Here is a 48,574-nt window from a genome sequence, read left to right as displayed (position 1 = left end):
GGGCGATCAGGCCGAAACCACAGTTGTTCTTGAATTCTTCGGGATTGTACAGACCTGTTTTCATAGACACATTCTCACCAGGTTCACCCCTCAACGGAGGCAAATCTCTTTTTTTAACAACCACTTACCATCCACGCCGATCAAACGCCAGCTTTTTTGCGGTGGCCATGGAAAACCATTGTTGCACAGCGACAGCGACACTCACAAATTTTCATGTCTCACCATTGAAAATTTATGTCGCATTTTTGAATGTATTGATGCCGCCAACCAGGTGGCGACTTCACTGGACTCTGAAGCGATTCAGCCAGAGCTGCGTGGGTGGCTTGTGGCCGACAGCCCGGGACAGAAAAGCCTGCCGCGCTTGGGCGCAGCAGGCTAGACGAAAACCAGAATTCGCTTGGCTACAGGGCAGCGGGGTGATGCTGCCCGGAAGGTATCAGCGGGCCGAAGCCAGCTCTTGTTGGACGCTGGCGACAGTACGTGGCCAAGGTTTACCAGCCTGGACCTTCGCTGGCAAGTTCTTGATGGCGGCCACCGCTGCATCGCGGTTGGCGAAGTTGCCGTAGGTGACCACGTACAGCGGCTTGCCCTGCAGGGACTTGCGGAAGTAGCGATAGTCGCCACCTTGGGCTTTCACAAAGGCCTGGGCCGACGCTTCGGAGCTGGTCCCCAGAATCTGCACCACGTAGTTGCCCGGCTTCTGGCCGGTGTACCAGGCGCTGTTGCCGCTGCCACCTGACGCTGATTTTTCAGCAGGTTTCTCGGCAGCCTTGGGCGCGGGCTTGGCCACCGCCACCTGGGTAGGTGCAGGCTCAGGCTTGGCCGGCGTGGTTTGCTTGGGCTGTTGCGTGACCGCCGGCTTGGGCGTGGAGGTAACCGGTTGGGCAGGCGCCGGCGCTGGGCCTGCAGACACGCCCTGTGGCGGTGCGATGGTGGTGACCGTGGGTGGCGGATTGCCCGGTTGCAGCGCTGTATCACCCGCCGGGCTGCCCTCTTCGCCCTCGCCCATGCCTGCTGCCTGGGCCAACGGTTCACGCATCACCGGTTGCGACTGCCCACCCAACGGCAGGGGCTTGGGCTGGGACGAGCCGGAGAACTCGATTGCCGCGCTGGAATTGCCGTCGCCAAGGGGCAACTGGGCTTGGGCTGCGGGTGCATCTTCAGGGGCCTTGTCGCCCTTGCGGGGCATCAACACCGCCGCGGCCACGGCGACGACGACCACGGCGGATAGCGCGAGTACGTGTTTTTTAGGCATCTTGAACCCCATGGCTGGTCGCTTTGCCGTCGTGCGGCTGGCGATCATGGCTTCGATCAGAGTGTCGCGGGCAACCTGGTTGATAGTGCCAGGCCACCCATCGGCATTTTCATGGATATCGGCGATCTGCTCCCGGCTGAACACCTCGATACCCCGGCCGGCACCCACCAGGCGCTGTTCGAGGTACTCGCGGGTTTCATCCTCGCTGTACGGCGCAAGTTCGATGATGTGGAAGCGTTCTTCCTCGATATTCAACTCATCGAGCCCTGCAATCAGCGATGGCTCACCGAACAGGAAGACATGCGGACGCCCTTCGGGAACGCCTGCCGCCAATTCCAGCAACGCTTGGAGTGCCGACTCGTCCAGTTGTTCCGCATCGTCCACCAGCAGATACACTTCCTGGCCAGTCAGGGCCAGTTGCACCATCTTGGACAAGATGCTCTGCACCTGCGGCTCGGCCACATCCAGGTATTGCGCGATCTGGCCGAGAATACTGGCAGCATCGCCGGCACTGCGGGCCGACACCACGACGCTCTGCACCGACTGCTTGTTGGTGCTGGCCGCCAGCGCCTGGCGCAGCAGGGTCTTGCCGCTGCCCAGAGGCCCGGTGACCACCAGCATCAGGTGGCTGTAGCGGGCCAGGTGGTGCAGCTGTGCCAGGACCGGCTTGCGCTGGGCGGGGAAGAACTTGAAGCCCGGTACGCGTGGTGCGAACGGGTCGTGGCTCAGTTGGTAATGGTCGAGAAAGGCCTCATCGGCGTGCAAACTGGTCATTGCGCTGTCACAACCTCAAAGCTGGGCCACGATCGCGCGGTAATCCGCCGACAGCGTGGCCTGAAGAATCTCATTGGGATAGTCGTCGGTGACCACGGCCTCGCCTAGCTGGCGCAGCAGCACCAAGCGCAGACGGCCGTCCAGCACCTTCTTGTCGACCGCCATGTGTTCCATGAAATGCGCCGGGGTCATTTCCTGTGGGGGCACCACCGGCAAGCCTGCTTCCAGCAGCAAGCCAATGCTGCGGTCGCGTTCGGCCTGGGTGATCCAGCCTAGCCGCATGGACATCTCCAGCGCCATGGCCGTACCTGCTGCCACGGCTTCGCCATGCAGCCAGACGCCATAGCCCATATGGGTTTCGATGGCGTGGCCGAAGGTATGGCCAAGATTGAGCGTGGCCCGAACACCCGACTCGCGCTCGTCAGCCCCTACGACGGCTGCCTTGGCCGCGCACGAGCGACGGATGGCTTCGGTCAACGCTACTGGGTCAAGACTGCGCAGCGCCGGCATATTTTCTTCGAGCCAGGCCATGAAAGGCTTGTCACAGATCAAACCGTACTTGATGACTTCGGCCAGCCCGGCAGACAGCTCACGGGCTGGCAGGGTCCCGAGTGTCATGGTGTCGATCACCACGGCATTGGGCTGGTAGAACGCGCCGACCATGTTCTTGCCCAGTGGGTGATTGATGCCGGTCTTGCCGCCAACCGACGAATCCACCTGCGACAGCAGGGTGGTGGGCACCTGGATGAAATCCACACCGCGCTGATAGCACGCCGCGGCAAAACCGGCCATGTCGCCGATTACGCCGCCACCGAGGGCCACGACGGTAGTGCGCCGATCGTGGCGGGCCGTCAGCAGGCCATCGAAGATCAGCTGCAACGTTTCCCAGTTCTTGTGGGCCTCACCGTCAGGCAGTACCACCGGCAGTACGCTATAAGCCCCCAAGGTCCTGCTCAGGCGCTCCAGATAGAGCGGCGCCACAGTTTCATTGGAAACGATGGCAACCTGACGGCCCGCGATATGCGGCGTCAGCCACTCAGGCTGGTCAAGCAGGCCTTCGCCAATGTAGATCGGGTAGCTGCGCTCGCCCAGGTCGACCTTCAGTGTCTGCATGTATCCCCACAATGAGCTGGTGCACGGCGCCTTTGGCAGGCAAGCCACGCGGTATCGTTGAACCTCGCCTTGGCGCAGGAGGCCGAGAATAGTCCCGGGTTAGCGGGGCGGCAACTGCTGCAGGCGCTCGAGAATGTCGATCACTACCATCCGCGGTGGCCGCTCGTCGGTTTGCACCACCAGATCGGCAATTTCACGGTAAAGCGGGTCTCGGGTTTCGAGCAAGGCGCGCAGGGTCGCCTCCGGGTTGGCGGTACGCAGCAATGGCCGGTTGCGATCCCGAGCGGTGCGGCCGACCTGCTGCTCGACCGAGGCATGCAGGTAGATCACCCGGCCGCCCTGGTGCAGCGCGCGGCGATTGGCCTCGCGCATGACAGCCCCGCCGCCGGTAGCAACGACCACGCCATCGAGGCTGCACAACTCGGCGATCATGGCCTGCTCGCGGTCACGGAAACCCGGCTCGCCTTCCTTGTCGAAGATCCACGGGATGTTGGCGCCGCACCTCAGTTCGATTTCCTTGTCGGAATCCCTGAATGGCAGGCGCAGCTCTTTGGCCAATAGGCGCCCGATGGTGCTTTTACCAGCACCCATGGGCCCCACAAGTATCAAATTTCGCACAGAATCAACGACTCACAGCAATCGTCTGGTCACTCATGATACGCGGAGTCAGGAAGACCAGCAGCTCGGATTTTTTCTCTTGTAGTACATCGCGTCGAAACAGCCGTCCAACATACGGCAGATCGCCAAGAAATGGCACCTTGTCCACCACATTGTTTTGCGTGGTCGAGTAGACGCCTCCGATCACGATCGTCTGCCCGTTCTCGACCCTGACCTTGGCATTGACCTCGTTCTTGCGAATGGGCGGGACGTCATTCAGGGCATTGACGTAGTCAGGTTCGTCCTTGGTCACTCTCACGGTCATGACGACACTGTCATCGGGCGTGATCTGCGGCGTTACTTCCAGTGAAAGCGAAGCCTCGCGAAACGTTACGGTTGTCGCGCCGTTCTTGTTGGACTGCTGGTAAGGCACCTCGGTACCTTTGAGTATCCGCGCCGTCTCCTTGTCAGCGGTCACTACCTTGGGCTGCGAGATGATCTCGCCCTCACCGCTCTTTTCCATGGCGCTGAGCTCAAGATCAAGGAGCACGTCGCCGCGCAACAGACCGACGCCAAGGCTGCTGCTGCCTCGCTCGACGCCCAGGTCTACGAACAGGTCCTTGCCCGGTCTCGGCACGGCGCTGTAAAGGTCGCCGCCCCATCGCACCCCCAGTCCTTTCTGGTAGTCGACGTTGGCCTCCACGATACGGGCTTCGATCGCGACCTGACGCACGGGCACATCCAACTGGGCAATCAGTTGTCGAATCTCGGCAAGTCGATTCGCCGGCTGGTGGACCACCAGCGTGTTGGTACGCTCATCCACACCCAGACTGCCCCTGCCGGCAAGGATGCCGTCCTCAGACAGGCTCGCCAACAACAGCTCGGACAAATCTGCGGCCTTGGCATAGTGGATACGCATCAGTTCTCGACGCATGGGCTGTTGTTGTACGTCGAGTGAATTTGCGGTGTCCTCGAACGACTGCGCGCTCAGGGTCGAAAGCGGTGCGATCAGCAGTACATTGCCTTCCTGGCGTCGACCCAGGCCCTTGCTGCGCAATACCAGGTCGATCGCTTGATCCCAGGGGACATCTTCCAGCCGCAAGGTGACGCTCCCTTGGACGTCGTCGCTGGCGACCAGGTTGATACCGGCATGGTCGGCAAGCACCTGCAGCACGGCGCGTACCTCGACATCCTGAAAATTCAGTGACAGCCGTTCACCCTGGTAGGGGGCGGCCATTGCCGTCAACGGCAACAGCAGGGTTGCGAGTAGCCATTTCCATGTCTTGCTCATCCAGGATCAGGGCCTCCTTGCCCGCAGGTGTTGCCATAGAGATAAACGCAACGCGCTCGTGCCATGCACCGTCCATGAACCAGTGTTCGCGAATTTCCACCTGACCCGGATCGATATGCGCAACGACCCCTTGATCGCGCCCGACCCGGTCACCCAGGCTTACCCGATGAACCCTACCGGCTGCCATCAACAGCGCTTCGTGAGCCTGTGCCCGCGACAGGCTGCCAACCATGCGCACCTGCGACAGCGGCACGCTTGCCAGCCCGCGATCAGGCAGTTGGTCCTGCTGCGGCCTGAATGGGTCGACGTGCGGTGCTGCCACGGGCATGCGTGCCGGCAGCTGGGCCAATGCCTGTGCCGGCAGCGTTGGGACGGTTGCCTGGAAGGCATCGACCTGCAGCCGCAGTTGCACCATGCCAGGCTGCCCGGTGACAGGTTCCAGGCTCATGTCGCCAGTGCGCAGCAGCCGAGCCTGGCCAAGCCACTCGAACAACCATTGCCGCATGCCGGCATACTCGCCTTTGACCCGCAGCTCCAGCGGCACCTGTTGGTAATCACCGTGGGTTTGCGCCTCTTGCACCCGCAGCAGCTCGATGAGCAAGCCGTGGGCGCGGCCCAACGCCGCGATGTGATCCACCAGGTCGCTCATGTCCTGGCCGGCGGCCATGTTCCACAGGGCCACCTGCAGGCGTTGCTCGGCCTCAGCCACAGCGGCACGTAGGCTGTCGAGCCCCGCGCGCTCTGCATTCAAGGCCGATTGCCGCTCATCCAGCGCCTGGGCCCTGGCCTGCTCCCGGTCCATTTGCTGCAGCGCTGCTGGCAGGCGTATCGCGCAGCCCAAGGCGAACAGACAACAGGCCAGCAGCACCGGCGCCATGCGCTTGGCCCGCACGGACTGCCCGAACGCCGACGCGCGCTCAAAGGCCGCCTGCAGTTTCATGACCAGGACGCCGCGACGCGTGCTGTCAGCAGGAACTGATCGGCACGGGGCAGGCTTTTGATCTGCTTGAGTTGCAGGTCGATCAACACGCCCGAGCGACCCAGGTCCCGCATGAACTGGGCGATCACAGCGCCAGAGGGAGCCAGGCCCGTTATCTGCAAGTGGCTGGCTTCAAATTGCAGGCCCAACAACTGCACAGTAGTTGGCAGGGCGCGCTCAAGGTCCGTGAACAACCCCTCCAGGATGCGCTGCTCAGCGCGCAGCGTCTCAAACCGGGAAAGCTGGCCCGACGACGCGGCGTGCTGATCCTGCAGCTGTGCCCTGGACGCTGCGGGCTCAATCAGGACCGCCAATTCAGCCGCTCGCTGCTTGTTATCGGCCGCCTGCAAGTGGGCCCGTTGACGCGCCAGCTGATCGATCGTTGTCACGGCGCACAGGGCCGCCAATGCGCTTGCCAACAGCTGGTTGCGAAAGCGCCGAATGGCTGCTTGCCGCTGCCGCTCGCGCCAAGGCAGCAGGTTGAACCGGATCATGCCCGCAACCCTCCTGCCGCCAGCGTGCTGGCAAGCAGCATGGGGCCGCCGAGACATTCGAGCCCGCCGGGTGCAGGCAACGGCCGGCAACGTACGTTGAGCCTTTCGCTCATCGCTTGCAGGTGCCGATGGGTCATGCACGCACCGCTTGACACCCACAGGTCTGCCGGCAGGCTCTGCGACACGAGCGCCGCGGCAGCCCGCTCTGGCAACTCGCCCGGCAGCAGGGGTTCAGTCGCCGTCCACTCCCATCGCTGGCAGACGCCCTGGGGTTGCCAGCGATGCAGCACAATGTTTTGCCGATCGATCCGCAACAAGGCGGCCTGATCCGAAAATGCAAGCGGTAACAGGCGGGCAAGGGCGATTGTGTCGACCTCGACGGCTTCCAATTGCAGCCCCGCTTGCGTCACCATCGATTGCACCAGTGCCAGCGTGCTTTGCCGGCAAGCCGCCACCATCACGTCGATACTGTTCGGCTCATCAAGGCTGGGACCCAGCACATGGAAATCCATGGCCAAGTCATCCAGTGCAAAAGGCAGTAGCCGCTCGGCCTCGGCGAGCAACTGCGCTTCGATCTGTTCCTCACAAGCCTGGTGCGGCAGGCGGCACGGCTTGCAGATCACCTGGTCGGCTGGCAGCGCCATGGCCACTCGATGCTGGCGTAAACCGTGACGTTCGAAGGCGCGCCGCAGCGCCGCTGCAGCATGTGCTGGCTGGGCCATCCAGGTGGTGGCCGCTGGCTGTCGGTAGGATTCCTGTGCCTGGCACAGCACCTCAAAGCGCCGCTTGCGCTTGCGCAATTGAACCACCCGCACCGCATTCTCGACGATTTCAATCCCTGTAAATGAACCGGCATCCCTGCTAAAGCGTCCAAGCATCGCAGCCTCCCTGCGCTCGATACCCCCCGGGGCGTTCCCTGAATCCGGCCGCCGCCAAACGACGAGCAGCCCGGGCGGTAACCCCGGCGTGGCGAAAAATGCTTATAATGCCCGGCGTTTTCCGGCCCGCCGGACCTGCGTGCAATCCATTCACAACCTGGACACCGAAAAGCCTTGATACGTCTGCTTAAGTTCTTCTGGTGGTCTTCCGTCGCAGCCATCTGCGCGCTCGTACTCGGTGTGAGCGGTGCGTTTCTGTATCTTAGCCCCAACCTGCCTTCGGTCGATTCGCTCAGAAGCATCCAGTTGCAGATCCCCCTCAAGGTGTTCAGCAGCGACGGTAAGCTGATCGCCGAATTTGGCGAAATGCGCCGTTCCCCGATCCGCTTCTCGGAGATTCCGCCACAGTTCATTCAGGCACTTCTGTCCGCCGAGGACGACAATTTCCTCAACCACTATGGCGTCGACCCCAGCAGCCTGATGCGCGCGGCCACACAGCTGGTCAAGACCGGCCATATCCAGACCGGTGGCAGCACTATCACCATGCAGGTGGCGAAGAACTTCTTCCTGACCAGCGAACGCAGTTTCTCGCGCAAGACCAACGAGATTCTGCTGGCGCTGCAGATCGAGCGCGAGCTGACCAAGGACGAAATTCTCGAGCTGTACGTGAACAAGATCTACCTGGGCAACCGTGCGTACGGCATCGATGCCGCCGCCCAGGTTTACTACGGCAAGTCGATCCGTGACGTGAGCCTGGCGCAGATGGCGATGATCGCGGGCCTGCCCAAGGCGCCGTCACGCTTCAACCCGCTGGCCAACCCGGTCCGCGCCAAGGAGCGCCGTGACTGGATCCTGGGCCGCATGTACAAGCTCGGCAAGATCGACGAGGCCAGCTACCAGGCCGCCCTGGCCGAACCGCTGAACGCCCGCTATCACGTGCCCACGCCGGAGGTGAATGCGCCCTTCGTCGCCGAAATGGCCCGCGCCGAAATGGTCGGCCGCTACGGCAGCGACGCCTACACCGAAGGCTTGCGCGTGACCACCACTGTACCCAGCGACACCCAGGAAATCGCCAACAAGGCGGTGCTCAAGGGTTTGACCGACTACGACCAGCGCCATGGCTACCGCGGCCCCGAGGCACGTTTCCCTGGGCGCACCGTGGCGGCCTGGACCCACGAACTGGCCAAGCAGCGCACACTGGGTGGACTGGAACCGGCCATCGTTACCCGCGTCGAGAAGACCGGCCTTCAGGTGCTGACCCGCAACGGCAAGGAACAGACCGTGGCCTGGGACACCATGAAGTGGGCACGTCCGTTCATCAACACCAATGCCCAGGGCCGTGCGCCTCAGTCGCCGGCAGACGTTGCCCAGGTCGGCGACCTGGTGCGCCTACAACGCCTGGATGACGGGTCATTGAAATTCAGCCAGGTGCCTAGTGCCCAGAGCGCACTCGTCACCCTGGACCCGACCAGCGGCGCCATCCGTGCACTGGTCGGCGGCTTCTCGTTCGAGCAGAGCAACTATAACCGTGCCATGCAGGCCAAGCGCCAGCCTGGTTCGAGTTTCAAGCCCTTCATCTACAGCGCAGCGCTCGACAGCGGCTACACCGCTTCCAGCCTGGTCAACGACGCGCCGATCGTGTTCGTCGACGAGTCGGTGGACAAGGTCTGGCGCCCCAAGAACGACACCAATACGTTCCTCGGCCCGATTCGCATGCGCGAAGCCCTGTACAAGTCACGTAACCTAGTTTCGATCCGGTTGCTGCAGGCCATGGGCATCGACCGCACCATCGACTACATCGCCAAATTCGGTTTCAACAAGCAGGACCTGCCCCGTAACCTGTCGCTGGCACTGGGTACCGCCACCCTGACGCCGATGGAAATCGCCACCGGCTGGAGTACGTTCGCCAATGGCGGCTACAAAATCTCGCCCTACCTGATCGACCGTATCGAGAGCCGCAATGGCGAGACGCTGTTCACGGCCAACCCGCCGCGCGTTCCCCAGGGTTCGGAAGACAACGCCGGGCTGGCCGCTCCCGAGCAGCCCATCAGCACTGGGCAGGTTCCAGGTGAGCCCGCCGGCTCGTTCGATCAGACGCCCGCACCCCAAGCCCCGGCAGTGGCCGAGCGCATCATCGACGGCCGTACCACCTACATCCTCACCAGCATGCTGCAGGACGTCATCAAACGCGGTACGGGCCGCCGAGCCCTGGCACTGGGACGCACCGACCTGGCAGGCAAGACCGGTACCACCAACGAGTCCAAGGATGCCTGGTTCTCTGGCTACAACGCCGACTACGTGACCACGGTATGGGTTGGTTTCGATCAGCCCGAAACCCTGGGTCGTCGGGAATACGGTGGCACTGCCGCACTGCCGATCTGGATGGGCTTCATGGGCCCTGCCCTGCAAGGCCGGCCGGAGCACCCGCCTGCGCAGCCTGAAGGCATCCTGAGCCTGCGGGTCGATCCGGTCAGTGGCCGTGCTGCCTCGGCAAGTACGCCCAATGCCTATTTCGAGCTGTTCAAGGCGGAGGACTCTCCACCCTCGGTGGATGAACTGGGTAACGGGACTGCACCGGGTAGCCCGCTTCCAGCCGATGAAGCAACGCCAATGGATCTCTTCTGATATCCAACCGGAACCCTGACAGGGCTGCAACGCGGCCCTGGCATTACGGCGCGATGCCGGCGATTTCCCGCGAACCCTTCGTTTTACAGCCATTATAAAACCCGGCAGTCATGGCTCGATGCTGTCTTGATATCGTTGGGGCCGCTTCGCGGCCCATCGCGGCACAAGGCCGCTCCTACAAAGTTTCGCGAAACCGTCAACTCAGACTTCACGCGATCAATGTAGAAGCGGCCTTGTGCCGCGATGGGCTGCGAAGCAGCCCCACATATACAGCATCAGGCCATGACAGCCGGGTTGGTTAGTGCAGAACGACGATCAGCCGTTGAACACGTCGTCAACGTTCTTGAGCGGGTAATGCTTCGGATACGGCAGCGTAGCGACGCCCGACTCGATGGCAGCCTTGGCCACGGCGTCGGAGACGACTGTGATCAGGCGTGCATCCAGCGGCTTGGGAATGATGTACTCACGGCCGAATTCCAGGCCATCCACACCGTAGGCTTCGCACACTTCCTTGGGAACCGGCTGCTTGGCCAGGTCTTTCAAGGCGATGGCAGCGGCGATCTTCATTTCTTCGTTGATACGCTTGGCTCGAACGTCCAGCGCGCCGCGGAAGATGAACGGGAAGCCCAGTACGTTGTTGACCTGGTTCGGATAGTCGGAACGACCAGTGGCCATGATCACGTCGTCGCGCGTGGCATGGGCCAACTCAGGGGCGATCTCGGGATCGGGGTTCGAGCAGGCGAACACGATCGGGTTGGCGGCCATCGACTTCAGGCCTTCAGCGCTCAACAGGTTCGGACCGGACAGGCCCACGAACACGTCAGCCCCTTCAAGGGCATCGGCCAGGGTACGTTTGTCGGTCGCGTGCGCGAACTGCGCCTTGTACTGGTTCAGGTCGTCACGGCCAGCGTGGATAACGCCGCTGCGGTCGATCATGAAGATGTTCTCGACCTTGGCACCCATGCTGACCAGCAGCTTCATGCAGGAAATGGCCGCTGCACCAGCGCCCAGGCAGACGATCTTGGCGTCTTCGAGGGTCTTGCCGGCGATTTCCAAGGCGTTGATCATGCCGGCGGCCGTAACGATGGCGGTGCCGTGCTGGTCATCGTGGAAGACCGGAATGTCGCACTGCTCGATCAGGGTGCGTTCGATCTCGAAGCACTCTGGCGCCTTGATGTCTTCAAGGTTGATGCCACCGAAGGTGATCGAAATGCGGCGTACGGTATCGATGAAGGCTTGCGGGCTCTCGGACTCGACTTCGATGTCGAACACGTCGATACCGGCGAAACGCTTGAACAGAACACCCTTGCCTTCCATGACAGGCTTGGACGCCAGCGGACCCAGATCGCCAAGACCGAGAATGGCAGTACCATCGGAAATCACGGCAACCAGGTTGCCTTTGCCGGTGTACTTGTAGGCCAGCTCCGGATCACGACCGATCTCGCGCACAGGCTCTGCCACACCTGGGCTGTAAGCCAAGGCGAGGTCACGGGCGGTGGCGGTGGGCTTGGAGAGCTCGACGCTCAGTTTCCCTGGACGAGGGTGAGCGTGATATTCGAGAGCGGCGGTTTTCAGGTCTGACATGTTGGGCATTCCGCTATTGGCTGTTCTGACGGACCGCCGAGGATACGCAAAGAGTCCAGCCGTCACAAGACTGGCCGGTCACTCGTGTCAAGGCCTCTAGCCTAAGACTTTATGCTACAACCCACGGGGCATGCAGGCTTCAGTGTGTACAATCTGCTGTAGAAATGTCTACATCTTTTATCTCTGCACACGGTCGAGCATGCTGACGTCTGTAAGGGTCAACTGCCAGCGTCGCTGACCCGATGTGTAGGAAGCCTTACGTGATGCACTGCGAATCCAACCCCTGGCCTCGACCTTTTGCCCCTTGAGGTTATCGAAGAAACCCGTCGGGAATGCACGGCGCAGACGAGCGGGTATATGAAGCGTCACGGCGCTGTCGAGGGTCACTCGAATGCACGCGCGGCTCCGTTCGATGGCGGTGACGCGGCCTGACACCAGCGCAAAACCTGGCTTGCGCACTGCATGGGCGGGCACCACCGGTGAGCGCTTCCACACACCGACAGCCGCCTGACGCGCAACTGACTCGGCACTTTGCTGGCAGCGGCTGAGCTCAGTATTGGGTGCGAAGGCAATGCGGTATGCAAGGCCTTCGCTGAGCAGCTGCGCCTCAAAGTTACGCCCTTCACGGCTGTACAGGTGGGCCAGCGTGCGACCGTACCGGTCTTTGGCTTCCTTACCGCGTACCAAGCCAACGCGCCCGTCACTGGCCTTGATCAATGCTTGCAAGCGTTTTCGGGCAGCCTGGGCAAAGGGTTCATCCGCTTGCCCTTTGCGGCCGATTTCGGGGGCATTGATCCCGATCAGACGCACACTGCGGCCATCGACCAAGCGCACGGTGTCGCCATCGACCACATGCCGTACGGCGACCCATTGCGCACGTGCCGGGGGCGGGCAGAAAGCCAGCGCCTGGGATGCCCAGCAAACGAGCATAAAAAAAGCGCCCACAAGGGGCGCTTTTCTCTGCAACGCTGCGAAACCCGAAGGATTCGCCACGCGCATCAGTCTTTCTTGGTACCGAACATGCCGAAGCGATCGGCGAACTTCTGTACGCGGCCGCCGGTGTCCAGGACTTTCTGCTTACCGGTGTAGAAAGGGTGGCACAGGTTGCAAACGTCGATCGACAGGGTATCGCCCAGGGTCGAACGGGTTTCGAATTTGTTGCCGCAGCTGCAGGTGACAGCAACTGCTTCGTAATTCGGATGGATATCAGCTTTCATGGTCACTTCCTCGAGCTGCGTGCCGCCACCCAACACCAATTGTTGAATACCGCACGTAATTAGGCGGCAAATAATACCAGAGCATGGCGCCAGCGCAAGTTGTCGCTTGTACCGACCGTCGTCTGCTAGGCTCGCCAGTTCTGAAACGCCCCCCGAGACCATTCGCGTGCCCGACGTCATCCTGCGCCTTGCCCTGCCCTCCCCGCTGCGCCGCCTGTTCGACTACAAGGCGCCGGTCGGCATGGCGAACCAGACATGGATGCCTGGCATGCGTCTGCGCGTGCCGTTCGGGCGGCGCGAGATGATTGGTGTCCTGGTAGAAGTATGTGCCGAAAGCGAGGTGCCGGCTGACAAGCTCAAGCCCGCCAGCGCCCTGCTCGACCCGGTATCGCCCATTCCAGCCTCGCTGTTCAAGCTGTGCCTGTGGACCGCCCAGTACTACCAGCACAGCCTGGGTGACACCTTGAGCTGGGCGCTTCCTACGCTGCTGCGTCAGGGTGAACCTGCCGAGATGCGCCAGGAACGTTTCTGGCACGCAGCGCCAGGCGCTCGCCTTGAAGACCCGCGCATCGCGCGTGCACCTCGCCAACGCGATGCGCTCAAGACCCTGGCTCAGCATCCGCATGGGGTGGCCCACAGCGTGCTGTCGAAGCTCAACCTCAACAAGGACAGCCTCGACCTGCTGTTGGCCAAAGAGCTGGTGTGCGTGGAAATACGCCGCCAACGCCCGGCCGAACGGCGTGAGCATTGGCTGGCCCAATCGGAATTGCCCCTGAACGAAGAACAGCGTGATGCCTTCGATGCCGTGCTCGGCGGTTTCGGGCAGTTCGGCGCTTTTCTGCTGGCGGGCGTCACAGGAAGCGGCAAGACAGAGGTTTACCTGCAACTGATTCGCGAGACGCTCGAAGCAGGCAAGCAAGCCCTGGTATTGATCCCGGAGATCAACCTGGGGCCGCAGACACTGGCGCGTTTCGAGCAGCGCTTCAACGCCCGTATTGCCCTCGTGCACTCGAACGTCAGCGACCGTGAGCGCCTCGATGCCTGGCTGGCGGCGCGTGACGGCGAGGCAGACATCATCATCGGCACACGCTCGGCCTTGTTCACGCCCATGAAGAACCCGGGCCTGATCATCATCGACGAGGAACACGACGGCTCTTATAAGCAGCAGGAGGGCCTGCGCTACCACGCCAGGGATCTGGCGCTGGTGCGCGCGCATCAGGAGAACGTGCCGATCGTGCTTGGCTCGGCCACGCCCTCCCTGGAAACCCTGCACAACGCCGTGAGCGGCCGCTACCGCCTGCTGCACATGACCCAGCGCGCAGGCGCTGCGCGTGCACCACGCATGTTGCGCCTGGACGTGAAAAGCCTGCCGCTGGACAGCGGCATCAGCGGCCCGCTGCAGCAGGCCATTGGCCAGACCCTGGAGGCGGGACAGCAGGTACTGGTGTTCCTCAATCGCCGTGGCTTCGCGCCAACCCTGCTGTGCCACGATTGCGGCTGGCTGTCCGAATGCCCGCGGTGCGATGCGCGCATGACGGTCCACCAGCGCTCCGGCGTGCTGCGCTGCCACCACTGCGGCTACGACGAGCGGCTGCCGCATCACTGCCCACAATGCAAGCACGTGGACCTGCGCCCTGTCGGGGCCGGCACCGAGCGCGCCGAAGAGCGCCTGAAGGTGTTGTTCCCGGATTATCCCGTGCTGCGCGTGGACCGCGACAGCACCTCGCGCAAGGACGCGATGCACCAACTGTTCACAACCATTCAACGCGGCCAGCCAAGCCTGCTGGTCGGTACGCAGATGCTCGCCAAAGGGCATCACTTCCCCCGGGTGACGCTGGTTGCCATTCTCGATGCCGATGGCGGTCTGTTTTCCGGGGACTTCCGCGCCAGTGAACGCATGGCCCAATTGATCGTACAGGTCGCTGGCCGTGCAGGACGGGCGGAAGAGCCCGGCAAGGTCATCATCCAGACGCACTTGGCAGACCACCCTTTGCTGGTTCAACTGACCGAGCAGGGCTATTTTGCCTTCGCCAAACAGGCGCTCGACGAACGCCGCGCCGCCGGTTTGCCGCCCTTTTCGCACTTGGCCTTATTACGCGCCGAAGCGCACAAGCCGGGGCAGGCCGAGGCGTTTCTGGATGAAGCCTGCACAGCGGCCGAGCGCCTGATGGCGCAGCAGCGCCTGCCCGGCATCGAACTGCTTGGCCCGGTACCGGCGCCCATGGAGCGCCGAGCGGGGCGCTTTCGCGCACAACTGTTGTTGCAGGCCAGTACCCGTGCCCCTCTGCACCGCCTCATCAGCGCCTGGCTACTGGTGCTGGAGCAACTGCCAAGCGGGCGCCAGGTACGCTGGTCGGTGGACGTCGACCCGGTGGATCTTTACTGAAGGCGCGTTTGAAGCGCCACGCCGCGCGCGGCGAGGCTGCATCAGGACCCAGCGAAGGCTTTCAAGTTGCCTCGTGGCTGGGCACGTGCCTGCCAAAGGTTGGCAACGCGCGCCCAGCCACGGATAATGCCCAGTTTTTCCACCAGCGCATCCAGGCGCCCGCCGCGCTTGCGGTCGAAAAGAGATTCCTATGAAAGACACCATTCGCCAGCTGATCCAGCAAGCCCTCACCCAACTCGTCAACGACGGTGTGTTGCCTGACGGGCTGTCGCCGGCGATCCAGGTGGAAAACGCCAGGGACAAGACCCACGGCGATTTCGCCAGCAACATTGCCATGATGCTGGCCAAGCCGGCTGGCATGAAGCCGCGTGACCTGGCCGAAAAACTGATCCAGGCCCTGCCGGCCAGCACCGACATCAGCAAGGTCGAGATCGCAGGTCCGGGCTTTCTGAACTTCTTCCAGAACACCGCTGCATTGGCCGCCCGCCTGGACGCAGCGCTTGATGATCCTCGGCTTGGCGCGCGCAAGGCTGGCCCTGCGCAGAAGGTGGTGGTCGACCTGTCAGCCCCGAACCTCGCCAAGGAAATGCACGTTGGTCACCTGCGCTCGACCATCATTGGCGACAGCGTGGCGCGGGTACTCGAGTTCCTGGGTGACCAGGTGATCCGCCAGAACCACGTAGGCGACTGGGGCACCCAGTTCGGCATGCTGCTGGCATACCTCGAAGAAAACCCCATCACCAGCGACGAACTCTCCGACCTGGAAAACTTCTACCGTGCGGCCAAGAAGCGCTTCGACGAATCCGAAGCCTTCGCCACGCGCGCGCGCGGGTTGGTGGTCAAGCTGCAGGCGGGTGACCCTGACTGCCTGGCCCTGTGGACACGGTTCAAGGACATCTCGCTGTCGCACTGCCAGAAGACCTACGAACTGCTCAACGTCAAGCTGACCATGGCCGACGTCATGGGCGAAAGCGCCTACAACGATGACCTGGCCAATGTCGTCGCCGAACTCAAGGCCAAGGGCCTGTTGGTCGAAGACCAGGGTGCCCAGTGCGTGTTCCTGGAGGAGTTCAAGAACAGCGAAGGCGAACCGCTGCCCGTGATCGTGCAGAAGGCCGATGGTGGCTACCTGTATGCGACCACGGACCTTGCCGCGGTGCGCTACCGCAGCAATGTGCTCAAGGCAGACCGCGCCCTCTATTTCGTCGACCAACGCCAGGCGCTGCACTTCAACCAGGTATTCGAAGTCGCTCGCCGCGCCGGCTTCCTCGGGCACCCGATGCAGATGGAGCACATGGGCTTTGGCACCATGAACGGCGCCGACGGCCGCCCGTTCAAGACCCGTGACGGCGGCACGGTCAAGTTGATCGACCTGCTCAACGAAGCCAAGGACCGTGCGTATGCGCTGGTGAAGGAAAAAAATCCAGGCCTGCCCGAAGACGACCTGCGTCGCATCGGTGAGGTGGTGGGTATCGGTGCGGTGAAATATGCCGACCTGTCCAAGCACCGTACCAGCGACTACAGCTTCAACTTCGAGTTGATGCTCAACTTCGAAGGCAATACGGCCCCCTACCTGCTGTACGCCTACACCCGTGTGGCCGGGGTGTTCCGCAAGCTGGGCAAGGGCTTTGACGAAGTCGAAGGCACTATCGTGCTGCAAGCGCCTCACGAGCAGGACCTGGCCGCGCGCCTGGCCCAGTTCGGGGAAATTCTCAACAATGTAGCCGACAAGGGCACGCCACACGTCTTGTGCAGCTACCTGTACGACCTGGCAGGCCTGTTCTCCAGCTTCTATGAAAATTGCCCGATCCTGGCTGCCGAGACGCCCGAGCAGCAACAAAGCCGCCTGCGTCTGGCAGCGCTGACCGGGCGCACCCTCAAGCAAGGTCTGCAACTGCTCGGCCTGGAAACTCTGGAGCGCATGTAAGGTGGCTGCCAAGAAGAAACCTGCCCCCAAACGTGGCGCCAGTCGTCAGACGGCGCCCGCCAAGCAGCCCATGCCCGGCTGGGTATGGCTGGCAGTCGGCCTGACCATCGGTGCGTTCATCGTGTTTCTGATGAAGCTCGAACCCGGTGGCGGCGATATCAAACGCACCAAGCCCGAACAGCAGAAAACCGAAAAGACGGTTGAAGCCGGGAAGTCGTCCCAGGCCACGCCGCAACAGCCGGTAAAGCCCAAGTACGACTTCTACACCTTGCTGCCGGAGTCGGAAGTCATCGTGCCGCCTGAGGCAGTGCCCGAGAAGACGCCACCTGTGCCAGCCCAGCCGGTCACCCCAGTGACCCCGGCAGAGGCCGCCAAGATCGACACCGCACGCGCCCAAGCTGCATTGCTGGGCCAGACGCCACCGCCCGCCCCTCCGGTGATCAAGCCGGCGGCAACCACGCAGTTCTTCCTCCAGGCAGGCTCGTTCCGCAAGCAGGCCGATGCCGACAAGGTGCGCGCGCAGATCATCCTGCTGGGGCAGAGCGTGAAAGTGGAGTCCGGCACGGTGAAGGACGAAACCTGGTACCGGGTGCTGGTCGGGCCGTTCAGCAACCGCGAGCAGTTGACCGTCGCCCAGAAGCAATTGGCCGGCGCGGGCTTCAGTAACCTGCTGCTGCAACAGCGTCAGACCCGCCAATAGCAGTCAGTGCCACAGGCTGGCGCGGCCTGGCCAGGCCGCGCCAGCGTTTCTAACGGTCAGCGCTGGCCGGCATTGCGCTCGGACACCTGCCCGTTCAACGTCCAGAAGTCATACAGAACGCCCACCAGGAACAACCCGCCCGTGCAGAAGTAGATGATGGCGGTGATCCACTTGCCTTGATAAAGGCGGTGCAGGCCGAAGATGCCCAGGAACGTCAGCAGTATCCAGGCGATGTTGTAGTCGATTCGGCCAGAGTGGAAACGCAGGTCGGCTTCGCGATCCATGGCCGGGATCAGGAACAGGTCGATGAGCCAGCCAATGCCCAGCAGCCCGAAGGTGAAGAACCAGATCGTCCCGGTGATGGGCTTGCCGTAATAGAAACGGTGCGAGCCGGTAAAGCCGAAAATCCACAGCAAGTAGCCGATCACCTTGCTGTGGGTGTCGTGGAAGGGCGCGCCCTGTTGATAAGTGTTCATGCATGGCCCTCGTGGGTTGCTGATTAAATTTTCTAAAAAAAGTTGTGACTTTTTCCGCCAAGGCCGACGGATGGTAAGCAAGAATCGACCAGCGGATCAAAATTTGATCAAAAAGCTGTTATAAAGTTGCGCGCCCAACACACAACTATTCATAAGAGCTTCATCTATGCCGCCTTTGATCAAGACATGGCTGACCCTCTGCCTACTATTGCCCCTGGCCGCCCACGCCACCAACCGTGAGCAACGTCTTCCCAACGGCTTTACCGGTTACACCACCAATGCCTCGGTAAAGCGCACGCCCGTCAAGCAGACCACCCTGCACGCCCGCCCTGGCAACGCTGCCAGTAAGTCGCGTGGCAAGACGGTGGCGGCTGCTTCGAGCAAGCAAAGCAGCGCCGTGCTCGATCGTGCCGTGAACATGCTCGGCACCCCTTATGTTTGGGGCGGTACCAGCCCGAAGAAGGGGTTCGATTGCAGCGGCCTGGTTCGCTACGCCTTCAACGACGTGGCTGAGGTCAACCTGCCTCGCACTTCCAGCGCCATGGCCAGCGGTCACGGCACCAAGGTTGCCAAGGGCGATCTCAAGCCGGGCGACCTGATCTTCTTCAACATCAAGAGCCGCCGCGTCAACCATGTTGCCATCTACCTGGGCAATGACCGCTTCATTCATGCGCCGCGTCGCGGCAAGCGGGTGAGCATCGATAACCTAAGCAAGCCCTATTGGCAGAAACACTACGTGGTCGCCAAACGCGTACTGCCCAAGGAAAAGCAACAGCTTAGCCTGGCCAAGCGTTAACCCTGCCTCATAACAACCCCATGGAGGGCCGCTCCGCTGCCAACCCTAGGTGGTGGGTAGCGGCCCTGGTTGCATCACTCAGCGAGCAGCCCGCGCGCTTGAAGTTGCCTCATGGCCCCGTCCAAGGTTTGCATACCCTCTGCCGCGCCGGTCTGCATCACCGAATGGAGCTGGGCCATGCGCCCTTCGCGGATCAGATTGCGAACTGCATCCGTCACCACCAGCACTTCACGCGCCGCGACCCTCCCACCGCCCCGGCGGCCAACCAGCACTTGCGCCACTACCACTCGCAGCGAGTCTGCCAGCATCGCGCGCACCCATGCCTTTTCCTGCGCAGGGAATACCTCTACTACCCGGTCGATGCTGTTCACCGCTGAGCGTGTATGAACGGTTGCCAGTACCAGATGACCCGTTTCGGCGGCACGCAGTGCAAGACGAATGGTTTCCAGGTCCCTCAACTCGCCCAGCACGATCACGTCGGGGTCCTGACGCAACGCACTGCGCAGGCCTTGGGCAAAGCTGCAGCAATCTCGGCCGACCTCACGCTGGTTGACCACGCCCTGATGGCTGGCATGGACGACCTCGATCGGATCCTCGAGGGTGACGATGTGCAGCGCGCGCTCGCGGCTCATCTGATCAAGCAGGGCTGCCAACGTGCTCGTCTTGCCACTGCCCGTCGGCCCACCTATGAGCACCAGACCGTCACGGTATTGGCCAATGGTTTGGGCAATCTCGCCCAGGCCGAGCGCTTCGGCGCAGACGAGCCGCGCGGGGATCAAGCGGAACGTGAGCGCAGGGCCGTTCATCTGCCTGAACAGGTTCACGCGAAACCGCCCAAGCGCGGGCAGCTCCAGTGCCAGGTCCAGGTCGTGACCGGCGACCCACTGTCGATACGGGTCGGCGTCGAGCAACGATTCCATGCTTCGCATCAATCCATCCGGCGTTGCTATCGGCACGGGCAGGCGTTGCAGCACGCCATGCACGCGCACCGTCGGCGCCTGGCCTGCAGCCAGGTGCAGGTCGCTGGCACCTGCCTTCAAGGCAAGCGCCAGCAGGTCTGTCACATCCATGAGACTCCCCATCTGCCTTCAACCAGGTAAAATGCGGCGAAACTTCAGCTGCCGGCCTCGATCTATGTCCACCCTAGCAGACAACCTTTCCTCGATTCGCGACCGCATCAACCGGGGTGCCCAGGCTGCCGGGCGTAATCCCGCCGACGTCCGGTTGCTGGCCGTCAGCAAAACCAAGCCGGCCGCCGCCATACGCGAACTCCACGCCGCAGGCGTGCAGGATTTCGGGGAAAACTACCTACAAGAGGCGCTGACTAAACAACAGCAACTCATCGACCTGCCTCTGACCTGGCACTTCATTGGCCCTATTCAGTCGAACAAGACCAAGGCCATTGCCGAGCATTTCGACTGGGTGCATTCCGTGGATCGCCTGAAAATCGCCCAACGCCTTTCAGAACAGCGCCCAGTTGGCCTGGCGCCGCTCAACATCTGCCTTCAGGTGAACGTCAGCGGTGAGGCCAGCAAGGCCGGTTGCGCACCCGCGCAACTGCCCGCACTGGTGGAGGCCGTGGCTGCCCTACCCAACCTGCGTTTGCGTGGGCTGATGGCAATCCCCGAACCTACCGATGATCGTAACGCCCAGGAAGCAGCGTTCGCCCAGCTGCGCCAGTTACAGGACGCGCTCGGGCTGGGCCTGGACACCCTGTCCATGGGCATGAGCCATGACCTGGAAGCGGCAATTGCTCAAGGCGCGACCTGGGTCCGTATCGGCACCGCCTTGTTTGGTGCCCGCGACTACGGCAACGCTTGATGACATGCTTAACTCACTTTTCCTAACAAGGACCTGACATGAGCAAGACACGTATTGCCTTTATCGGCGCCGGCAACATGGCCGCAAGCCTGATCGGCGGTCTGCGTGCCCAGGGCGTGGAGGCGTCGCACATCCGCGCCAGCGACCCCGGTGCCGAAACCCGTACTCGCCTCCAGGCCGAACAGGGCATCGAAACCTTCGAGCACAATGCACAGGCCATCGAAGGCGCCGATGTGATCGTGCTGGCGGTCAAGCCGCAGGTGATGAAGACCGTGTGCCAGGCCTTGCGTAATGACCTGAAGGAAGGCCAGCTGATCGTGTCCATCGCTGCGGGCATCACCTGCGCCAGCCTGCAGAGCTGGGTGGGCAGCCACCCGGTGGTGCGCTGCATGCCCAACACGCCGTCGCTGCTGCGCCAGGGCGTCAGTGGCCTGTACGCCACAGCCGAAGTCACGGCCGAGCAACGCCAGCAGGCCGAGCAACTGTTGTCGGCGGTAGGGACGGCGCTCTGGCTCGAACAGGAGCAGCAACTGGATGCAGTGACCGCCGTCTCCGGTAGCGGCCCTGCGTATTTCTTCCTGCTGATCGAGGCCATGACTGCGGCGGGCGAGAAGCTCGGCCTGCCTCGGGAGACCGCCACCGAGCTGACCTTGCACACGGCGTTGGGCGCCGCCCGCATGGCGGTTGCCAGCGATGTGGACGCCGCCGAATTGCGCCGCCGCGTGACATCACCTGCCGGCACCACCGAAGCCGCTATCAAATCGTTCCAGGCCAGTGGTTTCGAGGCCATCGTGGAGCAGGCGCTGCACGCTGCAGCCACACGCTCCGCTGAGCTGGCCGAGCAACTGGGCAAATAAGGAGTTTCAAATGAATGCACTGTCCGGCGCCGCGATTTTCGTGGTGCAAACACTGGTCAGCCTGTACCTGGTGATCGTCCTGTTGCGCTTTGTGCTGCAACTGGTCAAGGCCAACTTCTACAACCCGCTCAGCCAGTTCACGGTGCGCGCGACCCAACCGCTGCTCAAGCCGATCCGCCGGATCGTACCCAGCATCGCCGGGCTGGATACCTCATCGCTGCTGCTGGCCGTGCTCATCCAGGCCCTGCTGATGGGGTTCGTGCTGATGGTGACCTACGGCACCTTCGGTGATGTGCTGCACCTGCTGTTGTGGGCCATCATCGGCATCACCTCGCTGTTCCTGAAAATCTTCTGGGTGGCAATGATCGTCATGGTGATCGTTTCCTGGGTAGCGCCCAACAGTCACAACCCGGCGGCCGAGCTTGCGTATCAGATCAGCGAGCCGGTGCTGGCGCCGTTCCGCCGTATCGTGCCAAACCTGGGGGGCATGGATATTTCGCCGATCTTCGCGTTCCTGGCCATTCAGGTCATCCAGTCGTTCGTCATGCCACCACTGGCTGCCTACGCTGGCATGCCGCAGGAGCTGTGGCGGATGATCTGACCCGGCAGCACCCTGGCGACAAGCCTGCGCTTGCCGCTGGGGGTGGTGCTCTTTAGACTTACGCCTCCGTCAAGCGTGAGCAGGGTCGATGTCCACTGTCTTTCCAGAAGATTCCGTCGGTCTGGTCGTACCCCAGACCGCCCGGTTCGACGAGCCGCTGGCTCTGGCCTGCGGCCGTTCGCTGAGCAGCTACGAGCTGGTCTACGAAACCTATGGCACGCTGAACGCCAGCGCGAGCAATGCGGTACTGATCTGCCATGCCCTCTCTGGGCATCACCATGCCGCGGGCTACCACGCCGCCACTGACCGCAAGCCGGGTTGGTGGGACAGCTGCATCGGCCCAGGCAAGCCCATCGACACCAACCGCTTCTTCGTGGTCAGCCTGAACAACCTGGGCGGCTGCAATGGCAGCACCGGGCCAAGCAGCATCAACCCGGCCACTGGCAAGGCGTATGGCGCCGAGTTCCCAATCCTGACCGTCGAAGACTGGGTTCACAGCCAGGTCCGCCTGGCAGAGCGCCTGGGCATCGCGCAGTGGGCCGCCGTGGTGGGTGGCAGCCTGGGCGGCATGCAAGCGCTGCAGTGGACCATCAGCTATCCCGAGCGCGTGCGCCACTGTATCGATATAGCCTCGGCGCCCAAGCTGTCCGCGCAGAACATCGCGTTCAACGAGGTGGCGCGCCAGGCCATTCTCACCGACCCCGAGTTCCATGGCGGCTCATTCCAGGATCAGGGCGTGATTCCCAAGCGGGGCTTGATGCTGGCACGCATGGTCGGGCATATCACCTACCTGTCGGATGACTCGATGGGTGAGAAATTCGGCCGCGAGCTCAAGAGTGACAAGCTCAACTACGACTTCCACAGTGTGGAGTTCCAGGTCGAAAGCTACCTGCGCTACCAGGGCGAAGAATTCTCCGGGCGCTTCGATGCCAACACGTACCTGCTGATGACCAAGGCACTGGACTACTTCGACCCGGCGGCGGCGCACAATGGCGATCTGGCCGCGACCCTGGCCCATGTCAAAGCCAACTACTGCATCATGTCGTTCACTACCGACTGGCGCTTCTCGCCGGCCCGCTCGCGGGAAATCGTCGATGCCCTGATGGCGGCGCGCAAGAACGTCTGCTACCTGGAAATCGACTCGCCCTACGGCCACGATGCCTTCCTGATTCCCACGCCTCGCTACATGCAGGGTTTCTCGAACTACATGAACCGCATTACCCTCTGAGGACAGCATGAGAGCCGATCTGGAAATCATCCACGACTGGATTCCCGCCGGCAGCCGGGTACTGGACCTGGGCTGTGGTACCGGCGAGCTGCTGGCTTCGCTGCGCGACCGCAAGCAGGTCACCGGCTACGGCCTCGAAATCGACGGGGACAATATCGCCGCCTGCGTGGCCAAGGGCGTGAACGTCATCGAGCAGGACCTGGACAAAGGCCTGGGCAACTTCGCCAGCGACAGTTTCGATGTGGTGATCATGACCCAGGCCTTGCAGGCGGTGGAGTACCCCGACCGCATCCTGGACGAAATGCTGCGCGTCGGCCGCCAGTGCATCATCACCTTCCCCAACTTCGGTCACTGGCGCTGCCGGTGGTACCTGGCGACCAAAGGCCGCATGCCCGTCTCGGACTTCATGCCGTATACCTGGTACAACACCCCTAACATCCACTTCTGCACCTTCGCCGACTTCGAAGAGCTGGTCCACGAGCGCAAGGCCAAGGTGCTGGACCGGCTGGCGGTGGATCATATGCACCGCAACGGTCTGGGCGGCCGGCTGTGGCCTAACCTTCTGGGCGAAATCGGTATCTACCGCGTCAGCAGCCCCGGCCTGCAGGCACATCAACTCGCGGTCTGACCCAGGAGAATCTGCACCATGCGTCGCCTTGCCCTGCTTTTGATCAGCCTGTGTCTGGCAATGCCAGCACTGGCAGCCGATACTGCACGCGCTGCTCGCAAAGAGGTATTTGGCGATATCACGGTGCACTACGGCGCGTTTACCTCAAGCATGCTCACCCCGCAGGTCGCAGCGGCCACAGGCCTGGTCCGCAGCCGTCACCAGGGCGTGCTCAGCCTCACCGTACTCAGAGCCGGCAAACCCATCACGGCCTTGGTCAGCGGCGCGGTCAAGGACCTGACCGGGCGCAAGCAGCCCCTGGCCTTCAAGCAGGTCACCGACCACGGCACCGCGTCTTACGTCGCCCAATTCAAGATCGAACACCCTGAGACCGTCGTTTTCGAGCTAGGTGTTCAAGCCGGTGGTGTCAGTCACTCCTTCAGCTTCAACCAGGACGTTTTCCCAGGCGAATGATGAATTTCCAGCAACTCGTATTGGCCAGCCATAACGCCGGCAAACTCAAGGAACTGCAGGCGATGCTCGGTCAATCCGTGCAATTGCGATCGATTGGCGAGTTCAGCCAGGTCGAGCCGGAAGAAACCGGCCTCTCGTTCGTCGAGAACGCCATCTTGAAAGCCCGCAATGCCGCGCGCATTTCCGGGCTGCCCGCCTTGGCGGACGATTCCGGTCTGGCCGTGGATTACCTGGGAGGTGCACCTGGCATCTACTCGGCGCGTTATGCCGACGGCCAGGGCGATGCCGCCAATAACGCCAAGTTGCTCGACGCGCTGAAGCACGTACCCGAGGCCGAGCGCGGTGCGCAGTTCGTCTGTGTATTGGCGCTGGTGCGTCATGCCGATGATCCGTTGCCAATCCTGTGCGAAGGCCTGTGGCATGGTCGCATCCTGCTCAAGGCAAGCGGCGAACACGGGTTTGGCTACGACCCACTGTTCTGGGTGCCAGAACGTGATTGCTCAAGCGCCGACCTGACCCCGGCTGACAAGAACCAGATCAGCCACCGTGCCCGCGCCATGGCACTGCTGCGTCAACGTCTGGGCCTGGCATGACCCTGACGTCGTCGCTCATCCAGGCACCGGGCATTAGCCAGCTGCCGCCGTTGGCGTTGTACATCCACATCCCGTGGTGCGTGCGCAAATGCCCCTACTGCGACTTCAACTCCCATGCCGCGGGGCCTGAGCTGCCCGAAGCGGCCTACGTTGCGGCGCTGCTGACCGACCTTGACCAGGAACTGGCCGCAGTCCAGGGCCGCGTCATCACCTCGATCTTCTTCGGTGGTGGCACACCAAGCCTGTTCAGTGCCGATGCCCTGGGCCGGTTGCTGCGCGGCGTCGAGCAACGCATCCCATTCGCTTCGGATATCGAGATCACCCTGGAAGCCAACCCGGGAACGTTCGAACAGGACAAGTTCAAGGCCTATCGCCAGACCGGCATCAACCGCCTGTCCATTGGCGTGCAGAGTTTCCAACCCGCCAAGCTGCAAGCGCTGGGCCGCATCCACAACGGCGAGGAGGCGATCCGCGCTGCTGGCATGGCAAGGGCCGCAGGCTTCGACAATTTCAACATGGACCTGATGCATGGCTTGCCCGACCAGTCGATGGACGACGCCCTGGGCGATCTGCGTCAGGCAATCGAGCTCGGACCCACGCACCTGTCGTGGTATCAACTGACGGTAGAGCCCAACACCGTATTCTGGAACCAGCCGCCCGAGCTGCCCGAGGACGATATCCTCTGGGACATCCAGGAAGCCGGCCAGGGCCTGATGGCGGCCAACGGGTTCGGCCAGTACGAGGTGTCTGCCTACGCTCAGCCCGAGCGCGCTGCCCGCCACAACCTCAACTACTGGCGCTTCGGAGACTTCATCGGCATTGGTGCCGGGGCCCATGGCAAGCTCACTTATGCGGACGGCCGTATCGTACGCACCTGGAAAACTCGGCTGCCCAAGGACTACCTGAACCTGGCCAAACCGTTCAAGGCCGGCGAAAAACAGTTGCCCGAGGACGAGCTACCCTTCGAGTTCCTGATGAACGCGCTGCGCCTGACCCAGGGTGTGGAAGCGCAGCTGTTCACCGACCGCACCGGGTTGCCGCTCGCACGGCTCGCCCAAGCCCGTCGCCTGGCAGAACAAAGAGGGCTTTTGCAGGTCGAACCGGATCGACTGGTGGCAACGCCCAGGGGCCAACTGTTCCTCAATGACTTGCTGCAGTATTTCTTGACCTAAGGATGACCCATGGATCTGGTACTCGACCTGCTCGCGACGATTTCCCGCTGGAGCCGCAGCAACTTGTCGGAGATTTCTCTGGCGTTGGTAGGCTGTCTGCTGGTGCTGTTCGGGACGGACATCAAGGCCTGGGCCGAGCAGCGCCTGGGCGGGCTGACAGGGGCCCTGCGGGTGCCGCTGATGGCATTACTGGTGATGATCGGCAGCGGCGCGGCCTTGATATACGCCACACCCTGGGTTTTGAAGGGGCTGAGCCAGTTCAACAACTACGCGTTGGCGCCTGTGCTGCTGGTGGTCCTGGCGCTGATCGGCGTGGTGGCGGATCGTCGCGGCTGAAGCTGTAGCAGTCCAGGCGCCTTTTACGTAACGCCCTGGCGTTAGCCCCCGTGGTTGTCGGCACTCAAAAACCGACCTTGCAGAATGATGCTGTTCATCAAGATCGCTGGGGCCGCGCCGTGGCCCCAAATAATAGCGCTTGCAAGGCAGCTTTTTGTCCATCCGCACAGCGTCTGGCTTAGCGGGTCACGCGGTCTTTTCGAATTTCAGGTCCCAGACACCATGGCCCAAGCGCTCGCCGCGGCGTTCGAACTTGGTGATCGGCCGCTCGGTCGGGCGCGGCACGTAGGTACCGTCTGCTGCCTGGTTGCGATAGCCAGGGGCTGCATTCATCACTTCCAGCATGTACTCGGCATAGGGTTCCCAATCCGTGGCCATGTGGAACACGCCGCCGGGCTTGAGCTTGCGCCGTACCAACTCGGCGAACGCCAGCTGGACGATGCGGCGCTTGTGGTGGCGCGCCTTGTGCCAAGGGTCAGGGAAGAACAGCATCAGGCGGTCAAGGCTGTCGTCGGCCACGCAACGGTTCAATACCTCGATGGCATCGCAATCGTATACCCGCAGGTTGGTCAGCCCTTGGGTGAGCACGCCATTGAGCAGCGCCCCTACGCCTGGGCGATGGACCTCGACACCGATGAAGTCCTGCTCAGGCGCAGCGGCGGCCATTTCCAGCAGGGAATGACCCATGCCGAAGCCGATTTCCAGCGTGCGCGGTGCCGAGCGGCCGAAGACCTGGTCGTAGTCGACCGGGCTGTCCGCCAGCGGCAGGATGTACAGCGGCCCACCCTGGTCCAGGCCGCGCTGCTGGCCTTCGGTCATGCGCCCGGCACGCATCACGAAGCTCTTGATGCGGCGGTGTGGGCGGGCGTCGCCGTCGGCGGCGTTCGGCAGATCTTGCGAATCAGTCATCAGGGGCTCTTACTTGATCAGACCATCCAGCGGCGAAGAGGCGCTGGCATAGAGTTTCTTGGGCATGCGACCGGCCAGGTACGCCATGCGACCCGCCACGATGGCGTGCTTCATGGCCTCGGCCATCAATACCGGTTGCTGGGCATGGGCGATGGCCGAGTTCATCAGCACCGCCTCGCAGCCCATTTCCATGGCGATGGTGGCGTCGGAGGCAGTGCCTACGCCAGCATCCACCAGCACCGGTACTTTGGATTCTTCGAGGATGATCTGCAGGTTGTAGGGGTTGCAGATGCCAAGCCCCGTACCGATCAGGCCAGCCAGGGGCATGACGGCGATACAGCCGGCTTCGGCCAGTTGGCGGGCGATGATCGGGTCGTCGCTGGTGTAGACCATCACGTCGAAGCCATCCTTGACGAGCACCTCGGCGGCCTTGAGGGTTTCGATTACGTTGGGGAACAGGGTTTTCTGGTCGGCCAGCACTTCCAGCTTGACCAGGTTATGCCCATCGAGCAGCTCCCGGGCCAGGCGGCAGGTACGCACCGCTTCGACGGCGTCATAGCAGCCGGCAGTATTGGGCAGAATGGTGTAGCGGTCCGGTGGCAGTACGTCCAGCAAGTTCGGCTCGCCCGGGTTCTGACCAATGTTCGTGCGGCGCACCGCGACAGTCACGATCTCGGCACCCGAGGCCTCAATGGCCTGGCGGGTTTGCTCCATGTCACGGTACTTGCCGGTGCCTACCAGCAGGCGCGATTGGAAGGTACGCCCGGCCAGGGTGAAGGGCTTGTCGCTGCGAACGTTGCTCATCGTTGTTCCTCGGGAAAAGGTTGCTGGGCCTGCCGTTGGGTTGCCGACAGCGGTCAGCCGCCGCCGATGGCGTGCACCACTTCGACCTGGTCGCCATCGCTCAGCGCGGTGGTGACATGCTGACTGCGCGGCACGATGTCCTGATTCAGCTCTACCGCCACGCGGCGGCCAGCCAGCTCAAGGCGTGCCAGTAGCCCGGCGACGCTTTCGCCGGCAGGCAATTCGTAGGGTTCACCGTTCAGTTGGATACGCATGCTCACGGCCACCATTGTTCTTTGGGGCCCGCATTCTAGCGCCGAAAGGCCGCGCAACCCAAGGCCACCGCACGCCATTAGTCGTTAATGTGGACTGGGCAGTCAGCCCAGTCGCCACGCGGCGAGCCCAAGACAAAGCCACCCTGCCAGGAAGCACAGGCCACCGATGGGCGTGATCATGCCCAGCTTGCTGATGCCGGTCAGCGTCAGCAGGTACAGGCTGCCGGAGAACAGCACGATACCCAGCACGAACAGATAACCAGCCCAACCCACCAGCCGGCCAGGCAGATGGACCGCCAGCAATGCCACGCCAAACAGCGCCAGCGCGTGAACCAGTTGGTAGGTGACACCGGTGTGGAAGATAGCCAGGTAGTCAGCGCTGAGTCGATTTTTCAGGCCGTGGGCTGCAAAGGCGCCCAGGGCCACGCCGGTAAAGCCGAAAAAAGCGACAAGCATCAGGAAGCTGCGAAGCATGAGACGACTCCTCCAATCGGGTCTGTATAATGGCCCTTCCCAAACGTCCGGCCAAGCCACCCTATGCTGCGAAACCTTCTCCGACGTCTTCTGCGCGCCCTGCTCTGGTTTGCTGCCGTCAGTATCGTGCTGGTTCTGGTGTTTCGCTGGGTGCCCCCGCCCGGTACGGCGTTGATGCTCGAGCGCAAGGTGCAATCGTGGGTGAGCGGCGAACCGATTGACCTGCAGCGCGAATGGGTGGGTTGGGACCATATCTCCGATGACCTCAAGGTGGCGGTCATCGCTGGCGAAGACCAGAAGTTCGCCAGCCATTGGGGGTTCGACATACCCGCCATCCAGGCAGCCCTGGCTTTCAACGAGCGTGGCGGTAGCGTGCGCGGGGCCAGCACCCTGACCCAACAGGTGGCCAAGAATCTGTTCCTGTGGCCGGGGCGCAGCTGGCTGCGCAAGGGGCTGGAAGCATGGTTCACCGGCTTGATCGAGCTGTTCTGGACCAAGCAGCGCATTCTTGAGGTCTACCTGAACAGTGCCGAGTGGGGCCAGGGTGTGTTCGGCGCCCAGGCAGCCGCTCGCTATCACTTTGGTGTGGAGGCCAGTCAACTCAGCCGGCAACAAGCCGCGCAACTGGCCGCGGTGCTGCCCAGCCCTCTCAAGTGGAATGCTGGCAAGCCAAGCACCTACGTGGCCAGCCGTGCTGGCTGGATTCGCCGCCAGATGAGCCAGCTGGGTGGGCCAAGCTACTTGATGCAATTGGACACATCGCGCAGGCCCTGAGCCTGGCACCGCGTACAGGGCAGACATGAAAAAGCCGCTGTTCCTTTGCGGGACAGCGGCTTTCTTGTCGAACAGAGAACGATCAGGCTGCGATCAAGGCCTTGACCTTGTTCATCGCGTTCTTTTCCAACTGGCGAATACGCTCGGCCGACACGCTGTATTTCTCGGCCAGCTCATGCAGGGTAGCTTTCTCTTCGGCCAACCAGCGCTGGTACAGAATATCCCGGCTACGGTCATCCAGACCCTGCAAGGCCTCATGAAGGTTGCTGGTGGAGTTGTCGCTCCAGTCTGCATCTTCAAGCTGTACTGCCGGGTCGTAACGGTGGTCTTCCAGGTAATGCGCAGGCGACTGGAAGGCACTGTCGTCATCGGCTTCGGCTGCCGGATCGAACGCCATGTCGTGACCGCTCAGACGGCTTTCCATCTCGCGGACTTCACGAGGCTCGACACCCAGGCTTTCGGCAACCCGATGCACTTCGTCGTTATTCAACCAGGCCAGACGCTTTTTCTGGCTGCGCAGGTTGAAGAACAGCTTGCGCTGGGCCTTGGTGGTCGCCACCTTGACGATCCGCCAGTTGCGCAGGATGAACTCGTGAATCTCGGCCTTGATCCAGTGCACGGCGAACGACACCAGGCGCACGCCCATTTCAGGGTTGAAGCGCTTGACGGCCTTCATCAGGCCAACGTTGCCTTCCTGGATCAGGTCGGCCTGGGCCAGCCCATAACCGGCATAGCTACGGGCGATATGCACCACGAACCGCAGGTGGGCCATTACCATCTGCCGAGCAGCTTCGAGGTCCTGCTCGTAATAGAGACGCTCAGCCAGATCACGCTCCTGCTCGACAGTCAGCAGCGGGATGCTGTTGACCGTATGCACGTAGGACTCCAGGTTTGCACCGGGGACCAGGGCATACGCAGGTTGCAACGATGTGGTCATTCAAGAACCTCCGACTTACTGAACTCGCGCTTTTCAGGCGCTGCCTACATAGACCTGGGGCCCAGGTACAAGTTCCAACGGGCACGCCCAGGCCAATGCTGGCCAATAAAAACTATCGCGGCGCCAGCTCGTTCAAGTGGCGGGCGACTGCAATCCATGCACCGATATACCCCAACAGCACCGCTCCGATCAAGAGCGACAGACCATCGGAGGCAGGTACGCCACCCAAGGCGAAATCGCTGCCATACAGACCGGACAGGTTCACCACGGCCTCGTTCAGCCACCCTAGGCCAAACGCCAGGATGGCCCAGGCCAACAGGCCCGCGCCCAGGCCGTACAAGGCCCCCATGTACAGGAAAGGCCGGCGTACGTAAGCATCGGTGCCCCCCACCAGCTTGATCACTTCGATCTCGACACGGCGGTTCTCGATATGTAGACGAATTGTGTTGCCAATTACTAAAAGCAGCGCAGAAATGAGCATGACGGCCAGCCCGAAAACGAACCGGTCCCCAAGCTTGAGGATGGCCGCCAGCCGCTCGACCCACACCAGGTCCAGCTGCGCTACATCGACGCGCGGCAACTCCGACAGGCGCTGACGCAACGCTTCCAAGGCCGGCTTGTCGACTTCGGTCGGGGTCACCACGACCACGCCGGGCAGTGGGTTGTCGGGCAACTCACGCAGCGCCTCGCCCAGGCCCGATTGCTGCTGGAACTCCTGCAGCGCCTGCTCGCGACTGACATACTGCGCCTCTGCTACGCCAGGCATGCCCTTGATTTCATCGCGCAACGCCTCGCCGTCACGGCTGCTGGCATCGAGCTTGAGGTACAGGGATATCTGCGCGGCGCGCTGCCAGGACCCACCCAACTGCTCGATGTTCTTGAGCAGCAACGACAGCCCCATGGGCATGCTCAGCGCCACGGCCATCACCATGCACGTGAAGAAGCTGCCAATGGGCTGCTTGCCCAGTCGCCGTAAGCTATCCGCCAGGCTGGCGCGATGGCTCTCGAGCCAGGCATGCATGAGCGATCGCAGGTCCGGACCGTCATCGTCGGAGCCTGCGCCACGCTTCTTCGCAGGCTGTGGGTCGGCAGGTTTAGGCGCGACGCGCTCGGAGACCTTCGGTGATCGTGTCGTACTCATTGTCCGGCCTCCCCGTCGCCGATCAGACGCCCGCGCTGCAAGGTGAGCATGCGGTGACGCATGCGCGCGATCAGGGCCAGGTCGTGGCTGGCGATCAAGACCGTTGTGCCCAATCGGTTGATGTCCTCGAACACCCCCATGATTTCCGCAGCCAGGCGCGGGTCCAGGTTACCCGTTGGCTCGTCGGCCAGCAGCAGGGCTGGCTGGTGCACGATGGCGCGGGCGATACCCACGCGCTGCTGCTGGCCGGTCGACAGGTCGGCAGGGTACAGCTCGCCTTTGTCGACCAGAGACACCCGCTCCAGCGCCGAGTCCACGCGCTTGGCGATCTCGGCCTTGGACAGGCCCAGTATCTGCAGGGGCAAGGCAATGTTGTTGAAGACCGTGCGGTCGAACAGCAACTGGTGGTTCTGGAACACCACGCCTATCTGGCGGCGCAGAAACGGGATCTGCGAATTGCTGATCTGGCCCAGGTCCTGCCCGGCCAGCATCAGTTTGCCGCTTGTAGGACGCTCCATGGCCAGTAGCAGGCGCAGCAGCGTACTTTTACCTGCGCCCGAGTGTCCGGTGACGAACAGGAATTCGCCCCGACGCGCCCGGAAACTCAGCTCGTGCAGCCCCACGTGGCCGTTGGGGTAGCGCTTGGCAACCTGTTCGAATCGAATCATGGTCAGTCTCGCTCGGCGAACAGGGCCTTGACGAACGGCTCGGCCTCGAAGGTGCGCAGGTCATCGATCCCTTCACCAACACCGATGAACCGGATAGGCAGCTTGAATTGCTTGGCCAGGGCGAAGATGACACCCCCCTTGGCGGTACCGTCGAGCTTGGTGAGCGCAAGGCCGGTCAGCTCCACGCTCTGGTGGAAATACTTGGCCTGGCTGATGGCGTTCTGGCCAGTACCGGCGTCGAGCACCAGCAGCACTTCGTGCGGTGCATCGGGATCGAGCTTGCCGATGACGCGACGGACCTTCTTCAGCTCCTCCATCAGGTTGTCCTTGGTGTGCAGGCGCCCGGCGGTATCGGCGATCAGCACATCCACGCCCCTGGCCTTGGCTGCCTGCACCGCGTCGAAGATCACCGAAGCGGAGTCGGCGCCGGTGTGCTGCGCGATCACCGGGATGCGGTTACGCTCACCCCACACCTGCAATTGCTCGACCGCCGCGGCCCGGAAGGTGTCGCCTGCAGCGAGCATCACTTTCTTGCCTTCCATTTGCAGCTTCTTGGCCAGCTTGCCGATGGTGGTGGTCTTGCCGGCGCCATTGACGCCTACCACCAGGATCACATAAGGCTTGTTCTGCGCCGCCACGACCAGCGGCTGCTCGACAGGCCTGAGCAACGCAGCCAGCTCTTCCTGCAAGGACTTGTACAGCGCATCGGCGTCGGCCAGCTGCTTGCGAGCCACCTTCTGCGTCAGGTTCTGAACGATGGTGGACGTGGCCTCCACCCCGACGTCGGCGGTCAGCAGGCGAGTCTCGATCTCGTCGAGCAAGTCGTCGTCGATGACTTTCTTGCCCAGGAACAGGCTGGCCATGCCTTCGCCAATGCTGGCGCTGGTTTTCGACAACCCCTGCTTGAGGCGGGCGAAAAAGCCTGCTTTCACAGGCTCGGCCTGGGCGGCCTCGACGGGCGGGGCGGCCTCGGCCTCGACGTGCAGATCGACCTTGGCCGGCTCTGCAATGGGCTGGACCGCTGGCGCAGGCGCCGGGCGATCAGGAATGACCGGTGGCGCCTTGGCTTGCAGATCGGGCACCAGCGCCACGGGTTCTTCTGCAACCGGCAGCACCAGGTTGCTCACGGGGGCAGGGATTTCGGCTTCAGGCGCGGCCGCTTGAACAGGGGCGGGCACGTGCGGTGCAGGATCGACTACCGGCGCCGGTGCCTCGGGCACGGCGACCTCTGGCAAGGGCTCAGCCGTCACGGGAGCAGGGGGTATAGGCTCCGCACGCGGCGCAACGACCGGGGCCGCAGCGGCGTGCTCGTCCAGCGGCGCAGGCACCTCCGCTCGCTCGGAATCAGCTGGTGCGGGCGCTTCGACAGCTGGGGATTTTTCCGCCGGCACGTCCGCTTGCGCAGGTGGCTGCGGCTTCTTGCGGAACCAGCCGAACAGGCCTTTCTTCTCGCCAGCCTCGGCCGGCGCTTTTTTGTCGTCGTTGGAACCAAACATGGAAGACGGCTATCTCAGGGTAGCGATGGCCCGCTAGGGCGCATCAGGAATTCTTTCTACGCAGAACAGACTATCTAGAAGCCGGCTGGTTCATGCGCAACGTTTTGTCTTGATGTCCTGCAGGCCAGAACGGCGACAGGCATGGTCGCCAGGCAACCGGATCAGTATCCTAGCACCTCCTGGCCTGCCGACGCTAAACCCAGCGGGCCGCCGAACAGGTTAAACACCGTATGAATGCTCTAGCCCGCCGCGCCGCTGGCCTGTTGCTCGGCACGCTGTGCCTCCCGCTTGCGGCCTTCGCCGCCGATGTGCAACCCACTCACGAATTCATCCTGGATAACGGCCTCAAAGTGGTCGTGCGCGAAGACCATCGCGCGCCAGTGGTGGTCTCGCAAATCTGGTACAAGGTCGGCTCCAGCTACGAGACGCCTGGCCAGACCGGCCTTTCCCATGCGCTCGAGCACATGATGTTCAAGGGCAGTGCCAAGGTCGGCCCCGGCGAAGCCTCGCGTATCCTGCGGGACCTGGGCGCCGAAGAGAACGCGTTCACCAGCGACGACTACACCGCCTACTACCAGGTGCTGGCGCGTGATCGCTTGCCGGTTGCCTTCGAGCTGGAGGCCGATCGGCTGGCCAGCCTGCGGCTGCCAGCCGACGAGTTCAGCCGTGAAATCGAGGTCATCAAGGAAGAGCGCCGCCTGCGCACCGATGACCAGCCCAATGCCAAGGCGTTCGAGCTGTTTCGGGCCATGGCCTACCCGGCCAGTGGCTACCACACCCCGACCATCGGCTGGATGGCCGATCTGGAGCGCATGAAGGTCGAGGAGCTGCGCCACTGGTACACCTCCTGGTACGCGCCCAACAACGCCACGCTCGTGGTGGTGGGCGATGTCACCGCCGAGGAAGTCAAGGGCCTGGCCCAGAAGTACTTCGGCGCTATCCCTCGCCGGGACACACCTGCGGCCAAGCTGCCGCTGGAGCTGGCTGAGCCCGGCCAGCGTCAGTTGACCCTGCACGTGCGCACCCAGCTGCCAAGCCTGATCTACGGCTTCAACGTACCCGGCCTGCCCACGGCCAAGGACCCTCGCACGGTGCATGCCTTACGTCTGATCTCGGCCTTGCTCGACGGCGGCTACAGCGCACGCATGCCCGCACGACTGGAGCGCGGGCAGGAACTGGTGGCCGGCGCCTCGTCCAGCTACAACGCCTTCACGCGCGGCGACAGCCTGTTCCTCATTTCAGCCACACCCAACGTGCAGAAGCAAAAAACCCTGGCAGACGTGGAAAAGGGCATCTGGCAACTGCTGGATGAACTCAAGACTACTCCGCCCACGGCAGAAGAGCTCGAGCGCGTGCGCGCCCAGGTCATCGCCGGGCTGGTGTATGACCGCGACTCAATCAGCAGTCAGGCAACCACCATCGGCCAGCTGGAAACCGTCGGGCTGTCCTGGAAGCTGATCGACAGCGAGCTGGACGAACTCAAGCGCGTTACTCCTCAGGACATCCAGCAAGCTGCCCGTACCTATTTCACCCGCGAACGCCTGAGCGTTGCCCATGTTCTGCCTGAGGAGTCCGCTCATGAGTGACCGTCGCTTGCACCGCCCCCACTGGCTGGCTACGGGTATCTGTACCTGGGCATTGACGGCTGCGCTGGCCGTACCGGCACTGGCCCAGGACGCTGCCAAGGCTGGCAATGCACAAGCCCGGCAGGCCAACACTCTACAGTCCCTGGCCGAGCTTGACGGCAAGGCGCCCACCACCCGCCAGTTGAACATCCAGCACTGGAACACGGCTGAAGGCGCGCGGGTGCTGTTCGTCGAGGCCCGCGAGCTTCCGATGTTCGACCTGCGCGTGACCTTCGCTGCCGGCAGCAGCCAGGACGGTGACACACCAGGCCTGGCGGCGCTGACCAACGCCATGCTCAACGAAGGCGTACAGGGCAAGGATGTGACGGCCATCGCCCAGGGCTTCGAGGGCCTGGGCGCAGATTTCGGTAACGGCTCGTACCGCGACATGGCCGTCGCCTCGCTACGTAGCCTCAGTGCCAAGGACAAGCGCGACCAGGCCTTGAAGCTGTTTACCGAAGTCACAGGCAAGCCCACCTTCCCGGAGGATGCGCTCAAACGGCTCAAGAACCAGATGCTGGCCGGCTTCGAATACGACAAGCAGAACCCCGGCAAGCTCGCAGGCAAGACGCTGTTCGCCAACCTGTACGGCGAACACCCTTATGCGCATCCCAGCGATGGAACACCGCAAAGCATCACTGGCATTACCCTGGAGCAGTTGCGAGCGTTTCACGCCAAGGCCTACACGCCTGGCAATGCCGTCATCGCACTGGTGGGTGACCTGAACCGCAGCGAAGCCGAGGCAATTGCCGCGCAGGTTTCAGCCGGCCTGCCCAAAGGCCCGGCCTTGCCTGCTCCAGCCCAACCGACGGAGCCCAAGGCAGGCTTCACCCACATCGAGTTTCCGTCTCAGCAGACCCACCTGATGCTCGCAGAGCTGGGTATCGATCGCCAGGACAAGGATTGGCCAGCCCTGTCACTGGGCAATCAGATCCTCGGTGGCGGCGCGTTCGGGACGCGGCTGATGAGCGAGGTGCGGGAAAAGCGCGGCCTGACCTACGGTGTCTATTCGGCCTTCAGCCCAATGCAAGTGCGCGGCCCGTTCATGATCAACCTGCAAACCCGCGCCGAGCTCAGCGAAGGGACATTGAGGCTGGTTCAGGGTATTCTGGCCGACTACCTGCGCAGCGGTCCTACCCAGCAAGAACTGGACGATGCCAAGCGCGAGTTGGCCGGAAGCTTCCCGCTCTCCAATGCCAGCAATGCCAGCATCGTCGGCCAACTGGGCGCCATCGGCTTCTACAACCTGCCATTGAGCTGGCTGGAAGACTTCATGCAGCAGTCCCAGGCCCTGACCGTCGAACAAGTTAAAGACGCCATGAACAAGCACCTGTCTGCCGACAAGCTGGTCATCGTCACGGTTGGCCCGAAGGTGCCGCAGAAGCCACTGCCAGCCCCCACTGATAAACCCTCCGGGCAACCGCTCGGGGTACCGGAGCACTAATGCCAAGATCCAACCCTCCCGCCCGCCAGCAACCGGGCCAGAGCAAGGGCCAGGGCCACCTGCGCATCATCGCGGGCCAATGGCGCAGCCGTCGACTGGCCGTGCCCGACGGCGAGGGCTTGCGCCCTACGCCTGACCGGGTACGCGAGACGGTTTTCAACTGGCTGGCACCCTACATCGAGGGCGCGCACGTGCTCGATGCCTTCACCGGCAGCGGAGCATTGGTGCTGGAGGCCCTATCGCGCGGGGCGGAGGACGCCGTGGCGCTGGACAGCAACCCTGCGGCCATCGCCAACCTCAAGAACAACCTCGAGCTCCTGCGCTGCCCACGGGGGCAGATCCTGCAGACCGATGCCTTGCGTTATCTGCAAGGCCCTGCAAAAAAGCAGTTCGACCTGGTGTTCCTGGATCCACCCTTCCATCAACAGTTGCTGGCAGACACCTGCAATCTGCTTGAACAGCACCAGTGGCTGAGCGAGCAAGCATGGGTATACACCGAGAGCGAAGCGGCTCCATCGACCTTGCAATTGCCTGCCAACTGGCGCCTGCACCGGGAGAAAAAAACCGGACAGGTGCACTACGCGCTGTGGCAACGGGGCTAGTTATATAGCGCAGGCCAGGTCTTGCATTGACTGATGCTGCTCGGGTCTCTAGCCACCCGAGCACCTCAGCATGACCGTATCACTCTCTGCGCCTTCACTGGCCGATGATGTCTCGGCGGCGCTTGCCTCTCTTGCAAGCGCCAGCCCCTCCCCTATCCAGCATTTCACGCTTGAAAACGGTCTGTCCGTCTACCTGAGGCAGCAGAGCCGAAATGCCCTCGCCGCCGTCCAGCTCTGGTACAACGTCGGTACCCGCCATGAGCCGGCAGGGCAGTCCAACCTCTCGCACTTGCTCGAACACGTCATCTTCGAAGGCAGCCGCAAGCTGGAGCCTGGGCAGTACGCCAAAGTCGTTGCTCGTCTTGCAGGGCAGGCCAATGCCAGTACTCACCTCGACGCCACCTCTTTCGACATGCTGCTGCCTGCATCGCGCCTGCCCGTTGCGCTCGAACTGTTGGCAGATGCCATGGACACAGCCACATTCGGGTTGCCCGAGTTGGCACGAGGCGCCAAGGCAATCGCTGACGAACGACGCCTGAAGGTGGACGCCCAGCCCGTCCAGCAAGCCTACGACCGTCACTTGGCCTTGGCTCACGGCAGCAGCCCGTATGCGGCCCCAAGCTTCGGCTCGGCGATGGATCTACAAAGCATCGACCTTCCAACGCTGCGGCAGTGGTACATCAGCCATTACCGGCCTAACAACGCCACGCTCGTCGTGGTGGGCAACGTAGAACTGGAAACGTTGAAACAGCAGGTCGAAACGTACTTCGCGCACGTGGAGCGCGGCCAGCTGACAGACTCGCCTTTTCCTCGCTCGGACGCGCCATTGGCTGAACGCAGCCAGACCGTCAGCTTGCCGGGGCTTAGCCATGGTCTGTTGATGTCCTTCAACGTCCCCAGCTGTGCCACAGCCATCAATGCACTCACGAGCAAGACCCTCGAACTGATCTGTGAAGTACTGGCCGAGGGCTCCAGCGCTTGGTTGTATGCCGAACTTGTCAGGGGCCGGGGTCTGCTGACAGGCGTTGCCGCAACCTATGACCCCCTCGTACGTGGCGACACCGTAATCACCTTCTCAGCCTATGTGAACACGCTGAATGCGACCCTCGAACAAGCTGCTGATGCTATCTACGAGCAGATAGCACGCCTGCATACCGAAGCCTTGTCCGACGAGCAGTTGCAGCGGATAAAACTGCGATTGCTCGCCCGCCAGCTTTTCTCTCTCGACAGCCCAATGGCCCAAGCCTCACAAATCGGCGCCATGGCCGCGACAGGGCAGCCAGCAACCCTGATCGACGAACATGCACGCCTGATCTCGATCATCGATAGTGCTCAGGTGCAGCAGGTAGCGCGCACTTATCTGGGACGTGAGCGGCTGACCACCACCTCTCTTTTACCAGGAGCGCAAGCATGACCGACGATCAGATACGCCACCCAGCACCTGTGCTGTGCCAGGGGCCTGCCATCGATGCTGCGCGTCAAGCGATGGCAAGGCTGACCTCGACCCAAACGGTCGAGCTTGACCAGCCTCCTGCCCTCCTGGCCACGGCTGAGCGATGGGAGACGGCGCAAGGTACGAAGGTCAGTTTCATAGCTGCGCACGATCGGCCCATGATTGATCTGGTGCTGCGATTCCGGGCAGGTAGTGCTCTTGATGGCGATCACCCAGGGCTGGCTGCGCTGACGCTCTACAGCCTTGATCAGGGTACCGAAACCCTCAGTGCGGCGCAGTTTGCCGAGCACATGGCTGCAAGGGGCGCCATCGTGGGACGCTCGTTGAGCGAAGACAAAGCCACGATCACGCTAAGGTGCCTAAGCACACCCGGCTTGCTGCGAGCTGTTTCGCAAACGCTGGCGCAGATGCTGGCCCGCCCAGCGTTTCGCGCAGAGGACGTGGCGAAGATACGTGATCGAATAGCGCTCTACCAAGGCCGGCAAAACCTCAACCCGCTGGTACGCCTGATCAATACGACCACCGGTCATGTATTCAGCGGCCATCCGTACGCTTCGCACGCCGATGCAGCGATCATCGGCCCCTTGACCACTGATCAGGTGCGGGCCTTTCATGCAAAGGCTTACTCGGCCAGTAACCTCGCTATAGGACTGGTCGGCGACCTGAGCCGGGACGAGGCGGAACAGCTGGTCAATGACCTGATACGTGATTTGCCGCAGCAGTGGGCAGCGCAACCACCGTCTATGCTAGGTGAGCAGTCGCCTCTGTCACGCCATATTGCGCACCCTGGCAGTGCAACTCAGGCAATGCTTACCGTGGCCGTCCCGGTACTACCCAGCGCCCCGGTCTATGCTGCACTGGAGTTGCTGACCGAGATTCTTGGCGGCAACCACGAGGCGCGCTTGCCTCAGGAACTGCGCCATGTGCGAGGGCTGACCTATACGGTCACTACCAAACTGAGGCACTTGGATGCGGGAACACTGTTGCACGTACACTGGGACGTCGCCCCGCAATACCGGGAAGCTTCACATGCCCTGGTCGCAGGCATGCTGGATTGCCTCCATGAATTTGGACCAACTCAGGTGGAGTGCGACATGGCCGTCAACCAGATCGCTGCTCGGCTGCACCGGGAGCTGGCCGACAGCGCAAAGCTGGCAGCTACATTGGCCACGCACAGTCATCAGGGCCTGCCCGCCGATTACCTGACCACCCATCTGGACAGGCTTGCTTCATTGACCCCTGCCCACCTTCGTGAAGTGGCGCAGGTGTGGTGGCGCAACGCACCTCAGGTATTCGTCACCCTCGGCCCCGACGCCGAGCAGTCTCCCTTGCCTACGCCGGAGCCAGCACAGCGATAGGCGAGCAGGAGCACAGGCGAGTCAGTGAGAGCTGATACAGGCGCTGTTTCATGGCACTCTAGCCGGGCACATCACGAGTTACCCAGCATGCCAAGCTCCAGCGCCCTGTTTCATCCTGCCAAAGGCCTTTCCAACCCCCATCTGCAAACATTGTGGGGTCCCCTCTGGCGCAAAATCCCGGCGCTGCAACGCGACCGCGAACGCATCTGGCTGGCAGACGGGGATTTCATCGACCTCGACTGGCATGGCCCGCACCAGCCCCATGCGCCGCTGGTGCTAGTGCTTCATGGGTTGACGGGGTCATCGGGCTCACCCTATGTCAAAGGCCTGCAACAGGCGCTGCACGCACTGGGCTGGGCCAGCGTCGCAGCGAACTGGCGGGGCTGTTCTGGGGAGCCGAACCTGCTGCCGCGCAGCTACCACTCTGGCGCCAGCGAGGATCTGGCTGAAATCATCAGCCACTTGCGCGCCAAAAGGCCCCTGGCCCCCCTGTACGCGGTCGGCTACTCCCTGGGAGGCAATGTCCTGCTTAAATACCTGGGCGAACAGGGTGACGACAGCCAGTTGCAGGCAGCAGTTGCTGTCTCCGTGCCTTTTCGCCTGGACCAGTGTGCCGATCGTATCGGCCTAGGGTTTTCGAAGGTGTACCAGGCACATTTCATGCGCGAGATGCTGGCCTACGTGCAGATCAAGCAGCGCTTGTTCAAAGACCAGGGCCACCCAGAACGTCTGGCGAAGCTGGAGCAGCTCGGGCCACTGCGCGGCTTGCGCACGTTCTGGGATTTCGACGCCAGAGTCACTGCACCGCTGAACGGTTTTGAGAATGTGCACGACTATTATCGTCGCGCTTCAAGTGGCTTCTACCTGGGCCAGAACCGTACCCGGACCCTGATCATCCAGGCCAGCGACGACCCCTTCGTCTCGCCCCTGAGCTTACCAACGGCAAACGAACTGGCCCCAGGGACCGAGCTGGAGTTGCACGCCCATGGCGGCCACGTCGGGTTCGTCGACGGCAGCCTGCGAAAACCGAGCTATTACCTGGAGCGCCGGATTCCGCAGTGGTTGCGCGAAGGTATGCAGAGGACGGCTTACTGATCGCCCGTTGCCACTGCATGCTCAGGGCGGGTGATCCATTCACTCCATGAGCCTGCATACAGTTTGCCGAGCGGGTAGCCTGCCAACGCCAACGCGAACAGGTTATGACACGCCGTTACCCCCGAACCACAGTACGCAACCAGCTGCTCAGGCGCACGCCCCTGCAGTTGCTGCTCGAAACGTTGTCTGAGTTGCTCGGGCGGCAGAAAACGGCCATCGCTGCCAAGGTTTTCGGTGAAAGCGGCGCAGCGTGCTCCAGGGATATGCCCTGCCACTGGGTCGATGGGTTCCATGTCGCCACGAAAACGTGGCAATGCGCGCGCATCCAGCAGGGTCAGGTCTGCGCTGCCCAGGCGCTGATCCAGGCCATCGGCATCGATCAACATCGCATCATCGGGCTGGCCGCTGAAGTTGCCTTCGCGCCGGGCCGGAGGGTCCAGGCTCAATGGCAGGTGCGCGGCGTGCCAGGCGGTCAGGCCGCCGTCCAGGAGGGCAACGCCACTGCGTTTGCCCAGCCAGGCCAGCAGCCACCAGCCTCGCGCGGCATAGGCGCCGGTACCGTCGTCGTACAGCACCACTTCGCTCTCGTTATCCACGCCCCATTCGCGCAGGCGGGCTACCAGCTTTTCTGGATCGGGCAGCGGGTGACGCCCTGTCACTCCCTTGCTGACCGATCCGCTGAAGTCTCGTTCAAGGTCGGCAAAATGCGCCCCTGCGATATGACCCAGGGCGTAACTGCGCTGACCGTAATCCACATCCTCAAGGGCGAAGCGACAGTCGAGAATGACAAGGTTTGGTGAATCCAGCCGCTCAGCCAACTGCTGCGGGGTGATCAACTGCGCAAGTGACATGACAATCTCCTGATCGATGTAATCCCAGGCCCTGGCGCTAGTGCTCAAGCGCCTGAATGAACGGTACGTGAAACTCGCTGCACAAGGCTTGCACCGCTTTGCGCGCAGGCTCGGTGACGAACCCCAGCTCAAGGGCCAGCACCTGATACACGCCCCGCTTGAACGCTTCTTCACCCAGGTGCGCTGCATGCTCCCGGGTCGTGCTGAGAAAGCGCACCCATGAGGTGAGCACGATCCAGGCGTTGATGGTCAGCGACTCCTGCTGCGCGGGGGTCATCGCCAGGATACCCGCCTCGACGAAACCGCGGTAAATGGCCTTGCCCTGACGCATGCAGCGTCCGGAGAAGCGCCGATAACGGGCTGCCAGCTCAGCATCGCTGCCCAGCAGATGCTCCAGATCGCGGTGCAGAAAACGGTAGTTCCACATCGCAGCCAGCAGCTCCTGCAAGTAGAACCGCTTGTCCTGCACCGCCAGCGGGCGCCCCTGCGGCGGGCGCAGAAAGCTGTCTACGTGCGCTTCGTACTGGCCGAACAAAACCGCAATAATCGCCTGCTTGTTGGGGAAGTGGTAATACAGATTGCCGGGCGAGATGCCCAGGTGCGCCGCGATATGGTTGGTGCTGACGCTGCGCTCGCCCGACTGATTGAACAACTCGAGGCTGCTCTGGACGATTCTCTCGCGGGTCTTGATGGGCCGGGCCATGTCCAGCTTCCTGTATACGGAGCAGTGAAAACCGCCATGGTACGAGGTATTGCCAAGGTCTTGCACGGTACCCAAGCGCTGCGCCCTCGCACCATCGGCTGGCCCAAAGTATAGTGCCTTGGCCGGCCGCATGACTTGGCCGGGCGCAGTCGCTGCGCTACCATCCGACTCCCCAACGCACTCCAGCCAGGATGACGCGATGAACCGAGTGTTGTACCCGGGTACTTTCGACCCCATTACCAAAGGCCATGGCGATCTGGTCGAGCGCGCCTCGCGGCTGTTCGACACCGTGATCATTGCAGTGGCCGCCAGCCCCAAGAAAAACCCTTTGTTCCCGCTGGAACAACGCGTGGAGCTGGCCCGTGAGGTCACCAGGCACCTGCCCAATGTCGAAGTCATCGGCTTTTCCTCGCTGCTGGCGCATTTCGCCAAGGAGCAAGGTGCCAATGTGTTCCTTCGTGGTTTGCGTGCAGTGTCGGACTTCGAATACGAGTTCCAGCTGGCGAACATGAACCGTCAACTGGCCCCCGACGTCGAGAGCCTGTTTCTTACGCCGTCAGAGCGGTACTCGTTCATCTCGTCGACCCTGGTTCGCGAAATCGCCGCACTGGGGGGCGATATCAGCAAATTTGTGCACCCGGCCGTGGCCGATGCGCTGACTGAACGCTTCAAGAAATAAAGCCGTTGTTCCAGATCGTCGCGCTTGCGTGCACTGCAGGCGCGAATGCGGCACAATTGTGCCCATTGCGTTGAACATGCCCGGGCGCTGAGCCCCGGCCGGAGCCCCCATGTCCCTGATCATCACCGACGATTGCATCAACTGCGACGTCTGCGAACCCGAGTGCCCCAACGAGGCCATCTCCCAAGGCGAAGAGATCTACGTGATCGACCCCAACCTGTGCACCCAGTGCGTGGGCCATTACGACGAGCCGCAGTGCCAACAGGTCTGCCCGGTCGACTGCATCCCGCTGGATGAGGCGCACCCGGAAAGCCAAGAGCAACTGATGGCCAAGTACCTGAAGATCACCGGCAAGGCCTGACGCTGCCGGCCATCGGCATGCCCGCGCCTTGCTCCTCCGTGGCGATCATCCCGAAGCGCGCAAGGCCTCAGCGCTGGCAGCGCGGGCAGAACACGCTGGCGCGTTGACCCAGCTTCACATCCCGCAGTTCGGTGCTACATACCTTGCAGGGCAAGCCGCCGCGCCCGTAGGCGAACAGTGTCTGCTGGAAATACCCTGGCTGGCCGTCACCGCCGATGAAATCGCGCAGCGTGGTGCCGCCCAGCTCGATGGCGGCCGCCAGCACGCGCTTGATCTCGATGGCCAGCTTCAGGTAACGCGCCCGCGAAATGCCACCGGCCGCGCGGCGCGGATCGATGCCGGCAGCGAACAGCGCTTCGGTCGCATAGATGTTGCCTACGCCAACGACCACGGCGTTGTCCATGATGAAGGGCTTGACCGCCATCGACCGACCGCGGGACAGCTGGAACAGTCGCTCACCGTCAAACAGGTCGGTCAGTGGCTCGGGGCCAAGTCGCAGCAGCAACGCATGATTGAGCGGGTCCTGGCTCCAGAGCATGGCGCCAAAGCGGCGCGGGTCGGTGTAGCGCAGCATCAGACCGGATTCGAGCTCGATGTCCACGTGCTCATGCTTGCCAGCCGGCAAGCCCGCCTCCACCAGCCGTAGATTGCCCGACATGCCCAAGTGGCTGATCAGGGTCCCTACTTCGGCATTGATCAGCAGGTACTTGGCCCGGCGCTCGACCGTGACGATGCGTTGCCCGGAGAGCCGCACGTCCAGGTCTTCCGGGATCGGCCAGCGCAGGCGGCGGTCACGCACGACCACGCGGCTGACGCGCTGACCTTCGACATGCGGTGCAATGCCGCGCCGGGTGGTCTCTACCTCGGGTAACTCAGGCATGTATCAGTGCCCACCTAGTTCTCGGATGTTCTGTTTGAGGTTATCGAAGTCGTATTCCGACAAGCCTATGTAATCGAGCACCAGCGGCCCCACTACGTTCCATTCCTGATCCACCGTCTGGTTGCCCAATACCCGGTAGGAGGCACAGATGTGCTCGGCCATCTTGAGCACCGCCAACAGGTTTTTCATCTGGCTTTGGTTGTTGCGGGCGCTGTCATCGCGAAACACTGCCAGCGCGTTGTGGTGGTTGGCGATGGCGCCGGTCAGGTGTTCGGGCAGGCGCCAGGACTTGGCCGTGAAATAGCCGACGACAGCATGATTGGTGTTGAAGGCGCGGTTCTCGGTGTCCACCACGCGGGTCTGCTCGTTGGTTTTTGCATAGGCCTCTTCGAGCACATCCATGTACGTGGGGAAGCGCTTGAGCATCAGCGGAACGCCGCAATCGTGGAACAGCCCGAGGGTATAGGCTTCGTCGGCGGGCTGGATACCCGTGCGCTTGGCCAGCGTCAGGCAGGTCATCGCCACATCCTGCGCGGTATCCCAGAACCGGTTGAGGGTGACGATGGTTTCATCGCTCATTTCACCCTTGATCGACTGCGCGTTGATCAGGTTGATGATCGAACGACTACCCAGCAAATTCACCGCACGCTGGATCGAGCCAATCTTGTTGGACAGGCCAAAGTGCGCCGAGTTGACCAGCTTGAGCAAGGCCCCCGACAACCCAGGGTCCTGAGCGATCAGTTTGGCGATGGTTTCCAGGTCCGGGTCAGGCATGTACTGCTCGAACTGCAAATCGACCATGATCTGCGGCTGCGGCGGAATGGTGATGCCTTGCAAGGCTTGCTGGATCTGTTCGGCGGTGAGTTCTTGGGACATGCGTGCACACTCGTATGGGACTGCCGATTCTACCGCGATGCACCCCACAGAACTAACCGCTGGATCAGTGAACTTGAACTTTCATGAGCGCGGGTGGGCCTGTTTCTCATATTCATCGAGTAAAGGAGCAAGGCCCATGGGTACTGAACTGAACGGCAAGCGCGTGGCTATCCTGGTGACTGATGGCTTCGAGCAGGTGGAATTGACAGGCCCGCGTGACGCCCTGCAGCAGGCGGGCGCCCAGGTGCACGTGCTGAGCGAGAAGCAAGGCACGGTACGCGGCTGGAACCACGACGAGCCCGCGGACGAATTCAAGGTCGACGGCACCTTCGACAGCGCCAGCGAACTCTACGATGCCGTGGTCCTGCCAGGCGGCGTACAGAACTCGGACACCATCCGCCTGGTTGAGGGCGCGCAGAAAATCGTCAAAAGCCATGACGCGGCCGGCAAACCGATTGCCGTGATCTGCCACGGCGGCTGGTTGCTGATTTCGAGCGGCTTGACCCAGAGCAAGCGCATGACCAGCTTCAAGACCCTGCAGGATGACCTGCGCAACGCTGGCGCCGAGTGGGTCGACGAAGAAGTGGTGGTTGACGGGAACCTGATCAGCAGCCGCCAGCCCGATGACATCCCTGCCTTCAACAAGGCACTGATCCAGGCCCTGTCGTCCTGACAGCTGGCGCTCAGCATTAAGGTTGGGTAGGGGTTATACTCCCGCTCTTTTTTCCGGAGCGACGTCATGTCCCTGCCCAGCCTTCGCCTCAAAGCCAATGCCGACCGCCGCCTGCGCGCGGGTCATCTGTGGGTCTACAGCAACGAGGTAGACGTTGCCGCCACCCCGCTGCAAGGCTTGCAGGCCGGCCAGCAAGCCGTGCTCGAAGCCGCCAACGGCAAGCCACTGGGCATCGTTGCCCTGAGCCCCAATAACCTGATCTGCGCCCGCTTGCTGTCACGCGACGTCAAGCTGCCACTGGACAAGTCGCTGCTGGTGCACCGCCTGAACGTGGCCTTGTCACTGCGCGAGCGCCTGTTCGACAAGCCGTGCTATCGCCTCGTCTATGGCGATTCCGATTGGCTGCCGGGGCTAGTCGTCGATCGCTTCTTCGACATCCTGGTGGTGCAACTGGCGTCGGCAACCATGGAAGCGCACAAGGATGAGGTGATCGCGGCGCTGGTCCAGGTACTCAAGCCAAGCGGCATCCTGTTCAAGAACGATTCGGCAGCCCGTGATGCCGAAGGCCTGCAGCGCTATGTCGAAACCGTTTACGGTGAAGTCCCGGATTGGGTTCCGCTGGAAGAGAACGGTGTGCGTTTCGAAGCCCCGGTCCGTGAGGGCCAGAAAACCGGCTGGTTCTATGACCACCGCATGAACCGTGCACGCCTGGCCCCCTACGTTCAGGGCAAACGCGTACTCGACCTGTTCAGCTACATCGGCGGTTGGGGTGTGCAGGCGGGTGCCTTCGGCGCCAGCGAAGTGTTCTGCGTCGATGCCTCGGGCTTTGCCCTGGATGGCGTTGAACGCAACGCCGCGCTCAACGGCATTGGTGAGAAGCTGACCTGCGTCGAGGGCGACGTCTTCGAAGCCTTGCGCGAACTCAAGGCAGCCGAGGAGCGCTTCGACGTGATCATTGCCGACCCGCCCGCCTTCATCAAGCGCAAGAAAGACCTGAAGAACGGCGAGGCGGCTTACCGCAGGCTCAACGAGCAGGCCATGCGCATGCTGAACAAGGACGGCATTCTGGTCAGTGCTTCTTGCTCGATGCACCTGCCCGAAGACGACCTGCACAACATCCTGCTGACCAGTGCCCGTCACCTGGACCGCAATATGCAGTTGCTCGAGCGCGGTGGTCAGGGCCCTGACCATCCGGTGCATCCGGCGATTGGTGAAACTCGCTACATCAAGAGCATCACCTGCCGGTTGCTGCCTAACAGCTGACACTATGGAACTTCTGAAAAAACCGGCGAAAGCCGGTTTTTTTTCGTGGATTGTTTCAGATGCATCATCCTGAGTAACTTTTCCCACAACTACATCGGAAATTTCTCAGCATGAATAAGATAGCACATGTTGACCTACCTGCTAGGCTCGAAAGTGTCGCAACCCCGCGACAAACAGGAGAAAAAACAATGAAAGAAGTTCAACTTGAATCCAAAAAGACTGAAAACCGCAACCACGTTGTAGCGCCAAAATAATGGGAGAAGCCAGGGCGCAGTCTATTACTGCGCCCTGGCTTAAGGAGAGAAAATATGAAAATCAGCCCGTATTTTTTTATTTTTCCTCATGAATCCAATCTGGTGCTCTGGAATTTCAAGAATCACAAACAGTACATTGTGAATCGAGCATTTCTCAGACGAATTCATGCACTCCCCTTAGATATTTCACGATACGACCCCACTCACGCCTTGGACGCA

48 protein-coding genes and 2 pseudogenes are annotated in these 48,574 nt (G+C 62.2%); 26 read left to right on the top strand and 24 right to left on the bottom strand.

The window, feature by feature from the left end; genetic code table 11:
- Positions 1–379, top strand: a pseudogene (locus ACK59L_RS12720) (hypothetical protein); the annotation flags it as partial.
- Between the two features lie 57 nt (positions 380–436).
- Here the strand turns inward: ACK59L_RS12720 and ACK59L_RS12715 are convergent.
- The 7 genes from ACK59L_RS12715 to pilM all read right to left on the bottom strand — a co-directional run bounded on the left by ACK59L_RS12715 (position 437) and on the right by pilM (position 7,381).
- Positions 437–2,029 (bottom strand): SPOR domain-containing protein, encoded by a 1,593-nt coding sequence (locus ACK59L_RS12715; RefSeq protein WP_197844103.1) that lies wholly within the window; start codon positions 2,027–2,029, stop codon positions 437–439.
- A 15-nt stretch (positions 2,030–2,044) separates the two neighbouring features.
- Positions 2,045–3,142 carry a 3-dehydroquinate synthase gene (aroB, locus tag ACK59L_RS12710; RefSeq protein WP_409273961.1) on the bottom strand — a complete coding sequence of 366 codons (1,098 nt, stop codon included), beginning with the start codon at positions 3,140–3,142 and terminating at the stop codon, positions 2,045–2,047.
- A 99-nt stretch (positions 3,143–3,241) separates the two neighbouring features.
- Positions 3,242–3,760, bottom strand: coding sequence for a shikimate kinase AroK (gene aroK / locus ACK59L_RS12705; protein WP_027913510.1), 519 nt, complete (start codon positions 3,758–3,760; stop codon positions 3,242–3,244).
- A gap of 4 nt (positions 3,761–3,764) precedes the next feature.
- Positions 3,765–5,030, bottom strand: coding sequence for a type IV pilus secretin PilQ (locus ACK59L_RS12700; RefSeq protein WP_409273959.1), 1,266 nt, complete (start codon positions 5,028–5,030; stop codon positions 3,765–3,767).
- Positions 4,954–5,970 (bottom strand): pilus assembly protein PilP, encoded by a 1,017-nt coding sequence (locus tag ACK59L_RS12695; RefSeq protein ID WP_409273957.1) that lies wholly within the window; start codon positions 5,968–5,970, stop codon positions 4,954–4,956. Before ACK59L_RS12695 ends, ACK59L_RS12700 begins: the two co-directional genes overlap by 77 nt.
- Positions 5,967–6,503, bottom strand: a complete 537-nt coding sequence (locus ACK59L_RS12690) for a PilN domain-containing protein (RefSeq protein ID WP_409273955.1) — start codon at positions 6,501–6,503, stop codon at positions 5,967–5,969. Before ACK59L_RS12690 ends, ACK59L_RS12695 begins: the two co-directional genes overlap by 4 nt.
- Complete coding sequence (pilM, locus tag ACK59L_RS12685) at positions 6,500–7,381, bottom strand: type IV pilus biogenesis protein PilM (RefSeq protein ID WP_409273953.1); 882 nt, start codon at positions 7,379–7,381, stop codon at positions 6,500–6,502. The genes ACK59L_RS12690 and pilM overlap by 4 nt, the downstream gene beginning before the upstream one ends.
- Positions 7,382–7,555: 174 nt before the next feature.
- On the opposite strand from pilM, the gene ACK59L_RS12680 reads away from it, so the two are divergent.
- The gene (locus ACK59L_RS12680) at positions 7,556–10,006 is read left to right on the top strand and encodes a penicillin-binding protein 1A (protein WP_409273951.1); all 2,451 of its coding nucleotides are present in this window, start codon (positions 7,556–7,558) and stop codon (positions 10,004–10,006) included.
- Between the two features lie 315 nt (positions 10,007–10,321).
- On the opposite strand, the gene ACK59L_RS12675 is transcribed toward ACK59L_RS12680, so the two are convergent.
- The 3 genes from ACK59L_RS12675 to rpmE form a co-directional block, all read right to left on the bottom strand.
- Positions 10,322–11,590 (bottom strand): malic enzyme-like NAD(P)-binding protein, encoded by a 1,269-nt coding sequence (locus ACK59L_RS12675; RefSeq protein WP_023532374.1) that lies wholly within the window; start codon positions 11,588–11,590, stop codon positions 10,322–10,324.
- A 177-nt stretch (positions 11,591–11,767) separates the two neighbouring features.
- Positions 11,768–12,589, bottom strand: coding sequence for a thermonuclease family protein (locus tag ACK59L_RS12670; RefSeq protein ID WP_409273949.1), 822 nt, complete (start codon positions 12,587–12,589; stop codon positions 11,768–11,770).
- Positions 12,589–12,807 carry a 50S ribosomal protein L31 gene (gene rpmE / locus ACK59L_RS12665; RefSeq protein WP_144964075.1) on the bottom strand — a complete coding sequence of 73 codons (219 nt, stop codon included), beginning with the start codon at positions 12,805–12,807 and terminating at the stop codon, positions 12,589–12,591. Before rpmE ends, ACK59L_RS12670 begins: the two co-directional genes overlap by 1 nt.
- A gap of 166 nt (positions 12,808–12,973) precedes the next feature.
- On the opposite strand from rpmE, the gene ACK59L_RS12660 reads away from it, so the two are divergent.
- From ACK59L_RS12660 to ACK59L_RS12650, 3 genes are all read left to right on the top strand, one after another.
- Positions 12,974–15,193 carry a primosomal protein N' gene (locus ACK59L_RS12660; protein ID WP_409273947.1) on the top strand — a complete coding sequence of 740 codons (2,220 nt, stop codon included), beginning with the start codon at positions 12,974–12,976 and terminating at the stop codon, positions 15,191–15,193.
- 190 nt (positions 15,194–15,383) lie between these two features.
- Complete coding sequence (gene argS / locus ACK59L_RS12655; RefSeq protein WP_409273945.1) at positions 15,384–17,120, top strand: arginine--tRNA ligase; 1,737 nt, start codon at positions 15,384–15,386, stop codon at positions 17,118–17,120.
- Between the two features lies 1 nt (position 17,121).
- Positions 17,122–17,820: an SPOR domain-containing protein gene (locus ACK59L_RS12650; protein WP_196134750.1), complete on the top strand. Its 699-nt coding sequence runs from the start codon at positions 17,122–17,124 to the stop codon at positions 17,818–17,820.
- Between the two features lie 56 nt (positions 17,821–17,876).
- Here ACK59L_RS12650 and ACK59L_RS12645 read toward each other — a convergent pair whose 3' ends face one another.
- A complete protein-coding gene (locus ACK59L_RS12645; RefSeq protein ID WP_023532338.1) occupies positions 17,877–18,296 on the bottom strand; it encodes a TM2 domain-containing protein in 420 nt (139 codons plus the stop codon).
- Positions 18,297–18,462: 166 nt separating this feature from the next.
- Here ACK59L_RS12645 and ACK59L_RS12640 point away from each other — a divergent pair, with 166 nt between their 5' ends.
- On the top strand, positions 18,463–19,092 hold the full coding sequence (locus ACK59L_RS12640) for a C40 family peptidase (protein WP_409273942.1): 630 nt from the start codon (positions 18,463–18,465) through the stop codon (positions 19,090–19,092).
- Between the two features lie 74 nt (positions 19,093–19,166).
- Here ACK59L_RS12640 and ACK59L_RS12635 read toward each other — a convergent pair whose 3' ends face one another.
- Positions 19,167–20,162, bottom strand: a complete 996-nt coding sequence (locus ACK59L_RS12635) for a type IV pilus twitching motility protein PilT (protein ID WP_409273940.1) — start codon at positions 20,160–20,162, stop codon at positions 19,167–19,169.
- A 64-nt stretch (positions 20,163–20,226) separates the two neighbouring features.
- Here ACK59L_RS12635 and ACK59L_RS12630 point away from each other — a divergent pair, with 64 nt between their 5' ends.
- From ACK59L_RS12630 to ACK59L_RS12590, 9 genes and pseudogenes are all read left to right on the top strand, one after another.
- Positions 20,227–20,913, top strand: coding sequence for a YggS family pyridoxal phosphate-dependent enzyme (locus tag ACK59L_RS12630; protein WP_182138586.1), 687 nt, complete (start codon positions 20,227–20,229; stop codon positions 20,911–20,913).
- Positions 20,914–20,951: 38 nt separating this feature from the next.
- Positions 20,952–21,770 (top strand): pyrroline-5-carboxylate reductase, encoded by an 819-nt coding sequence (proC, locus tag ACK59L_RS12625; protein WP_409273938.1) that lies wholly within the window; start codon positions 20,952–20,954, stop codon positions 21,768–21,770.
- Between the two features lie 10 nt (positions 21,771–21,780).
- On the top strand, positions 21,781–22,371 hold the full coding sequence (locus ACK59L_RS12620; protein ID WP_058602904.1) for a YggT family protein: 591 nt from the start codon (positions 21,781–21,783) through the stop codon (positions 22,369–22,371).
- A gap of 88 nt (positions 22,372–22,459) precedes the next feature.
- Entirely contained in the window at positions 22,460–23,599 is a 1,140-nt protein-coding gene (locus ACK59L_RS12615) for a homoserine O-acetyltransferase (RefSeq protein ID WP_409273935.1), read from the top strand.
- A gap of 7 nt (positions 23,600–23,606) precedes the next feature.
- Complete coding sequence (gene metW / locus ACK59L_RS12610) at positions 23,607–24,227, top strand: methionine biosynthesis protein MetW (RefSeq protein ID WP_058602902.1); 621 nt, start codon at positions 23,607–23,609, stop codon at positions 24,225–24,227.
- 18 nt (positions 24,228–24,245) lie between these two features.
- Positions 24,246–24,680, top strand: coding sequence for a DUF4426 domain-containing protein (locus ACK59L_RS12605; protein WP_409273933.1), 435 nt, complete (start codon positions 24,246–24,248; stop codon positions 24,678–24,680).
- Positions 24,677–25,273 (top strand): RdgB/HAM1 family non-canonical purine NTP pyrophosphatase, encoded by a 597-nt coding sequence (rdgB, locus tag ACK59L_RS12600; protein WP_058602900.1) that lies wholly within the window; start codon positions 24,677–24,679, stop codon positions 25,271–25,273. The genes ACK59L_RS12605 and rdgB overlap by 4 nt, the downstream gene beginning before the upstream one ends.
- A 35-nt stretch (positions 25,274–25,308) precedes the next feature.
- Positions 25,309–26,445 (top strand): annotated as a pseudogene (hemW, locus tag ACK59L_RS12595) (radical SAM family heme chaperone HemW); the annotation flags it as partial.
- 9 nt (positions 26,446–26,454) lie between these two features.
- Positions 26,455–26,781 carry a DUF3392 domain-containing protein gene (locus ACK59L_RS12590; protein ID WP_023532330.1) on the top strand — a complete coding sequence of 109 codons (327 nt, stop codon included), beginning with the start codon at positions 26,455–26,457 and terminating at the stop codon, positions 26,779–26,781.
- Between the two features lie 186 nt (positions 26,782–26,967).
- On the opposite strand, the gene trmB is transcribed toward ACK59L_RS12590, so the two are convergent.
- The 4 genes from trmB to ACK59L_RS12570 form a co-directional block, all read right to left on the bottom strand.
- The gene (gene trmB / locus ACK59L_RS12585) at positions 26,968–27,690 is read right to left on the bottom strand and encodes a tRNA (guanosine(46)-N7)-methyltransferase TrmB (RefSeq protein ID WP_058602898.1); all 723 of its coding nucleotides are present in this window, start codon (positions 27,688–27,690) and stop codon (positions 26,968–26,970) included.
- A gap of 9 nt (positions 27,691–27,699) precedes the next feature.
- Positions 27,700–28,494 (bottom strand): thiazole synthase, encoded by a 795-nt coding sequence (locus tag ACK59L_RS12580; RefSeq protein ID WP_023532295.1) that lies wholly within the window; start codon positions 28,492–28,494, stop codon positions 27,700–27,702.
- Between the two features lie 53 nt (positions 28,495–28,547).
- Positions 28,548–28,748 carry a sulfur carrier protein ThiS gene (gene thiS, locus ACK59L_RS12575; protein WP_058603078.1) on the bottom strand — a complete coding sequence of 67 codons (201 nt, stop codon included), beginning with the start codon at positions 28,746–28,748 and terminating at the stop codon, positions 28,548–28,550.
- A gap of 102 nt (positions 28,749–28,850) precedes the next feature.
- A complete protein-coding gene (locus ACK59L_RS12570) occupies positions 28,851–29,222 on the bottom strand; it encodes a DUF423 domain-containing protein (RefSeq protein WP_409273929.1) in 372 nt (123 codons plus the stop codon).
- Positions 29,223–29,285: 63 nt separating this feature from the next.
- On the opposite strand from ACK59L_RS12570, the gene mtgA reads away from it, so the two are divergent.
- Complete coding sequence (gene mtgA, locus ACK59L_RS12565; RefSeq protein ID WP_409273927.1) at positions 29,286–29,996, top strand: monofunctional biosynthetic peptidoglycan transglycosylase; 711 nt, start codon at positions 29,286–29,288, stop codon at positions 29,994–29,996.
- An 82-nt stretch (positions 29,997–30,078) separates the two neighbouring features.
- On the opposite strand, the gene rpoH is transcribed toward mtgA, so the two are convergent.
- The 4 genes from rpoH to ftsY form a co-directional block, all read right to left on the bottom strand.
- Complete coding sequence (gene rpoH / locus ACK59L_RS12560; RefSeq protein ID WP_023532728.1) at positions 30,079–30,933, bottom strand: RNA polymerase sigma factor RpoH; 855 nt, start codon at positions 30,931–30,933, stop codon at positions 30,079–30,081.
- A 112-nt stretch (positions 30,934–31,045) separates the two neighbouring features.
- On the bottom strand, positions 31,046–32,074 hold the full coding sequence (gene ftsX, locus ACK59L_RS12555; protein ID WP_409273924.1) for a permease-like cell division protein FtsX: 1,029 nt from the start codon (positions 32,072–32,074) through the stop codon (positions 31,046–31,048).
- Positions 32,071–32,742, bottom strand: a complete 672-nt coding sequence (gene ftsE / locus ACK59L_RS12550; RefSeq protein WP_023532835.1) for a cell division ATP-binding protein FtsE — start codon at positions 32,740–32,742, stop codon at positions 32,071–32,073. Before ftsE ends, ftsX begins: the two co-directional genes overlap by 4 nt.
- A 2-nt stretch (positions 32,743–32,744) precedes the next feature.
- Positions 32,745–34,238 (bottom strand): signal recognition particle-docking protein FtsY, encoded by a 1,494-nt coding sequence (gene ftsY, locus ACK59L_RS12545; protein ID WP_196134744.1) that lies wholly within the window; start codon positions 34,236–34,238, stop codon positions 32,745–32,747.
- A gap of 230 nt (positions 34,239–34,468) precedes the next feature.
- Here ftsY and ACK59L_RS12540 point away from each other — a divergent pair, with 230 nt between their 5' ends.
- The 6 genes from ACK59L_RS12540 to ACK59L_RS12515 all read left to right on the top strand — a co-directional run bounded on the left by ACK59L_RS12540 (position 34,469) and on the right by ACK59L_RS12515 (position 41,815).
- On the top strand, positions 34,469–35,824 hold the full coding sequence (locus ACK59L_RS12540; protein WP_058602893.1) for a pitrilysin family protein: 1,356 nt from the start codon (positions 34,469–34,471) through the stop codon (positions 35,822–35,824).
- On the top strand, positions 35,817–37,307 hold the full coding sequence (locus ACK59L_RS12535; protein ID WP_409273921.1) for a M16 family metallopeptidase: 1,491 nt from the start codon (positions 35,817–35,819) through the stop codon (positions 37,305–37,307). Before ACK59L_RS12540 ends, ACK59L_RS12535 begins: the two co-directional genes overlap by 8 nt.
- Complete coding sequence (gene rsmD / locus ACK59L_RS12530; RefSeq protein ID WP_058602891.1) at positions 37,307–37,909, top strand: 16S rRNA (guanine(966)-N(2))-methyltransferase RsmD; 603 nt, start codon at positions 37,307–37,309, stop codon at positions 37,907–37,909. Before ACK59L_RS12535 ends, rsmD begins: the two co-directional genes overlap by 1 nt.
- 70 nt (positions 37,910–37,979) lie before the next feature.
- Positions 37,980–39,323: a M16 family metallopeptidase gene (locus ACK59L_RS12525; protein ID WP_409273919.1), complete on the top strand. Its 1,344-nt coding sequence runs from the start codon at positions 37,980–37,982 to the stop codon at positions 39,321–39,323.
- Entirely contained in the window at positions 39,320–40,720 is a 1,401-nt protein-coding gene (locus tag ACK59L_RS12520) for a M16 family metallopeptidase (RefSeq protein ID WP_409273917.1), read from the top strand. The genes ACK59L_RS12525 and ACK59L_RS12520 overlap by 4 nt, the downstream gene beginning before the upstream one ends.
- Before the next feature lie 87 nt (positions 40,721–40,807).
- The gene (locus ACK59L_RS12515) at positions 40,808–41,815 is read left to right on the top strand and encodes a hydrolase (RefSeq protein WP_409273916.1); all 1,008 of its coding nucleotides are present in this window, start codon (positions 40,808–40,810) and stop codon (positions 41,813–41,815) included.
- Here ACK59L_RS12515 and ACK59L_RS12510 read toward each other — a convergent pair.
- Both ACK59L_RS12510 and ACK59L_RS12505 read right to left on the bottom strand, forming a co-directional pair.
- Entirely contained in the window at positions 41,809–42,666 is an 858-nt protein-coding gene (locus ACK59L_RS12510; protein WP_409273915.1) for a sulfurtransferase, read from the bottom strand. The genes ACK59L_RS12515 and ACK59L_RS12510 overlap by 7 nt on opposite strands.
- Positions 42,667–42,703: 37 nt before the next feature.
- Complete coding sequence (locus ACK59L_RS12505; RefSeq protein ID WP_409273913.1) at positions 42,704–43,369, bottom strand: TetR/AcrR family transcriptional regulator; 666 nt, start codon at positions 43,367–43,369, stop codon at positions 42,704–42,706.
- A gap of 199 nt (positions 43,370–43,568) precedes the next feature.
- On the opposite strand from ACK59L_RS12505, the gene coaD reads away from it, so the two are divergent.
- Complete coding sequence (gene coaD / locus ACK59L_RS12500) at positions 43,569–44,048, top strand: pantetheine-phosphate adenylyltransferase (protein ID WP_023532462.1); 480 nt, start codon at positions 43,569–43,571, stop codon at positions 44,046–44,048.
- A gap of 109 nt (positions 44,049–44,157) precedes the next feature.
- Positions 44,158–44,409, top strand: coding sequence for a YfhL family 4Fe-4S dicluster ferredoxin (locus ACK59L_RS12495; RefSeq protein ID WP_058602885.1), 252 nt, complete (start codon positions 44,158–44,160; stop codon positions 44,407–44,409).
- Between the two features lie 67 nt (positions 44,410–44,476).
- On the opposite strand, the gene mutM is transcribed toward ACK59L_RS12495, so the two are convergent.
- Together mutM and ACK59L_RS12485 are read right to left on the bottom strand one after the other, a co-directional pair.
- Complete coding sequence (mutM, locus tag ACK59L_RS12490; protein ID WP_058602884.1) at positions 44,477–45,289, bottom strand: bifunctional DNA-formamidopyrimidine glycosylase/DNA-(apurinic or apyrimidinic site) lyase; 813 nt, start codon at positions 45,287–45,289, stop codon at positions 44,477–44,479.
- A gap of 3 nt (positions 45,290–45,292) precedes the next feature.
- On the bottom strand, positions 45,293–46,111 hold the full coding sequence (locus tag ACK59L_RS12485) for an HDOD domain-containing protein (RefSeq protein WP_178091246.1): 819 nt from the start codon (positions 46,109–46,111) through the stop codon (positions 45,293–45,295).
- Positions 46,112–46,301: 190 nt separating this feature from the next.
- Between ACK59L_RS12485 and ACK59L_RS12480 the strand changes: the two genes are divergently transcribed.
- Together ACK59L_RS12480 and ACK59L_RS12475 are read left to right on the top strand one after the other, a co-directional pair.
- Positions 46,302–46,838 carry a type 1 glutamine amidotransferase domain-containing protein gene (locus tag ACK59L_RS12480; RefSeq protein WP_409273910.1) on the top strand — a complete coding sequence of 179 codons (537 nt, stop codon included), beginning with the start codon at positions 46,302–46,304 and terminating at the stop codon, positions 46,836–46,838.
- A gap of 66 nt (positions 46,839–46,904) precedes the next feature.
- Entirely contained in the window at positions 46,905–48,101 is a 1,197-nt protein-coding gene (locus ACK59L_RS12475; protein WP_058602881.1) for a class I SAM-dependent rRNA methyltransferase, read from the top strand.
- Positions 48,102–48,574: the final 473 nt, after the last annotated feature.

Source organism: Pseudomonas sp. KCJK9111 (assembly GCF_046231935.1).
In the GTDB taxonomy this organism is placed as follows: Bacteria; Pseudomonadota; Gammaproteobacteria; order Pseudomonadales; family Pseudomonadaceae; genus Aquipseudomonas; species Aquipseudomonas parafulva_B.
Note: the sequence above shows the minus strand (reverse complement) of the source record. Positions and strands in the feature narration are given on the sequence as shown.

Excerpts from the sequence above, each read along its gene's own strand:
- ACK59L_RS12570 (WP_409273929.1), bottom strand. The coding sequence starts at position 29,222 with ATGCTTCGCAGCTTCCTGATGCTTGTCGCTTTTTTCGGCTTTACCGGC.
- ACK59L_RS12605 (WP_409273933.1), top strand. The coding sequence starts at position 24,246 with ATGCGTCGCCTTGCCCTGCTTTTGATCAGCCTGTGTCTGGCAATGCCA.
- thiS (WP_058603078.1), bottom strand. The coding sequence starts at position 28,748 with ATGCGTATCCAACTGAACGGTGAACCCTACGAATTGCCTGCCGGCGAA.
- ACK59L_RS12495 (WP_058602885.1), top strand. The coding sequence starts at position 44,158 with ATGTCCCTGATCATCACCGACGATTGCATCAACTGCGACGTCTGCGAA.
- ACK59L_RS12645 (WP_023532338.1), bottom strand. The coding sequence starts at position 18,296 with ATGAACACTTATCAACAGGGCGCGCCCTTCCACGACACCCACAGCAAG.
- ACK59L_RS12540 (WP_058602893.1), top strand. The coding sequence starts at position 34,469 with ATGAATGCTCTAGCCCGCCGCGCCGCTGGCCTGTTGCTCGGCACGCTG.
- ACK59L_RS12615 (WP_409273935.1), top strand. The coding sequence starts at position 22,460 with ATGTCCACTGTCTTTCCAGAAGATTCCGTCGGTCTGGTCGTACCCCAG.
- pilM (WP_409273953.1), bottom strand. The coding sequence starts at position 7,381 with ATGCTTGGACGCTTTAGCAGGGATGCCGGTTCATTTACAGGGATTGAA.
- ACK59L_RS12715 (WP_197844103.1), bottom strand. The coding sequence starts at position 2,029 with ATGACCAGTTTGCACGCCGATGAGGCCTTTCTCGACCATTACCAACTG.
- ftsX (WP_409273924.1), bottom strand. The coding sequence starts at position 32,074 with ATGAGTACGACACGATCACCGAAGGTCTCCGAGCGCGTCGCGCCTAAA.
- ACK59L_RS12510 (WP_409273915.1), bottom strand. The coding sequence starts at position 42,666 with ATGTCACTTGCGCAGTTGATCACCCCGCAGCAGTTGGCTGAGCGGCTG.
- ACK59L_RS12700 (WP_409273959.1), bottom strand. The coding sequence starts at position 5,030 with ATGAGCAAGACATGGAAATGGCTACTCGCAACCCTGCTGTTGCCGTTG.
- ACK59L_RS12695 (WP_409273957.1), bottom strand. The coding sequence starts at position 5,970 with ATGAAACTGCAGGCGGCCTTTGAGCGCGCGTCGGCGTTCGGGCAGTCC.
- proC (WP_409273938.1), top strand. The coding sequence starts at position 20,952 with ATGAGCAAGACACGTATTGCCTTTATCGGCGCCGGCAACATGGCCGCA.
- mtgA (WP_409273927.1), top strand. The coding sequence starts at position 29,286 with ATGCTGCGAAACCTTCTCCGACGTCTTCTGCGCGCCCTGCTCTGGTTT.
- argS (WP_409273945.1), top strand. The coding sequence starts at position 15,384 with ATGAAAGACACCATTCGCCAGCTGATCCAGCAAGCCCTCACCCAACTC.
- ftsY (WP_196134744.1), bottom strand. The coding sequence starts at position 34,238 with ATGTTTGGTTCCAACGACGACAAAAAAGCGCCGGCCGAGGCTGGCGAG.
- ACK59L_RS12590 (WP_023532330.1), top strand. The coding sequence starts at position 26,455 with ATGGATCTGGTACTCGACCTGCTCGCGACGATTTCCCGCTGGAGCCGC.
- ACK59L_RS12640 (WP_409273942.1), top strand. The coding sequence starts at position 18,463 with ATGCCGCCTTTGATCAAGACATGGCTGACCCTCTGCCTACTATTGCCC.
- coaD (WP_023532462.1), top strand. The coding sequence starts at position 43,569 with ATGAACCGAGTGTTGTACCCGGGTACTTTCGACCCCATTACCAAAGGC.
- ACK59L_RS12515 (WP_409273916.1), top strand. The coding sequence starts at position 40,808 with ATGCCAAGCTCCAGCGCCCTGTTTCATCCTGCCAAAGGCCTTTCCAAC.
- ACK59L_RS12475 (WP_058602881.1), top strand. The coding sequence starts at position 46,905 with ATGTCCCTGCCCAGCCTTCGCCTCAAAGCCAATGCCGACCGCCGCCTG.
- rdgB (WP_058602900.1), top strand. The coding sequence starts at position 24,677 with ATGATGAATTTCCAGCAACTCGTATTGGCCAGCCATAACGCCGGCAAA.
- rsmD (WP_058602891.1), top strand. The coding sequence starts at position 37,307 with ATGCCAAGATCCAACCCTCCCGCCCGCCAGCAACCGGGCCAGAGCAAG.
- ACK59L_RS12630 (WP_182138586.1), top strand. The coding sequence starts at position 20,227 with ATGTCCACCCTAGCAGACAACCTTTCCTCGATTCGCGACCGCATCAAC.
- trmB (WP_058602898.1), bottom strand. The coding sequence starts at position 27,690 with ATGACTGATTCGCAAGATCTGCCGAACGCCGCCGACGGCGACGCCCGC.
- ACK59L_RS12580 (WP_023532295.1), bottom strand. The coding sequence starts at position 28,494 with ATGAGCAACGTTCGCAGCGACAAGCCCTTCACCCTGGCCGGGCGTACC.
- ACK59L_RS12525 (WP_409273919.1), top strand. The coding sequence starts at position 37,980 with ATGACCGTATCACTCTCTGCGCCTTCACTGGCCGATGATGTCTCGGCG.
- ACK59L_RS12480 (WP_409273910.1), top strand. The coding sequence starts at position 46,302 with ATGGGTACTGAACTGAACGGCAAGCGCGTGGCTATCCTGGTGACTGAT.
- ftsE (WP_023532835.1), bottom strand. The coding sequence starts at position 32,742 with ATGATTCGATTCGAACAGGTTGCCAAGCGCTACCCCAACGGCCACGTG.
- ACK59L_RS12690 (WP_409273955.1), bottom strand. The coding sequence starts at position 6,503 with ATGATCCGGTTCAACCTGCTGCCTTGGCGCGAGCGGCAGCGGCAAGCA.
- rpoH (WP_023532728.1), bottom strand. The coding sequence starts at position 30,933 with ATGACCACATCGTTGCAACCTGCGTATGCCCTGGTCCCCGGTGCAAAC.
- ACK59L_RS12670 (WP_409273949.1), bottom strand. The coding sequence starts at position 12,589 with ATGCGCGTGGCGAATCCTTCGGGTTTCGCAGCGTTGCAGAGAAAAGCG.
- ACK59L_RS12520 (WP_409273917.1), top strand. The coding sequence starts at position 39,320 with ATGACCGACGATCAGATACGCCACCCAGCACCTGTGCTGTGCCAGGGG.
- ACK59L_RS12675 (WP_023532374.1), bottom strand. The coding sequence starts at position 11,590 with ATGTCAGACCTGAAAACCGCCGCTCTCGAATATCACGCTCACCCTCGT.
- metW (WP_058602902.1), top strand. The coding sequence starts at position 23,607 with ATGAGAGCCGATCTGGAAATCATCCACGACTGGATTCCCGCCGGCAGC.
- ACK59L_RS12635 (WP_409273940.1), bottom strand. The coding sequence starts at position 20,162 with ATGGATGTGACAGACCTGCTGGCGCTTGCCTTGAAGGCAGGTGCCAGC.
- ACK59L_RS12505 (WP_409273913.1), bottom strand. The coding sequence starts at position 43,369 with ATGGCCCGGCCCATCAAGACCCGCGAGAGAATCGTCCAGAGCAGCCTC.
- mutM (WP_058602884.1), bottom strand. The coding sequence starts at position 45,289 with ATGCCTGAGTTACCCGAGGTAGAGACCACCCGGCGCGGCATTGCACCG.
- rpmE (WP_144964075.1), bottom strand. The coding sequence starts at position 12,807 with ATGAAAGCTGATATCCATCCGAATTACGAAGCAGTTGCTGTCACCTGC.
- aroB (WP_409273961.1), bottom strand. The coding sequence starts at position 3,142 with ATGCAGACACTGAAGGTCGACCTGGGCGAGCGCAGCTACCCGATCTAC.
- ACK59L_RS12535 (WP_409273921.1), top strand. The coding sequence starts at position 35,817 with ATGAGTGACCGTCGCTTGCACCGCCCCCACTGGCTGGCTACGGGTATC.
- ACK59L_RS12620 (WP_058602904.1), top strand. The coding sequence starts at position 21,781 with ATGAATGCACTGTCCGGCGCCGCGATTTTCGTGGTGCAAACACTGGTC.